We start from the raw sequence: 57671 nt of genomic DNA on the forward strand, positions 1-57671 counted from the left end.
TTTCTCTTAAACCATCTCTAATCAAGTAATGTCTGTGAATGGTATTGTTAAATCCTTCTTTTTTAATAAGTGCAGCATAAGCGTTAACCGCTCTAAATAATCCAACATTTGGTGTGAATGGAGTAGAATTTTGTTCAATAGAATCAAAGTACTTATTTAAATTTAAATAAAAACGTGGTGTTTTAACTGCTTTAAATCGCTCTTGTGCACGATGATTATAAGCAACAAAAGATAGGCCAGGCGGTAACATTAAAGCTTTCTGGCTACCTGACACGAGTACATCAATATTGTCTCTTTCTAAATCGACATCAACGGCACCAATACAACTTACGCCATCGACAACGAAGTAAATGTCTTGATTGAATGCTTTAATCACTTTTCCTAATTTGTGTATAGGGTGAAGTACAGCAGTAGAAGTCTCGCAAAATTGGGTGAATACAGCAGTAATATCATGTTTAAGTGAATGTAAATATGTTTCAAATGCTTCAATATCGACCGCTTTTCCCCATTCAACATCATAAACATGTACATTCTTATAATATGTTTCAGCAATTTGTTTAAAACGATTGCCAAATGCACCTGATACAATGACTACAAAATGATCCTCGGGATTGACTATATTTAACATACTAGCTTCTAAGACGCTAGTACCACTTGAAGTAAGAATCATTACTTTATTTTTAGTTCCAAAAATAGGTTTTAAATGATTAAATGCTTCTTCTGCGATAGCTTCAAAATCTGAAGAACGATGGCCTACCATTGATAAATTAAGTGCATGTGTGATTTCATCAGGTACAGGGGTTGGTCCAGGTGTTAATAATAAGGGTTCATAATAATACATCGTAAATCTTCCTCCTGATATAAGATTTTTTAATTTTACCAAATATTCTGAAAATTTAAAAGTCTAAAATAAAAAGCGGCAGTTAAATCGACCGCTTTTAGTTCTAATCTTGAATGGTTGCTTGAATTTCTATTTTAACGTTGTTTCGAATTGAGTTAGATATCATACAATGATGATCAGCAATATCTAATAGTTTAGGAAGTCGTTTATTAAGATGCGTTTTTTCTTCTTCTGTAAGAGATATTGTTGGATAATGAGTGATTTTTTCCATTTTAAATTTTCCATTTTCAAACACTGCGCTTCCAATTGACTTAATTTCTAAATGAATATTAGTAAATTTAGCTCTTTCAAGTGTAGCAGCTAAAGAGATAATATAACATGATGAGGCTGCTGCAACTAACATTTCATCGGGATTTGTCCCAGTTCCATTACCACCAAGTGAAGAGGGAATAGAAATTTGCTCAGAAATTACATCGCCATTAACTTTACCGATTTCTTCACGACCTCCACGCCATGACGTATGAACTACAAAATCGTGTTTAACCATTATTATTGACCTCCTATATCATTATGGTAATTTAAGTGTAGTTGAACATATAATTAATTTAAAGGATGGTATTTAAAAATGAAAATACAAAAGCCTAATACATCATTTCAAATCGTTGCACACCGTGGATTATCGCAGAAATATCCTGAAAATACGGTAGAAGGTTTTAAAGCAGCCCTTATGCAACATATTGATATGTTAGAAATTGATGTACATTTTACAAAAGATAAACAATTAGTAGTCATTCATGACGATTCCATTGACCGCACATCGAATCAAAAGGGTAAAGTAAAAGATTTTACTTTAGAAGAATTAAAACAATTTGATTTTGGAATCAGACATGGTGAAACTTTTAAAAATACTCGTATTTCTACTTTTAGCGAAGTACTTTCTTTATTTAAAAATTACTCTAAAACATTACTTATTGAAATAAAAAAACCAGAACAGTATCCTGGCATTGAAAAAGCGTTACTTGAGGAACTCGATAAATTTCAAATTCCCTCTCATAGAGTCATTATTCAGTCATTTGATGTGGAAAGTGTTAAAAGAATGTCTGAATACACAAAGAAATATGCACTGGGTGTTTTAATAAGTAAAAAGCAATACTGGTACAAACAACCTGATTTTGAAAATATAGCTTCTTTTGCACAATTTATAAATCCTAACTATAAATTAATAAATAAAAAATTTATCAAGCGTGCTCATGAACATCATCTTAAAGTAATACCTTATACAGTAAATAACATGAAAGATGTGAAAAAATTGATTCATTTAGGAGTAGATGGAATTATCTCAGATATACCAGATGATATATTTAAATTATAAATAAAAAACCACCCTGACCAAAATGGAAAGGGTGGTAGAATATTAATCAACTTATCTTGAGTAGTACTCAACGATTAATTGTTCATTAATTTCAGCTGGTAATTCACTACGTTCTGGTAAGCGAACGAAAGTACCTTTTAAGCTGTCAGCATCGAAATCTAAATATTCTGGTACGAAATTGTTGATTTCAACAGATTCTTTAATGATATCTAAGTTTTGTGATTTTTCACGAACTGAGATAACTTGACCAGGTTTTAAAGTGTATGATGGGATGTCAACACGTTTACCATCAACTTCAATGTGACCATGGCCAACTAATTGACGAGCTTGACGACGTGTACGTGCTAAACCTAATGAGTAAACTACTGCATCTAAACGGCTAGCTAATAAAATCATGAAGTTTTCACCGTGTACACCGTGTTGTTTACCAGCAATATCAAATGTGTTACGGAATTGTCTTTCAGTCATTCCATATAAATAACGTAATTTTTGTTTTTCACGTAATTGTAAACCATATTCTGATAATTTTTTACGTTGGTTTGGACCATGTTGTCCTGGTGCGTAAGGACGTTTTTCTAATTCTTTACCAGTACCACTTAATGAGATACCTAAACGACGAGATTTTTTCCAGTTAGAACCTCTGAAACGAGCCATAATAAGACTCCTCCTTTTTCTTTTTTGTTGGAATGAATAAACAAAAAAGAGTGTTGTATGCTCATTAAGATATATTGTTTTATGTGTCTTCACCTTATAGCTACAGTTACATGACACGTCCACATCGGGAACAACATAGAGCTTAATAATATACAACTGCTATTTTCGTTAATTCACACAAAATTCATTGTACCATTATTTTTTAAAGTGTCAAGGAATCATTTAAATTTATTATTTTGATAATTGGTGTTCTAAGATAGAAACTATCTCTTCAAGTCCTTGTTGATCGCCTTTACTAAATCGTTGTGTAATAGGCGCATCTATATCTAACACGCCGATTATTTCATTATCAACATGAATTGGAACGACAATTTCAGATTTACTATTAGCATCGCAAGCGATGTGACCAGGAAATGTATTTACATCATCGACAAGTTGTGTTTGGTTATTTGCAACAGCAGTTCCACATACACCTTTTCCTATAGAGATATGCACGCAAGCAGGATGCCCTTGGAAAGGACCTAAAATAAGTTCATTATTTTCAATTAAATAAAATCCTACCCAATTGATTTGATCTAAGTTGTCATTGAGTAAAGCTGAAGTATTACTTAAAATTGCAATTAGATTTGTTTCATCTTCAATAAGACTTGCAAGTTGTTTACCTAATAAGTTGTAATTTGTTTCTTTAGTTGTCGTCATATAAAAACCTCTCTATGTAATATTTTGATTATTAGTATAAATGTAAAAATTTTTTCAATCAATTCTTTGAATTTTATTTTAATGACGGGATAAGATACGTTATAATAATGATAATATAGGAGGAGAATGAGATGGTTTTATACATTATATTAGCAATTATTATTATTATATTGATTGCTGTCGGTATTATGTTTTATTTACGTTCTAACAAACGTAAAATGGTTGAGCAAGCAGAAGAACGTAAATTAAAAGTTCAACAGTTACCTTTTGAAGATAATTTAGAAAAGTTATCAGCTTTAAACCTTAAAGGTGAAACGAGAACAAAATACGACGCGTTAAAACAAGATACATTAGATCACACTAATAACTATTTAGCACCAGTAGAAGAAAAAATTCATGACGCTGAGCTTCAACTTGATAAATTCCAATTTGCAGGAGCTCAAACTGAAATTGATGACGCTCATGAATTAATGGATAGATATGAAGCTGGTTATCAGTCACAAGTAGATGAAGTAAATGAAATTCTTTCTCTACATAAAGATAACGAAGCAATCTATGAAAAATGTAAAATAGATTATCGTGAAATGAAAAGAGATGTTTTAGCAAATAGACATCAATTTGGAGAAGCGGCAGCTCCTCTTGAAAAACGTATTGAGGCTTTTGAACCAGAACTTGATCAGTATGACATGCTGAAAGAAGAAGGTAACTATGTACAAGCTCATAATCATATTAATGGATTAAATGACTCTATTAATGAAACAAAAGGATATATGGATGAAATTCCAGATTTAATTAGAGAAACTCAAAAAGAGTTACCAGGACAATTCCAAGATTTAAAATATGGTTGTAGAGATTTAAAAGTAAATGGTTATGACTTGGATCATGTAAAAATTGATGGAACATTACAAAGCTTAAAAACTGAATTAAATTTTGTAGAACCTATGATTAGTCGTCTTGAATTACAGGAAGCTAATGATAAATTGCAACAAATTAATGATAAGCTTGATGAAATGTATGATTTAATTGAGCATGAAGTAAAAGCTAAAAATGAAGTTGAAGAAACAAAAGAAGATATTACAAATGAATTATTCAAAGCGAGAGAAATGAACTATACGCTTAGAACAGAAATCGACTATATACGAGAAAACTATTTCATTAATGAAAGTGATGTTCATAGTATTAGACAACATGAAAATGAAATTCAAAATCTAGTTGTAGTATATGATGATATTCTAAAAGAAATGTCTAAATCTGCTGTGAGATACAGTGAAGTAAAAGATAATTTAGAATACTTAGATGAACATGTAAAAGTGATTAATGAAGAACAAGAAAAATTACAAAATCATCTGATTCAACTTAGAGAAGATGAAGCTGAGGCTGAAGATAATCTATTAAAAATTCAATCGAAAAAAGAAGAGATTTATCGTCGACTTCTTGCTTCAAACCTAACAAGTGTTCCAGAGCGATTTGTTATTATGAAAAATGAAATCGACCATGAAGTAAGAGCGGTCAGCGAACAATTTAACGAACGTCCGCTTCATGTTAAACAACTTAAAGATAAAGTTTCAAAAATTGTAATTCAAATGAATACTTTTGAAGATGAAGCGAATGATATATTAGTCAATGCAGTCTATGCAGAACGATTAATTCAATATGGAAACAGATATCGTAAAGATCATCATAGTGTAGATAAAAGTTTAAACGAAGCAGAACGTTTATTTAAAAATAACCGTTATAAGCGCTCAATTGAAGTATCAGAGCAAGCACTTGAAAGTGTAGAACCTGGTATAACAAAACATATTGAAAATGAAGTGATTAAAGGATAATACATTTTTATAGTTAGAGAATGACCTAGACATCCACATATTTCTAGGTTGTTCTCTTTTATTTTTTTAAAAAAATAGTATAATGCTTGAGTGTCTATTTTTAAGTCGAGAAATCTAAAATATGTTTTAGATATGTTATTGATGAAAGTGAGTGTTCTATATATGATTTATTTAGATAATGCTGCCACAACAAAACCGAACCAAGCGGTTTTAGATTCATTTCTAAAAGTAAGTGAGAAAGCTTATTATAATGCTAATAGTCCTCATCAAATGGGTTTACAATCAGAAAAAATATTATTACAGGCTAAGTCGCGTGTAAAAGAGATGTTAAACCTCAATAATAATACTGATGTCATTTTCACAAGTGGTGCCACTGAGTCTAATAATATTGCACTCAAAGGTATTGCATTAAGAAAAAAACAGTTTGCGAATGTAATCATTACCTCAGTATTAGAGCATCCATCAGTATTAGAAGTGATGCGTTATTTAGAAACACAAGGATTTATATTGAAATATGTGAATGTGACTCCAAATGGTCAAATAGATATTAATCATTTAGAACAATTAATGACGGATAATGTGGGCTTAGTAACATGTATGTATGTCAATAATGTTATGGGACAAATACAACCGATAAAAGAAATTGACTCATTATTAAAACAATATCCTAAGGCACATTTTCACGTAGATGGCGTTCAGGCTTTAGGGAAAATTCCAATGCAATTAGAGAATGTAAATAGTGTAAGTTTTAGTGGTCATAAATTTAATGGTTTAAAAGGTCAAGGCATATTAATTATCGATAATAAGGAAAAAATTGAACCGACAGTATTTGGCGGTGGTCAAGAATATGGAATTAGAAGTGGTACTGTAAATTTAGCAATGAATGTTTCACTTGTGAAAGCAATGGAAATTGCAATTCAAAATTTAAATGAGCTTAATCATCGTCTATCACGTTATAATAAAGTAATTAGAGAAAGTTTAAGTCAATATAAAGGAGTGTATATTAATTCTCCAGAAAATAGTGCTCCGCATATTTTAAATATTGCTTTTCCAGGAGTAAAAGGAGAAGTGCTTGTTAATGCGTTCTCAAAATTGGATATTATGGTGTCGACTACAAGTGCATGTTCGTCTAAAAGAGAAAAATTAAATGAAGTTTTGTTAGCAATGGACATCGAGGACAACAGAATAGAGGGAAGCGTTCGCTTATCCATGGGTGAAACTACAACAGAAAAAGATATCGAACAATTTAAAGATAAATTTAAATTAATCTATGCTCAAATAAAGGAGTTGTTGAAATAAATGAAATATGATCATATTTTGGTAAGATATGGAGAACTTACGTTAAAAGGAACAAATAGAAAAAGATTCACAAATGTATTAAAAGAAAATGTGATTCAGTCATTACGTTCATTAGAAGGTACACGAGTTAAATGCGAGAGAGATCGCATGTTTATCTCGCTTTTTGAGGAAGCAAATGTAAATGAAGTCATGAATCGTTTAACAAAGATATTTGGCATAAAATCTATTAGTCCAGTATTTAAAACAACACAAAATCTTGAAGATATAAAACAACTTTGTGTTTCGTTAGCTAAAGACTTTGCACATGGAGATACTTTTAAAATTGATGTAAAACGTGTAGATAAATCATTTTCATTAGATACGTATCAACTACAAAGAGAACTAGGTGGTGTCATTTTAAAATCAGTTGATCATTTAAAAGTAGATGTTAAACGTCCGACACATAATATTAAAGTGGAAGTACGTAAAGAAGGCGTATATATCTATACTAAAGTTATCGATGGTGCTGGCGGATTACCTACAGGTACAGGTGGTAAAACACTTCTTCAGTTATCAGGTGGGATTGATTCACCAGTAGCTGGTATGGAAATGATGAAACGTGGCGTAAAAATAGAAGCTATTCATTTTCACAGTCCACCATTTACAAGTGAAAAAGCGAAAGATAAAGTGATTGAATTGACACGCATACTATCTGAACGTGTAGGACCCATTAAATTACATATTGTTCCTTTCACAGCACTTCAAAAACAAATCAATAAGTCTGTGCATCCACGATATACCATGACTACTACTAGACGCATGATGTTACGAGTGACAGATATTATCTTAGAACGTATTGGAGCGAACGCTATCGTAAATGGTGAAAATTTAGGTCAAGTAGCTAGTCAAACATTAAAGAGCATGTACGCAATCAATGATGTTACATCTACTCCTATTTTAAGACCACTTATTTCTTTAGATAAAGAAGATATTATTAAAAAAGCAAAAGAAATAGGAACATTTGAAGTTTCAATACAGCCTTATGAGGATTGCTGTACGATTTTTACCCCTAAAAACCCTGTAACTGAACCAGATTTTGATAAAGTTGTTAAATATGAAAGTGTGTTTAACTTTGATGATCTTGTTCAAGAAGCAGCAGACAATGTAGAAACAATAGAGATTAATAAAGATTATAAAACTGAAAAAGATAAAAGTACTGATGCACTCATTGATGAATTATTTTAATATGAAAGTATTAAAGTAATTTAATAAGGGGTGGGCGTTATAGAACTAAGTTTTCATATTATTTTCATTATTATTAGTTTTGGTTTCTTGGCAGCATTTATAGATGCTGTTGTAGGTGGCGGTGGCTTAATATCAATTCCTGCACTCTTAGCTATAGGAATGCCGCCATCATTAGCATTAGGTACAAACAAATTAGCAAGTGCGTTTGGCTCCTTAACGAGTGCAATCAAATTTTTAAAATCTGGAAATGTTGATAAAAAAATAGTATTTAGACTATTTCCGTTTGTATTTATATTTGCAGTTGGTGGAGCAAGTTTAGCTACTTTCTTACCATCAGAGGTTTTGAAACCACTCGTTATAGTCATATTGACACTTGTTTTAATTTACACCATTTTTAAGAAAGAATGGGGTAATGTCAGAACGTTCTCTAAATTTACTATTAGTAAAGCGATTGCCTTTATATCACTCCTGCTTTTAATTGGATTTTATGACGGATTCTTAGGCGGTGGTACTGGATCATTTATGTTATTTGTATTATTAATGTTTGGATTTGATTTTTTAAGTGCAGCTGGAAATGCAAAAGTATTAAACTTTGCTTCAAACGTTGGTGCATTAACATTATTTATTATTCTTGGTCAAGTAAATATAGCATATGGATTAATTATGGCAGTCAGTATGGTGATTGGGTCGTATACTGGTGCACATTTTGCAATCAAAAAAGGTGTAGGATATGTCAAAATTTTATTTATAATAGTTACCATTTTACTCATTTTAAAAAATACCTTTGATTATATCATGCAAATCATTTCAAATTAAAATAGTAGTTAGTGTTTTAAATGATTGAAATAAGTTTAAATACTATCGTATCATTAAACTATAATTTAAATAACTAATGGGAGGTCATATAATATGACAGAAATTACTTTTAAAAATAACCCTATACATTTAGAAGGAACTGAGGTTTCAAAAGGAGATGTGGCTCCTAATTTTAAAGTTTTGGATAATAGTTTAAATGAAGTTACTTTAGATAATTTTAAAGGGCAAAAGAAATTGATTAGTGTTGTTCCTTCTATTGATACTGGCGTATGTGATCAACAAACTCGCAAATTTAATGAAGAAGCTTCTCAAGAAAATGGTGTAGTACTTACAATTTCAGCGGATTTACCTTTCGCTCAAAAAAGATGGTGTGCATCAAATGGTCTAGAAAATGTAATTACGTTAAGTGACCATAAAGATTTATCATTTGGTGAGCATTATGGTGTTGTTATGAAAGAAATGAGATTATTAGCGCGTTCTGTTTTCGTATTAGATGAAAACAATCATGTAGTTTATAAAGAGTTAGTTCAAGAAGGTACTGATTTTCCAAATTTCGAGGCTGCTTTAGAAGCTTATCGTAATATTTAAGTCACTATTAAATGATTAAATTAAAGATATAATACTAATATTGTCCATATGTATTTTAAAATGAATGATTTCGTTTTAAGACATTTGCATTATGGACATTTTTTTATTGGAAAGGAATTGAATATGGCAGAAGAACAAACTATTATGGAAAGATTATTCCGAACTTTAGATGATAAAGCTAAGTCGTTAAATGAAGAAAATGGTCAAAGCTTTATAGAAAATTTAGGTTTAGCAATGGAAGATGTATATCGTAATCAACGTACTCTATTAGAACAAGCAACGCTTCAAGATCGTCGAAAAGCATTTCAATTTGCTTACTTAAGCTTATTACAAGAAGAAAATATTCAGGCAAATCATCAAATTACACCAGATTCTATTGGCTTAATTTTAGGTTTTTTAGTACAAAAATTTATAGAAAATAATAAAGAATTACAGATTGTTGATATTGCAAGTGGAGCTGGTCATTTAAGCGCTACAGTGAATGAAGTATTAAAAGATAGCGAAGTTATGCATCACTTAATTGAAGTAGATCCTGTTTTATCGAGAGTTAGTGTGCATCTAGCGAATTTTTTAGAAATACCATTTGATGTGTATCCTCAAGATGCGATTATGCCATTACCATTGGAGGAAGCTGATGTGGTTGTTGGAGATTTTCCTATTGGATATTATCCTTTAGATGAACGTAGTAAAGAAATGAAACTTGGATTTGAAGAAGGCCATAGTTATTCACACTTTTTACTTATCGAACAAGCCGTCTATGCTTTAAAACAAAGTGGCTATGCTTTTTTAGTAGTACCTAGTAATATTTTTGAAGATGAACATGTGAAACAGTTACAAAATTTTATTACTACAGAAACTGAAATGCAAGCATTTTTAAACCTTCCTAAAACATTGTTTAAAAATGAAAATGCACGTAAATCAATTTTAATACTACAAAAGAAAAAAGCAAATGAAACTAAGCCTGTAGAAGTGTTATTAGCTAATATTCCGGATTTTAAAAATCCTAATCAATTCCATGGTTTTATTAACGAATTAAATGAGTGGATGGACGCAAATCATTCACAAAAATAAACTGTGATATTCTTGAATTACTTCTGTATTAGTGGTTAAATAGATATGGATATTTAATATATAAATTGGAGGACAATGAATCATGTCTAAATTAGTTTTAGCGATTAATGCGGGAAGTTCTTCTTTAAAGTTCCAACTTATCAGAATGCCTGAAGAAGAATTAGTTACAAAGGGCTTAATTGAGCGTATTGGTATTAAAGATTCAATATTTACTATTGAAGTAAATGGTGAAAAAGTAAAAAGAGTTAAAGATATTAAAGATCATGAAGAGGCAATTAATATCATGTTAGATAGCTTCAAAAAACATGGTATTATTAATGATATTAATGATATTGCTGGTACAGGGCATCGTGTTGTTCATGGTGGAGAATTATTCCCTAAATCTGCTTTAGTCACTGATGAAGTAGAAGAAAAAATTGAGTCATTAAGTGAATTAGCGCCATTACATAATCCTGCAAACTTAATGGGAGTTCGTGCCTTTAGAAAGTTATTACCTAATATTCCACATGTTGTAGTTTTTGATACTTCATTCCATCAAACTATGCCAGAAAGTTCTTATTTGTATAGTTTACCATATAACTATTACGAAGATTTTGGTATTCGTAAATACGGTTTCCATGGTACAAGCCATAAATATGTATCACGTCGTGCGGCTGATATTTTAGAAAAACCTATTGAAGAATTACGTATTATTTCTTGTCATATTGGTAATGGTGCGTCAATTGCTGCAATTGATGGTGGGAAATCTATCGATACATCAATGGGCTTCACTCCATTAGCAGGTGTAACAATGGGTACACGTTCAGGAGATATTGATCCAGCTTTAATTCCATTTATTATGGAAAAAACAGGTAAAACTGCTGATGAAGTTTTAACAGTTTTAAACAAAGAATCTGGATTATTAGGTATCTCTGGTACTTCAAGTGATTTACGTGATTTATTAGGTGAAGCTGCCAATGGCGATGAACGAGCTGAACTTGCTTTAGATATTTTTGCTTCTAGAATTCACAAATACATTGGTTCTTATGCTGCTAGAATGCATGGCGTTGATGTTATTGTCTTCACAGCAGGTGTCGGTGAAAATTCATCACCAATACGTGCTAAAATTTTAGAAGGCTTAGAGTTTATGGGTGTTTATTGGGATCCTAAGAAAAATGAATCTACTCACGGTGAAGAAGCTTTCATAAATTACCCACACTCTCCAGTTAAAGTAATTGTTGTTCCAACTAATGAAGAAGTCATGATTGCAAGAGACACAGTAAAATTCGGTGAATTATAAGATATATTAAAAAAACGATGAGATTAAACTTATCTCATCGTTTTTTAGAATATAACAGGGGAATAGAACAAAAGTCATGTTGAATTTGTTGTCCCACTCTAATGTTGTATCTCTAACATATTAAAGAGGTCTGAGACATAAGGAATTGTCTCAGACCTCTTTATTTACATACATTACTTTATTAAGAAAATTGTTTTCTAAATTCAGGAGTTGCAACTTCAGGTTGGAAATCTTCTGGAATTTCTTCAGTACGCACGACAAGTACATCACATGGTGCATGACGAACGATTGCTTCTGAAACAGAACCAACGATAAATCGTTCTACTGCATTTAATCCTGAAGTACCACACATTATTAAATCGACACCTAATTCATTTGCTAACTTTTTAGGTATAATCGCTTTAGGTGATCCAAATTCTAAACGAGTTTCTACATTTGTAACACCTGCACGTGAAGCAACTTCCTTATAGCCTTTTAAAAGTTCATCAGAAAAACCTTTAGATTTTTCCGTGAATTGAGCATCGTACACTTCATAAGAAGAGTAAGTTCTTGAATCGATAATATTAACAATAGTTAATTGAGCATCATTACGTTTAGCAACGTCTACAGCTTTGTTGAAAGCCCATTCTGCTTCATGTGAACCATCAACTGCGATTAAAATGTTTTTATAAGTTAACATCTTAAGTCCCCCTTAACTTTTCTTAATTCAATTTTAACATAAATTTCTGAATATTTAATATTTATAATTCAACAATTATGTGGACATTGTGTATCTTTGGTGATTGCGCTTTCATTACTTTAGCGTTACCATAAGAAGTGGAGGTGGATGGAATGAAAATCGGTATTCCAAAAGAAATAAAAAATAATGAGAATAGAGTAGGTTTATCACCAAGTGGTATACATGCATTAGTTGAACAAGGACATACAGTACTTGTTGAAACAAACGCAGGTTCTGGTTCATATTTTGAAGACGAAGATTATAAACAGGCTGGTGCAGAAATAGTTAATGATGCAAAAACAACTTGGGATGTAGACATGGTGATTAAAGTAAAAGAACCATTAGAAGAAGAATATAAATATTTCAGAGAAGGTCTTATCTTATTCACATACTTACATCTTGCTAATGAAGAAAAACTTACTCAAGCATTAGTTGATAATAAAGTAGTAAGTATTGCCTACGAAACAGTTCAATTACCAGATCGTTCTTTACCTTTATTAACACCAATGAGTGAAGTTGCAGGACGTATGTCAGCTCAAATTGGTGCAGAATTCTTACAAAAAATTAACGGTGGAATGGGTATTTTACTTGGTGGCGTGCCAGGTGTACCAAAAGGCAAAGTTACTATTATTGGTGGCGGTCAAGCAGGTACAAATGCTGCTAAAATTGCTTTAGGATTAGGTGCAGATGTAACTATTTTAGATGTAAATCCTAAACGTTTAGCGGAATTAGAAGATTTGTTTGACGGTCGTGTTAATACAATAATGTCTAATCCACTTAATATTGAAAATGCAGTTAAAGAAAGTGACTTAGTTATTGGTGCAGTATTAATTCCTGGAGCGAAAGCGCCAAGTTTAGTTACTGAAGATATGATTAAACAAATGAAAGACGGTTCAGTAGTAGTCGACATTGCTATTGACCAAGGTGGGATCTTTGAAACTACTGATAAAATCACGACACATGATGATCCAACTTATGTTAAACATGGTGTTGTACATTATGCAGTAGCGAATATGCCTGGTGCAGTTCCACGTACGTCTACTATTGCTCTTAATAATGCGACTTTACCTTATGCACAGTTACTTGCTAATAAAGGTTATAAAGAGGCATTTAAAGCAAATCAACCTCTGTCATTAGGTTTAAATACGTATAAAGGTTATGTAACTAATAAAGGTGTTGCAGAAGCTTTTGATTTAACTTATACATCTATTGAAGATGCATTAAAAGAATAATCTAAATTAATTCAATAAAAAGCGGAATAGCATTCGTTATGAGTGCCTATTCCGCTTTTTTGATATAAAAGAGAGATTTAATTTTAAATTATTTATTATAATGTGTAAGTACTTCAAACCCAGTATCAGTGACTAAAATATCATCTTCAATTCTGACGCCAGCGACATCAGGCACATAAATGCCAGGTTCAATTGTAATCACCATACCTGCTTCAAGTAAATTTGTATTTGTACTTGATACATCTTGATATTCATGTTCTTCTAAACCGAGTCCATGTCCTAATCGATGAGGGAAGAAATCACCGTAACCCGCTTCTGAAATAATGTCTCTAGCAATTTTATCAATATTTTGTAAAGGGACACCTGGTTTAATTGCTTCAATAGCACTTTGTTCAGCTTTTAATACAATATCATAAATCGTTCTTGCTTCTTTACTTGGTTCACCAAATTTTACAGTTCTTGTCATATCACTACAATATTGATTATAGACTACACCTAAATCAAATAATACATATTCATTCTTAACTAATGTTCGATCTCCAGGTACACCATGTGGAGATGCAGCATGATCACCAAATAGTACCATTGTATCGAAACTCATTTCACTAACGCCATATTTTTTAATTTCATTTTCAATATGATTTACAACTTCTCTTTCAGTTACGCCTTCAGATAAAAATGAAACACCAATATCTATACATTTATCTGCAAGTTCAGCAGCTTTTTTTATATTTTCAACTTCATTTTCATCTTTAATATTTCTTAGCTTTTTAATAGTTAAATCGATATCTTCATACGCTTTAACGTTAAAGTTATTCGTAAGTTCTCGTTGACGTTTAACAGTGAGATGCTCACTTTCAATTAATAATTTATCAAATGTATGGGGTGCTAAATCGAAAGGACTCTCAGTATCTAAATAGCCAACAATATTTCCATTAAAAGGTGAATGCTTAACTTCTTCAACTTCCATTTTAGGACAATATAATGTGCATTCACCATTTGAAGTTATAAGTAACGCAAACAATCTTTCATGAGGTTCACTTCTATAACCTGTGAAGTAGAATATATTAAGTGGAGTAGTAATCCATGCTGCATCAGCATTTTTATCTTTTAATGTTGCAATAATTTCGTCTGTTTTAATCATAATACGTATCCTCCTATAGTTTAATCAATTTAATTTTACGTCTAAATAGAAATGAATTCAAAGTGTTTCAAGTTATAAATATAATTATCAGGGTATAATAATAATATTAAAATATAGGAGGTTCTATATATGAAACTTTCATTTCATGGACAGTCAACGATTTATTTTGAAAGTAATGACAAAAAAGTAATTGTTGATCCATTTATTTCTGGTAATGATAAAAGTGATTTAGATGAGCAGACATTAGATGTGGATTATATTATTTTAACGCATGGACATGGTGATCATTTTGGTGATGTAGTTGAATTAGCTAATCGTAATCATGCTACAGTGATTGGTTCTGCAGAAGTACAAGGCTATTTAACAACGTATCATGGAATTGAACACGCACATGGTATGAATATTGGCGGTAAATATCAATTTGATTTCGGTACAGTAAAATTTGTTCAAGCCTTCCACAGTTCAAGTTATACTAATGAAGATGGAATACCTGTTTATTTGGGTATGCCAATGGGCGTTATCATTGAAGCAGAAGGTAAAACAATTTACCATGCAGGAGATACTGGTTTATTTAGCGATATGAAATTAATTGCTGAACGTCATCCAGTAGATGTATGTTTTATTCCTATTGGTGATAATTTTACTATGGGTATTGAAGATGCAAGTTATGCAATAAATGAATTCATTAAACCTAAAATTTCAGTGCCTATTCATTACAATACATTCCCATTAATTGAACAAGATCCACAGAAATTTAAAGAAGCAGTATCTCAAGGAGAAGTACAAATTTTACAACCTGGTGATGAAGTGACATTTTAATGATATATAGAAAAGACGGTAAATATAGCATTTACCGTCTTTTTTTATAAGATTAAAATTATTTAACTATTAAAACAGGGATAGTAGCACGTTTAGCAACTTTATGACTAACACTACCTAAAACAAATTTCTTTTGTTGTTCAGCTTTACGGTTACTTAATACGACAATGTCATATTTACCACTATTTGCATGTTTCACCAATTCATCTTTTGGATTTCCACGAACGATAATTTGATCATAATTAATACCATAATCATCTAAAGTATGACGTGTGTGTTCAAGTCCTTGATCACGACGATGTGTCAATTTTTCGATGTGAGTCCCTCCTTTAATAGAGGCTTGGATGTCTTGTTCACCAATCGCATTCATGATTGTAACAACGGTACCTGGGCCAGCTAATTTTGAAATTTCTTTCAATGCTTTGTCATTTTTTAATTGAGTATCTACACCTAGTAATATGTTTTTATACATAGGTCATCCCTCCTTATATTTAATTATATAATTAGTGATTTAATATTTCCATCAAATTTATATTTTTATTATTTAAATTAACTTCATTTTTATACATTAAAAACAAAATGATACCGATATGTTAGTTTTTGATACTTTTGTCACATTCAAATCGATTTTTATAAATAAAAAAGTTATAATATATTAGACATTGTCTAAAAATGAAGAGGGTTGAAAATGACTAAACATGAACAAATTGTATCTTATATAGAATCATTAAATATAGGACAAAAAATTTCAGTTAGAAAAATAGCCAAAGTAATGAATGTTTCTGAAGGGACTGCTTATAGAGCAATTAAAGATGCTAGTCAACTTGGCTTTGTAACCACCATCGATAGAGTGGGTACAGTTCGGATAGATAAAAAGAGTCGCGAACAAATTGAACATCTTACTTTTCAAGAAATTGTGAATATTATTGAAGGTGACATCATAAGTGGAAAAAATGGTTTAAATAAAACTGTTAGTAAATTTGCAATTGGAGCTATGGAACTAAAAGATGTAGTAAAGTATATTGGAAATCAAACGTTATTGATTGTAGGTAACCGTCCTGAAGTTCAGATGGAAGCATTAAAAAGAGGAAGCGGTATACTTATTACCGGTGGATTTAGTACAGCTCAAAATATTATTGATTATGCAAATAAACAAGAGTTACCTATTATTTCTTCAAATTATGATACATTTTTAGTAGCTAATATCATTAATAGAGCCATGTATAATCAAATGATAAGAAAAGAGATACTTATTGTTGAAGATATCGTAAAACCTATCAATGATATGACGGTAGTGTTCGATGATATGGGTTTAGAAGACTATATTTCTCGTGCAAAAGTCACAGGACATTCTCGTTTTCCAGTAGTAAATAAAGATTGGAAACTTGTGGGAATTGTAACGAGTAAAGAAATTATTCATATGAACGAAGATGATAAGATTAATAAAGTCATGACAAGACGACCTATCAATGTTGAATTAACAACTACAGTAGCGAGTTGTGCTCATATAATGATTTGGGATGGAATTGAAATTTTACCTGTCACAACAAGAAATAAAAAAGCAATAGGTGTTATTACACGAAATGATGTGTTAAAAGCAATGCAATTAATTGGAAGACAACCTCAAATTGGAGAAACCATTATCGATCAAATTGCCAAACATATCTCAATAAATCATAATGAGACTTCAGTTAAAATTTCACCAGTTTTAACCAACCAATATGGTACGTTGAGTAAAGCAATATGTGTCGCAATTATTGAAGAAACAATTAAACATGAATTGCGTAAGTATAAAAAAGTAGATGTTATGATTGAAAGCTTGAATATCATTTATATTAAAAATGTCGCAATTGAAAGTACGCTTGATGTAAAGTATAACATGTTAGATGTAGGAAGAAATTTTGCTAAATTAGAGGTCACTATGACTTGTAAAAATGAGAAAGTTGCAAATGCAATGATTATATGTCAAATGTTTGAAGGTGTTTAAAATAGTTTTTGAAATTAAAGGAGAAAAGAAATGGTAGAAATTTTTAATAAAATAATGAATGAAATTGATAAATATGAAACTGTTATTATTCATAGACACGTTCGTCCTGATCCAGATGCATATGGTTCACAGTTAGGCTTAAAATATTATTTGCAACGTAAATTTCCAGAAAAGTCTATTTATGCAGTTGGGCAACCAGAATCTTCTTTAGCATTTATAGGGGATTTAGACAGAGTTAGAGATGATATGTATCAAAACGCTCTAGTGATTGTTTGTGACACAGCAAATGCACCTCGTATCGATGATCAAAGATTTAATCAAGGCAAAGATTTAATTAAAATTGATCACCATCCTGCTACTGATCAATATGGCAGAATAAATTATGTAGATACTAATGCAAGTTCAACAAGCGAAATCATTTTTGATTTTATTACACATTTTAATGATATTAATATTATCGATGAATCTGTCGCACGTGTTCTATATTTAGGAATTGTCGGAGACACAGGTCGTTTTTTATTTAGTAATACCACACCACATACTATGAAGGTTGCTAGTCGTTTGCTAGAATTTCCATTTAATCATAATGAGATATTAAATCAATTGGGTGAGAAAGATCCAAAACTTATGCCATTCCAAGGATATATTTTACAAAATTTCCAATTAAGTGAAGATCATCAATATTGCCAAATAAAGATTACTAAAGACGTCCTAAACCAATTTCAAATTGCACCTAACGAAGCATCTCAGTTTGTTAATACCGTAGCGGATATCAAAGGTCTAAAAATATGGATGTTTGGTGTTGATGAAGGTGATCAAATTAGATGTCGATTACGTTCTAAAGGAATTACTATTAATGATATAGCTAATCAATTTGGCGGTGGAGGACATCCAAATGCATCTGGAGTCTCTGTTGAAAATTGGGAACAATTTGAGACTTTAGGTGAAGCCTTACGCCAAAAACTATAAATTACGAAAGGAAGTCATATATGTTTGTACATTTGAATATTCATTCAACATATGATTTATTATATTCAAGTTTAAAAATTAACGATGTTGTATCAAAGGCAAAAGAAAATAGATATCAAGCACTTGCAATTACTGATACGAACGTATTATATGGCTTCCCTAAGTTTTATGACGCATGTGTTAAAGAGGGAATTAAGCCAATATTTGGAATGACTGTAATGGTTTCTGATGAAATTAGCACAATTGAAACAGTATTATTCGCAAAGAATAATGAAGGTCTCCATGCTCTGTATCAACTTTCTTCTGCAATAAATATGAAACAAAAGACTACGATACCCCTAAAATGGCTACAAAAATATAGTTATCATCTTGCTATTGTTTTTAAAGATGCTCATGCGTCTCATCAATCGTTAATTCAAACACTAAAGAATAATGAGTCAGTATTCATAAATCACACAAGTCAATTAGATTTTTCAGACGATAAAATTGTCTTTCTTAATAATGCAAGATATTTAAATCCTGAAGATGCAGATACAATACCTGCATTAAAAGCAATAAAAAACAATACAAAATTGGATTTAGTAAATGATATTAAGGATGCTCATGAATATTTTCCAACTAGTGAAAATATTAAAGCATTTCAATTGTCTGAAAAAATAATAGCTAATACAAAGGCTTTAGCTGATGAGTGTAACGCAGAAATTCAATATCATCAAAATCTATTGCCTAACTTTAAAACCCCTAATCAACAAAGTACTAAATCCTATCTTTTAGAAAAGTTAAAATATAGTCTTAAAGAATTTAAATTAGATAAAGATCAGCGATATATTGACCGATTACATCATGAATATTCAATAATAACGAATATGGGATTCGAAGATTATTTTTTGATAGTGAGCGATTTAATACATTTTGCTAAAACGCATGACGTGATGGTTGGACCTGGACGTGGTTCATCTGCAGGATCTTTAGTCAGTTACTTATTAGGTATCACAACTATTGATCCAATTAAATTTGATTTATTATTCGAGCGCTTTTTAAATCCAGAACGTGTCACTATGCCAGACATTGATATCGATTTTGAGGATACAAGAAGAGAAAAAGTGATTCAGTACGTACAAGAAAAGTATGGTCAATATCACGTATCAGGTATCGTCACTTTTGGTCACCTATTAGCAAGAGCTGTAGCGAGAGATGTAGGCCGTATTATTGGTTTTGACGAAAAAACGTTAAATGAAATATCGAATTTAATCCCACATCAATTAGGTATTACACTAGAAGAAGCCTATCAAAATGAAAAATTTAAAGCATTTGTTCATAAAAGTTATCGTCATGAAAAATGGTTTGAAATTAGTAAAAAACTAGAAGGCTTACCACGTCATACATCTACCCATGCTGCAGGAATAATTATTAATGATAAACCATTGTATCATTTTGCTCCTTTAACAATGGGGGATACAGGTATATTGACTCAATGGACAATGACTGAAGCAGAACGATTAGGTTTATTAAAAATTGATTTTCTTGGTCTTAGAAATTTATCAATTATTCATCAAATTATCACTCAAGTAAAAAAAGATTTAAATATTGATATCGATATAGAACGAATCCCTTTTAATGATCAAAAAGTATTTAAATTATTGTCTCTAGGAAACACTACAGGTATATTTCAATTAGAATCAGAAGGTGTTAGAAAAGTATTGATGGAATTACAGCCTGAACACTTTGAAGATATCGTTGCTGTAACATCATTGTATAGACCCGGTCCAATGCAAGAAATACCTACATACATATCAAGAAGACATCGTCAAAGTGACATTAAATACTTACATCCTGATTTGGAGCCTATTTTAAAGAAGACATATGGCGTCATTATTTATCAAGAACAAATCATGCAAATTGCTAGTCAATTCGCTAATTTTAGTTATGGTCAAGCAGATATATTAAGACGTGCAATGAGTAAAAAAAATAGAGCTATCCTAGAAAGTGAACGTCAACACTTTATTGAAGGGGCTGTAAGTAATAATTATGATGCATCAATTAGTGAACGTATTTTCGAACTAATATTAAAATTTGCGGATTATGGTTTTCCTAGAGCTCATGCGGTGAGTTATTCTAAAATTGCGTATATCATGGCTTATTTAAAAGTGCATTATCCTAATTATTTCTACGCGAATATTCTTAGTAATGTTATAGGTAATGAAACAAAAACGGCAATAATAATAGAAGAAGCTAAAACTCAAAGTTTAAATATTTTACCTCCAGATATTAATAAAAGTCATTGGTTTTACAAAGCGACAGAAAAAAATATTTATTTATCGTTGGGCGCAATAAAAGGTGTCGGATATCAAAGCGTCAAATCTATAGTAGACGAACGAATTGAAAATGGATTGTATAAAGACTTTTTTGATTTCACCAGAAGAATTCCTAAAAGAATTAAAACTAGAAAATTATTAGAAGCATTAATATGTGTGGGCGCATTTGATTCATTTGGTAAAACTAGATCAACACTATTATCTACAATTGACGAAGTTATTGATCAAGTTTCGAATGTTGAACAAGATGAATTTTTATTTAATATGTTAACACCGAAGCAAGCCTATGAAGATAAAGAGGAATTCAGTGATCAAATCATTAGTGATTATGAAAAAGAATACTTAGGATTTTATATTTCTAACCATCCAGTTGAAAAATTATTTTATATCAAACAATATTTAGGTATTTTTACGATTAAGAATAGTTTAGATTATCAACCTATACTTGTTCAGGTTAATCAATTTAAGCAAATAAGAACAAAAACTGGACAACATATGGCGTTCTTAGTTCTAGATGATGGTAGAACCACTATTGATGGTGTTTTGTTTCCAGATAAGTACAAACAATATGAGACAATGAGTCAACAACAAAATGATATTCTAGTCGTTCATGGCAAATTTGAAGAACGAAATCAAAAGAGACAAATTATCATTCAAAATATGGATACAATTAACGACTTTGAAAATAACAAATTATCTCAAGCCAAACAAATAGTGATTAGAAACGTCAATCAATTAGAAGATATTAAATCATTTTTAATAGATCAGACTACACATAACGATTTAGAAGTAGTTTTATTTAATGAAATGCAACAACAAACTCAATCTTTAGGATTTTTACAAAAAGAAATGGAACAAGTCGAAAGGTTTATAAAGATGTTCAAGCCAAGTGACATCAGAATTATATAACTTTTATATGCAAAAAAATTATGATATAGTTAGTTGATGGTTATAAATAAAGAAGAATTAATAATTTTATTGATTTTTTTATCTCTTGATTTAATAACATGTAGCATATAAAAATGGTTTTTAAAATTGAACTTAATTGTTACAAAAATCCTTCTTTTCAAAAGTAATTTAATTATAAATCAATTAGAGATTGATTAAATGTTTTTAAGAGACGATGCATTACAAATGCATAAAGAGAATCAAGGTAAATTAAAAACTACACCTTATGTTAAAGTAACCAATATAGAAGAGCTAAGTTTAGCATACTCTATAGAGGCAGTAGAATCGTGTAAAGAAAGCTATGAAGAATCAAGGAAGTAGTGCTAAAGTAGTAGGAACGAGACGACCTTATTTTCGAAATCAAATTAATAAGATATTAGCTTATCTAGGTGTTTTTAGAGTTGTTTTAGATATTGAATCTACTCCTTTCGATTAAAGAGTGACACCATCAGCGACACAAGATTTAACACAATCTGCTATGGAATTAGGTGTTGCATGTATTGAAGTAGATTTCCATGACGTATATGATAAAACAATGAAGTTAACAGATTTAAAATAAAGTAAGCGAATTTAAAAGTAACTATTTAAAATAACGAAATTATTGAGTGAGTTATGCGGAGGTTTACGCATGTTTAAAGATTTTTTTAATAGAAGTAGTAAAAAAAAGAAATATTTAACGGTACCGGATTCTAAACAAAATGACGTACCAGCGGGTATCATGACTAAATGTCCTAATTGTAAAAAAATAATGTATACAAAAGAACTAACTGAAAATTTAAATGTATGCTTTAATTGTGATCATCATATCGCACTTCCTGCATACAAAAGAATAGAAGCTATTTCAGATGAAAATTCGTTCAAAGAATTCGATAAAGAAATGACATCTTCTAATCCTTTAGATTTTCCTGGTTATCAAGAAAAGGTGGAAAAAGATCAAAAGAAAACGGGTTTAAATGAAGCCATCGTAACTGGTACAGCAGAATTAGATAGCGTGAAATATGGCATTGCAGTTATGGACTCACGATTTAGAATGGGAAGTATGGGTTCAGTCGTAGGGGAAAAAATCTGTAGAATCGTTGATTATTGTACTGAACATCGGTTACCATTTGTATTATTTTCTGCAAGTGGTGGTGCCAGAATGCAAGAAGGTATTATTTCATTAATGCAAATGGGAAAAACAAGTGTATCATTAAAACGACATTCTGATGCTGGATTATTATATGTTTCTTATTTAACACATCCTACTACTGGTGGTGTATCAGCTAGTTTTGCTTCTGTGGGTGATATTAACCTAAGCGAACCTAAGGCTTTAATCGGTTTTGCTGGACGTAGAGTTATAGAACAAACAATTAACGAAAAATTGCCGGAAGATTTTCAAACTGCTGAGTTTTTATTAGAACATGGTCAATTAGATAAAGTTGTGCATAGAAAAGACATGAAAGCAACACTTTCTGAAATTTTAAAACTACATCAAGAGGTGAAGACGAATGCTTGATTTCGAGAAATCTTTATATGAGATTAAAGAAAAGATTAATTCATTGAAGGAATCTCAAGAAAAAAATGACGTCGACTTACAAGATGAAATTGATTTGTTAGAAGCCTCTTTGGAAAGAGAAAGAAAAAAAATATACACCAATTTAAAACCTTGGGATCGAGTACAAATTGCAAGACTTCAAGAAAGACCTACAACACTTGATTATATTCCATATATCTTTGATTCATTCATTGAATTACATGGAGATCGTAATTTTAGAGATGATCCTGCGATGATTGGTGGAATAGGATATCTCAACAATCAACCGGTAACTATCATAGGTCAGCAACGAGGGAAAGATACTAAAGATAATATTTATCGTAATTTTGGAATGGCTCATCCTGAAGGTTACCGTAAAGCTTTACGCTTAATGAAACAAGCTGAAAAATTTAATCGTCCTATTTTTACGTTTATTGATACAAAAGGTGCATATCCGGGAAAAGCAGCTGAAGAACGAGGGCAAAGTGAATCAATTGCGAAAAATTTAATTGAGATGGCTTCTCTTAAAGTACCTGTGATTGGTGTTGTAATCGGTGAAGGTGGAAGCGGTGGTGCGCTTGGTATTGGTATAACTAATAAATTATTAATGCTTGAAAATAGTACTTATTCTGTTATTTCTCCAGAAGGGGCGGCAGCATTACTTTGGAAAGATAGCTCTTTAGCAAAAATGGCTGCTGAAACGATGAAAATTACTGCAAAAGATTTACTGGAACTAAACGTGGTAGATGAAGTTATTAATGAACCACAAGGCGGCGCTCACAGAGACGTCGTTTTTCAAGCAAAACAAATTAAACAATCTTTTATTCATCAGCTTAATGAATTAAATAAATTAGATGGACAAGCTTTAGCGAATCATCGATTTAATAAATTTAGAAATATTGGTACCTTTATTAATTAACACAGAATGACTAGAAATTTAATTAAAATTTCTAGTCATTTTTTTATATAAATTAAATTAAAAATTTAAAACGTTTACATATATATAATCTATCAATATTAATGGAATAGATAATAAAATTATGGTAATTTATACATGAAGATTATTATAGTTAGGAAAGGGTATGTCGCTATGAAGAGAATTGCGGTATTAACAAGTGGTGGAGATTCACCAGGCATGAATGCTGCTGTTAGAGCAGTCGTACGAAAAGCAATTTATAATAATATCGAAGTTTTTGGTGTTTATCAGGGTTATCAAGGTTTACTTGATGATAATATCCACAAACTTGAATTAGGAAGTGTTGGAGATACGATTCAACGAGGAGGAACTTTTCTATATTCTGCTAGATGTCCTCAGTTTAAAGATGAGAGTGTAAGACAAAAAGGGATTGAGAACTTACACAAGCATGGTATTGAAGGACTTGTAGTAGTCGGTGGAGATGGCAGTTATAGAGGTGCTCAACGTATTAGCGAAGAAACAACCGATATAAAAACAATTGGTATCCCTGGAACAATTGATAATGATATTAATGGTACTGATTTCACTATTGGTTTCGATACAGCATTAAATACGATTATTGACTGTGTCGATAAAATCAGAGATACTGCTTCAAGTCATGCGAGAACTTTTGTTGTAGAAGTAATGGGACGTGATTGTGGTGATTTAGCACTGTGGGCTGGATTGTCAGTAGGTGCTGAAACAATCTTAGTTCCAGAAGAGCACACAGATATTAAAGATGTTGCTGAAAAAATTGAAAGTGGTATTAAACGTGGAAAAAAACATTCTATCGTTATGGTAGCAGAAGGTTGTATGAGTGGCCATGAATGTGCAGAACAATTAACTAAATATATCAATGTTGATGCACGTGTATCTGTTCTTGGTCACATCCAACGTGGTGGTAGTCCATCTGGTGTAGATCGAGTACTTGCTTCAAGATTAGGCGGTTATGCTATAGAATTGTTAATGCAAGGTCAAACAGGATTCGGTGTAGGTATACAAAATAACCAACTTACAGCAACACCATTTGATGAAATTTTCAATAATGAAAGCCATAAATTCAACACTCGTATTTATGACTTAGCAAAAGAATTATCTATATAATTTAGGAGGCTTTTATAATGAGAAAGACTAAAATTGTATGTACTATAGGACCTGCTTCAGAGTCTGAGGAAATGTTAGAAAAATTAATGAATGCTGGAATGAACGTTGCACGTTTAAATTTCTCTCATGGTAGTCATGAAGAACATAAAGCACGTATTGATTCAATTCGTAAAGTATCTAAAAAATTAGGTAAAACTATTGGTATTTTATTAGATACTAAAGGACCTGAAATTCGTACACATGATATGAAAGACGGCTTGATTGTACTTGAAAAAGGTAAAGAAGTTATTGTGAGTATGTCTCAAGTTGAAGGTACACCTGAAAAATTCTCAGTCACATATGAAGATTTAATTAATGATGTTCAAATTGGATCATACATTTTATTAGATGATGGTTTAGTAGAATTACAAGTTAAAGATATTGATAAAGATAAAGGCGAAGTTAAATGTGATATCTTAAATACTGGTGAATTAAAAAATAAAAAAGGTGTAAACTTACCTGGTGTTAAAGTAAACTTACCTGGTATCACTGATAAAGATGCTGCAGATATTAAATTTGGTATTAAAGAAGATATTGATTACATTGCAGCAAGCTTTGTACGTCGTCCTAGTGATGTATTAGATATTCGCGAAATTTTAGAACAAGAAAATAATGATAATATTACGATCTTCCCTAAAATTGAAAACCAAGAAGGTATTGACAATATCGAAGAGATTTTAGAAGTATCTGATGGTTTAATGGTTGCGCGTGGTGACATGGGTGTTGAAATTCCACCTGAATCTGTGCCAATCGTTCAAAAAGATTTAATTAGAAAATGTAATAAATTAGGAAAACCTGTCATTACTGCAACTCAAATGCTTGATTCAATGCAACGTAATCCACGTGCAACAAGAGCTGAAGCAAGTGACGTTGCTAATGCAATCTATGATGGTACAGATGCAGTTATGTTATCTGGTGAAACAGCTGCAGGACAATATCCTGAAGAAGCAGTTAAAACAATGAGAAATATCGCAATTTCAGCTGAAGCTGCTCAAGATTACAAAAAATTATTATCTGATCGTACTAAATTAGTAGAAACATCATTAGTAAATGCGATTGGTGTATCTGTAGCACATACTGCTCTAAACTTAAATGTTAAAGCAATTGTAGCTGCAACTGAAAGTGGTTCAACAGCGATTACAATTTCTAAATATCGTCCACATTCAGATATTATTGCAGTAACACCTAGTGAACATACTGCAAGACAATTAGCACTAGTATGGGGTGCATATCCAGTTGTTAAAAAAGGACGTAAAACAACAGATGATTTATTAAATAATGCAGTAGCAACAGCTGTTGCTACTGAAAAAGTTGGTAATGGTGATTTAATTATCATTACTGCTGGCGTTCCAACTGGTGAAAAAGGTACGACTAATATGATGAAATTACATTTAGTAGGTGATGAAATTGCTAAAGGTCAAGGTGTTGGTCGTGGATCAACAACTGGTAAAACAGTGATTTCTAAAACTGCTAGTGATTTAGAAGGAAAAGACCTAAGTGAATCAATTATTGTGACTAATTCAGTAGACGAAAGTTATGTTCCATATGTTGAAAAAGCTGCAGGTTTAATTACTGAAGAAAACGGTATAACATCACCAAGTGCAATCGTTGGACTTGAACAAGGTATCCCAACTATTATTGGTGTTGAAAATGCAACTAAAGAATTGAAAAATGACTTATTAATTACTGTTGATGCAAATCAAGGTAGAATTTTTGAAGGGTATGCGAATGTCCTTTAATTAAACAACTGTATAAGTATGTTTAATTAAAATGCTAGAAGAGCGAGAATAACCACATTAGTGGATAAAATTCTCGCTCTTTTTTATATTATTTAAACATATTAAAAAAGTGGAATAGAGCCGTATTCGTCGTCCCACCTTGCGTTGAACGTAGATTTTCATTAAGAAAATCTCTATGTTGGGGATAGTAGTGTTTAAAAATGCTTATTACAAGAGTATTTCAATTCAGACATCGACTGCATTAACATAAAAATGACTGGAACATTATCAATTGTTCCAGTCATTTTTTATATTGATATTTTAATGTTAATTTGCTACTTTTTTATATCTTAAATACATAATACCTAAAATAATAAACCAAATGGGTGTTAAGAAAATAGCGTTTCTTGTTGTTGCATTTACAAATAGTAAACAAAACACAAATATGAAGAATGCTAAAATAATATAGGCCATATATTTTCCACCAGGAAGTTTGAATTTTGCTTTTTTATGTAATTCAGGATTTTTTCTATGATAATTAATATAAGCCCAAATAATTAAAGCCCACACGATAATAAATAATACTGTTGAAATTGTTGTAACATATGTAAATACTAGCGTTGCATTTGGAAAAATATAGTTTAATAATGCTGTCACCAATAATAACGCAGATGATACTATAATTGCGATATGTGGTACACCTTGTTTGTTAGTACTTTTAAATATAGAAGGCGCTTGTTTTTGTTCAGATAATCCAAATAACATACGACTATTTGAGAAGATACCACTATTACAAGATGAAGCAGCAGCAGTTAAAACTACAAAGTTAATTAATCCAGCTGCAAACGGAATACCAATTAATGAGAACAATCTAACAAATGGGCTCTCATTTGGATCCACTTTGTCCCAAGGAATAATAGACATAATGACTGCTAAAGCACCTACATAGAAAATTAAAATTCTAATTGGTACTGCATCTATAGCTTTAGGTATTGTTTTTTCTGGATCTTTAGTTTCACCAGCGGTTACCCCAATCATTTCAATACCAACAAATGAGAATAAAGCCATTTGGAATGACATAAAGAAACCAGAGGTTCCATTGGTAAAAATACCATGTTTATAAAGATTAGTTAAACTTGCATGTCCAAATTGAGTTTTATAAGCAAATAAAATCATTATTGCACCAATGACGATTAAAGCTATAATAGTTATAATTTTAATAATAGCAAACCAGAATTCTAATTCTCCAAATAATTTTGCACTTAATAAGTTAAAAACCATTAATATTAATACGCAAAACAGAGCAGTAATCCAGTTTGGTATAGTTGGAAACCAGAAACTAACATATTTAGCAACTGCAGTTACTTCTGCCATTCCCGTTATAATCCAGCATAACCAATATGTCCATCCAGTAACGAATCCTGCAAACGGTCCAATATACTCGTTTGTTACATCAGCAAATGATTTAAAACGAGTATTTTGAATGATGATTTCTCCAAGACCTCTCATAAACATAAATAGCATGAATCCAATAATGATATAGGTTAATAGAATAGAAGGTCCAGTCATAGCTATAGTTTGACCTGCACCTAAGAATAATCCAGTTCCGATAGCGCCACCAAGAGCAATCAATTGTACATGACGATTACTTAATCCTCTTTGTAATTTTTCTTCTGCCATAAGACAACTCCCTTACATTTAATTAATATTAATTATGCACTTATATATTAAATTCGACAATTATTTTTCTAAATTTTTTCTAAAAATTTTATTAACATTGAGTTAATAAAAAATAATCATTGTTGATAAATAATTAAAATATTCATTATTTTCATATAAGTCAACCTTGTCTTACTATTCATAAATAGCTTTATAACGATTTTTACTATCATTATAATTAAAATTAATATATAAATAATTTACCAATGAAAATTTAAACCACATATATAATTATTCACAAAACTTATAATTTTAGATATACTATTTTATGAAAGCCATTACATTATGTAAAAGAAAAGGGGAATTACTTATGGCAGAATTACAAAAAGGTTTAGAAGGGGTTATCGCAGCAGAAACTAAAATTAGTTCAATTATTGACAGTCAATTAACTTATTCAGGATATGATATTGATGATTTAGCTGAAAATGCTCAATTTGAAGAAATCATGTTCTTATTATGGAATTATAGATTACCAACACAAGAAGAACTTGAAGAATTAAAAGAGAAACTTAAACAATATATGACATTAAATCCAAGGGTATATAAGCATTTTGAAGAATATGCTACGGATGATGTACATCCAATGACTGCATTACGTACCTCTGTTTCTTATATTGCACACTTTGATCCAGATGCTGAAGAGGAAACAGATGAAAGTCGAAAAAATCGAGCTATTCGTATCCAAGCAAAGATTGCATCATTAGTTACAGCGTTTTCACGCGTGCGAGAAGGAAAGGAACCTGTTAAGCCCAATTCTGATTTAAGCTATGCAGCAAACTTCTTGTATATGTTAAAAGGGGAATTGCCATCTGATACTGAAGTTGAAGCTTTTAATAAAGCTTTAATATTACATGCTGATCATGAACTTAATGCTTCAGCATTTACAGCAAGATGCGCAGTATCATCTTTATCTGATATGTATTCAGGTATTGTAGCAGCAATTGGTTCATTAAAAGGCCCTTTACATGGTGGAGCAAATGAACAAGTTATGAAAATGCTATCAGAAGTTAAATCACTTGATGAAGTAGATAATTATTTAGATAAGAAACTCGCTAACAAAGAAAAAATCATGGGATTCGGTCATCGTGTATATAAAGAGGGAGATCCACGTGCCAAGTACTTAAAAGAAATGAGTCGAAAAATAACTTCTGAAACTGGACATAACGAATTATATGAAATTTCTCTTGCAATTGAAAAGCGTATGCATGATGAAAAAGGTTTAATTCCAAATGTAGACTTCTTTAGTGCAACTGTTTATCATAGCATGGAAATTCCACACGATATTTTTACACCTATCTTTGCTGTAAGTCGTACTGCAGGATGGACCGCGCATATTTTAGAACAATATCGTGATAATCGAATTATTCGTCCGCGTGCAAAATATGTTGGAGAAACAAATCGTAAATATGTAGCAGTAGAAGAAAGATAAAATATTTCAAAATTTAATTTATGGAGGCTTTTATAATGGCAGCTGAAAAAATTACTAGAGCAAATGATGAATTATTAAATGTACCTAATGAACCAATTATTCCATTTATTATTGGGGATGGTATCGGTCCTGATATTTGGAAAGCAGCTAGTCGTGTTGTTGATGCGGCGGTTGAAAAAGCATATAACGGTGAAAAGCGTATTGAGTGGAAAGAGGTATTAGCTGGTCAAAAAGCGTACGATGAAACTGGTGAATGGTTACCACAAGAAACTTTAGATACCATCAAAGAATACTTAATCGCAATTAAAGGGCCATTAACTACACCAATTGGCGGAGGCATTCGTTCTTTAAATGTAGCATTAAGACAAGAATTGGATTTGTTTACTTGTCTTCGTCCAGTACGTTGGTTTAAAGGTGTACCTTCACCAGTAAAACGTCCTCAAGATGTTGATATGGTTATCTTCCGTGAAAATACTGAGGATATTTATGCTGGAATTGAATTTAAAGAAGGAACAGAAGAAGTTAAAAAAGTTATTGACTTCTTACAAAATGAAATGGGTGCTACAAATATTCGTTTTCCCGAAACTTCTGGTATTGGTATTAAACCAGTTTCTAAAGAAGGAACCGAACGTTTAGTAAGATCAGCTATTCAATATGCAATTGATAATAACCGTAAATCAGTAACATTAGTTCACAAAGGTAATATTATGAAGTTTACAGAAGGATCATTTAAACAATGGGGTTATGATTTAGCTCATAACGAATTTTCTGATAAAGTATTTACTTGGCAACAATATGATGACATTGCTGAAAAAGATGGTAAAGATGCTGCAAATGACGCACAACAACAAGCTGAAAAAGACGGTAAAATTATTATTAAAGATTCAATAGCAGATATTTTCTTACAACAAATTTTAACACGTCCAGCAGAACATGATGTAGTAGCTACAATGAACTTAAATGGCGACTATATCTCAGATGCACTTGCTGCACAAGTAGGAGGAATCGGTATTGCTCCTGGTGCTAATATTAACTATGAGACAGGGCATGCTATTTTTGAAGCAACACATGGTACAGCACCAAAGTATGCTAACTTAAATAAAGTGAATCCATCATCTGAATTATTAAGTTCTGTATTAATGTTAGAACATTTAGGATGGCAAGAAGCGGCTGATAAAATTACTGATGCTATTGAAGCTACAATTGCTTCTAAAATTGTGACATATGATTTTGCTCGCTTAATGGACAGAGCTACTGAAGTATCAACTTCAGAATTTGCCGATGAATTGATTAAAAACTTAAAATAATATTTATTTTGATAAAACAGTCTAAGATGGATTTTGATGTCTTAGACTGTTTTTGTTCATTATTAATAAATATCAAAACAAGATTAACGAAAAATATTCTTAACAAATTGAAAATAATAAGTAAATGTTAAGTTTATGTAAATTCAATATATTGTATGTTATTTTTATTTAAATTTCAGTTATAATAAAATTGAAATTGTTAATTCTATTTAGGGAGGCAAATCATGTCACAAAAAGTATTAGTGGTTGATGACGAGCAATCAATAGTAACGTTACTAAAATATAACTTAGAAACAGCAGGTTATATTGTAGATGTAGCGTATGATGGTGAAGAAGCACTCAAAAAAGTTAAAGAGGTTAAACCTGAACTGATTGTATTAGATGTCATGTTACCTAAAAAAGATGGAATAGAAGTATGTAAAACGATTCGATCTGATAAAAATCTTGTACCTATTTTAATGTTAACGGCTAAAGATGATGAGTTTGATCGTGTTTTAGGCTTAGAATTAGGTGCTGATGATTACATGACTAAACCTTTCTCTCCAAGAGAAGTTGTAGCAAGAGTAAAAGCTATTTTAAGACGCTCTCAAATTGCTAATGAAGTCGTAAAAGATGACGTGGAGGATGAAGATATTGTAATTGATAATATTAGAATTCGTCCTGAATTCTTTGAAGTCTATAGAGATGATACCTTGCTTGAACTTACTCCTAAAGAATTTGAGTTATTACTTTATCTTATTGAACGTCAAGGACGCGTAATTACTAGAGAACATATGTTAAATTCAGTGTGGAATTACGAGTTTGCAGGAGATTCAAGAATTGTAGATGTTCATATTAGTCATTTAAGAGATAAATTAGAAGAAAATCCTAAACAACCTAAGTTGATAAAAACAGTTCGTGGATTGGGTTATAAATTAGAAAGACCTAAAGCTTAATGATTAAATTTCATCATAGATTATTACTTCTACTATGTACAATCACAATTATTAGTTTTATAGGCTTAGGTGCAATTCTTCATCATACGATTTATCAGATATTATCAGATACTCAAACTAGAGAATTAAATCATTTATCAGAAAATATCGTAAATTTAAATAAGCAAAATAAACAAGCAGACATTCAGCGTATAGCACAAAATCAAAATTTGGTTGTTAAAATTTCTGAAAATGAACATGTGTTATATCAAACTGGCAATCAACATCAAATTAATCATACTATTGATAATGCAGCTAATCCTTCGAATATTATATATCATAAAAATAAGGATAAGGTGGATTACACATTTAAAAATACTGTAAGTAATCAAACAATATACATAAGTGGTATTAATACTGAAATTTTAGATTTACAAAAAAATATGTGGAAGTACTTATCATTAATTGGAATCATTGTGTTATTTGCTATTTATTTAGCTGTAAGAAGCATTAATCGCACCTATATACGACCAATCAACGAAGTTACTTACGCGACATCTTTAATTGCAGATGGATATTATCATGTTAGAGTACCTGAAAGTAATGTGAAAGAAACAAAAGCATTATTTGTTACTACCAATGATTTAGCAAGACGATTGCAAAAATTAAATAATAAACAAAAAATGCAATCTAATCGCCTTAAAACAACATTAGAAAATATTCCTAGTTCGGTATTAATGATAGATAAACAAGGTGAAATTGTTATTGCAAACCATGCTTATTACGAGGTGTTCAAACCAGATAGTAAAGTCGAAAATAAAGATTATACTGTACATTTAGATAAAGAAATTCAACATCTTATTATTGAAAGCTTTAAAACTGAAAAACCGTTGCATGAACAAATTGAGTTATACATTAATGATGTTCATCAAAAATATTTTGATGTTTCTTGTATTCCCATTTTAAGTAAATCAAAAAAGAAACTTCAAGGTATGGTTGTAGTATTACATGATATCACTAATCTAAAAAAATTAGAGAATTTGAGACGTGAGTTTGTTGCAAATGTTTCACATGAACTTAAAACTCCAATCACTTCAATTAAAGGATTTGCAGAAACCTTAATTGAAGGTGCAAAGAATGATGAACAATCCCTTGATATGTTTTTAAATATTATTTTAAAAGAATCAAATCGTATAGAATCACTTGTCATGGATTTATTGGATTTATCTCATATTGAACAACAAACTGAGATTGAGACTACTTATGTTAATCTTTCAGATTTAGCACATAATACAATCCATAATCTACAAACTCAAGCTAAGTATAAAAATATCGCTATTAAATCTGAAATAGAAAATGATGTTATTATTAAAGCGCATGAAGGAAAATTGTCTCAAGTTATCACGAATTTACTTTCAAATGCCATTAACTATTCATATGAAAATAATAAAGTTATTGTTAGAGTTTACAGAGAAGATATAAAAGTTAATCTAGAAATCCAAGATTATGGCATTGGGATAGACAAAAAAGATCAAAAGCATATTTTTGAGAGATTTTATAGAGTAGATAAAGCAAGAAGTCGTGACTCTGGTGGAACAGGTTTAGGATTATCGATTACAAAACATATTGTAGAAGCACTTCACGGTACCATTATGGTCGAAAGTGAACTGAATAAAGGATCGCTATTTAGAGTCTCATTTATAGATAAAATCGAATAACTATTTTGTCCTACAAGTTTAGGTCATCCACACTTTAAAATACTTTTTTATGTTTTTAGGATTTTAAAGGGACCTAAACTTGTAGGATTTTATTTTTTGACATTCGTAAAATATCGTTCAGTCGTTATGACCAAAGGTTTATGCTAAAATATAATTAAACTCATTCTGGAGGTTTAAAATTTGAATAAATTAGTATTGATAGATGGCAATAGTTTAAGTTTTAGAGCTTTTTACGCATTGCCACTTTTATCTAATAAAGCAGGTATTCATACAAATGCGATTCTTGGGTTTGCCAAATTACTCGAAAAAATTATCAGAGAAGAACAACCTACACATTTCTTAGTAGCCTTTGACGCAGGTAAGACTACTTTTAGACATTCTAAATATAGTGAATACAAAGGTGGACGTCAAAAAACACCACCCGAATTAAGCGAACAATTCCCCTATATTCGACAATTGTTAGATGCTTATCATATTAAACATTATGAATTAGAAAACTACGAAGCAGATGACATTATTGGTACATTAAGTAAAGAAGCAGATCAAAATGATTTTGAAACTATTATTGTAACTGGAGATAGAGACTTAACACAGTTAGCAACTCAAAATGTGACTATTTATTATACTAAAAAAGGGGTCACAGACGTTGATCACTATACTCCAGAATTTATAGCAGAAAAATATAATGGTTTAAAACCAATACAAATTATTGATATGAAAGGTTTAATGGGAGATAGTTCAGACAATATACCCGGTGTAGCTGGAGTAGGAGAAAAAACAGCAATTAAACTTTTAAATCAATTTGATTCTGTAGAAGGTGTCTATGAGAATATTGATAAAGTATCTGGTAAAAAATTAAAAGAAAAGCTCGAACTTAGTCATGAAGATGCATTAATGAGTAAAGAGCTTGCTACAATTAATCGACATAGTCCAATAGAAGTCACTTTAAGTGATACGAAATTAAGTGATATCAAGGATAATCATGAAAAAATTGAACTTTTCAAGAAATTAGAATTTAAACAATTATTAGCAGATATAGATAATGAAGCATCTGAATTTGAGCAAGAACAAAAACAAGTTTCTTTTGATATTTTGCCTACATTTGAATATGTTGATTTCAATCATCTTGATGAAGCAGTGATTCATTTCGAAATAGATGGTTCTAATTATTTAAAAGATGATATTTTAAAGTTTGGATTTTATGATAAAGAACGTTATATCGTAGTTGATGCAGATAATATTAAAGATTATCCAGAACTTATTAAATGGTTGGAAAATGAAAATTCTAAAAAGGTAGTTTATGACGCAAAGAAAACATTTGTTATAGCACACAGATTAAATATTACCATTCAAAATATCGTTTTTGATGCGATGTTAGCAAGCTACATTATTGATCCATCACGAACGATTGATGATGTCTATTCGGTTGTAACAAATTATCATCAAACGTATGTTAAAGAAGATGTCTCTATTTATGGGAAAGGTAAAAAGCGACAAGTTCCTAATGCTGAAATTTTAAATACGCATATTGCATCTATTACTAAATCTATTGATGCTGTTAAAACGTTAATGGAAAAAGAACTAGAATCACATCAACAAATGAATTTACTAAAAGATTTAGAACTTCCGCTAGCACGTATTTTAAGTAAAATGGAAGAAATTGGTATTTATACAGATATAAATGATTTACAACGCATGCAACAAGAATTACAAGAGAAGTTAGAATTGTTAGTTCAGTGTATTCATGATGCAGCAGGTGAAGAATTTAACATTAATTCGCCTAAACAACTCGGTGTTGTTTTATTTGAAACATTAAAACTACCTGTCATTAAAAAAACAAAAACAGGTTATTCTACAGCGGTCGATGTCCTAGAACAGTTACAGAATGAACATCCTATCATTAATGATATTTTAGAATATCGTCAATTAGCTAAATTACAATCTACTTATGTGGAAGGTTTACAAAAAGTCATTAGTAATGATAAGCGTATACACACTCGTTTTAATCAAACATTAGCACAAACTGGACGATTATCTTCAGTTGATCCTAATTTACAAAATATACCGATTCGACTTGAAGAAGGGCGTAAAATACGTAAAGCATTTAAACCTTCATCTGAAGACAGTGTTATTTTATCTGCTGATTATTCTCAAATTGAATTACGTGTCTTAGCACATATTACACAAGATGACAGTTTAAAAGAAGCATTTATTCATGGACAGGATATTCATACTGCTACAGCACGAAAAGTATTCGGTGTTGAAGCGGAGGAAGTCACTGATTTAATGCGTAGACAAGCCAAAGCTGTAAATTTTGGAATCGTTTATGGTATTAGTGATTATGGCTTAAGTCAAAGCTTAAATATAACTCGTAAAGAGGCAAAAATATTTATTGATGATTATTTAGCAAGTTTCCCTGGAGTTAAGCAATATATGAGTGACATTGTAAAGGATGCTAAAGCAAATGGCTACGTTGAAACATTATTGCATCGTAGACGTTATATTCCTGACATTACTAGTCGTAATTTTAATTTAAGAGGTTTTGCGGAGCGAACAGCAATGAACACTCCAATTCAAGGAAGTGCAGCAGATATTATTAAACTTGCTATGGTGGAATTTGATAAGCAAGTTCAACATACGTCTTACAAAGCTAAATTACTTTTACAAGTACACGATGAATTAATATTTGAAGTGCCTAAGTCTGAAGTTGAAGAATTTAGTTTATTTGTTGAAGATATCATGGAGCATGCATTAGACCTAGATGTTCCATTAAAAGTAGACTCTAATTATGGTCCTACTTGGTATGATGCGAAATAGAAAGAGGAATGAATAATGCCAGAATTACCAGAAGTTGAACATGTTAAAAGGGGAATAGAACCTTTTATTGTAAATACTACAATTAAAAGTATTTCATTTTCTAAAAAAGTAATTGAAGGTAAAAGTCAGAATAAAGAAACGATTATCAAAGGAATGAATTTAGATGGTTTTCGTTTGAATTGCGAAGGCTATAAGATAATTAAAGTCGAACGAAGAAGTAAATATATTGTTTTTCATATTGAAAAGCATAATCGTAAACGTGTGTTACTTAGTCATTTAGGTATGGCTGGTGGATTTTTCATTGTCAATCACCTATCTGAGATAGCAATTCCCAACTATCGTAAACATTGGCACGTGATTTTTCATTTAAATAATGGAAAAAAATTAGTGTTTTCAGATATACGTCGATTTGGTGAGATTAGAAATTTAAATTCATTTGAAGATTATCCTTCATTTTTAGAAATAGCGCCTGAGCCTTTTGACGAAGAAGCGTTACAACATTTTAATCACTATTTATCTCAAAAAAAAGTAGCCAATAAACCTATTAAACAGATGTTATTGGATCATAAAATCGTAGCAGGATGTGGAAATATCTATGCTTGTGAAGCGTTATTTAGAGCAGGTATCCATCCTGCTAGAAAAGTAAAAGATACGTCTCATCAAGAAAGACAAATGCTCTTTTATTATGTACAAGAAGTTTTAAAAGAGGGTATTGATAATGGTGGAACCAGTATTTCAGATTATCGTCATGCAGACGGAAAAACTGGACAAATGCAATTACATTTAAATGTATACAAACAAAAGACATGTAAAGTATGTGGCCATGATATTGAACAAAAGGTTATAGCATCAAGAAACAGTCATTTTTGCCCATATTGTCAGAAATAAATAAAGTGAGCGGTGATATAAATGCCTAAAGTAATTGGATTAACAGGTGGAATAGCTACCGGAAAGTCAACAGTTTCTAAATTATTATCAGAATATGGATTTAAAATTGTCGATGCAGATATAGCTTCAAGAAAAGCAGTAGAGAAAGGATCAACTGCTTTGGAACGAATAAAAGAAACGTTTGGCGATGAAGCAATCACAAGTGACGGAGAAATGAATCGAGAATACATTGGAGAATTAGTATTTAATCATCCAGAAAAACGATTAGAACTTAATGAAATTATTCATCCTATTGTAAGAACGATTATGGAACAAGAAAAGCAACACTATGTACAACAGGGATATGATGTGATTATGGATATTCCGCTTCTGTTTGAGAATGATTTACAAGATACTGTGGATGAAGTTTGGCTCGTCTACACATCAGAAAGTGTACAAATTGAACGTTTAATGAAACGTAACAATTTAGACTTGGATCAAGCAAAAGCGAGAGTTCATAGTCAAATATCAATTGATAAAAAAAGCAGAATGGCTGATCATGTTATAGATAACTTAGGAAGTAAATCTGAATTAGAAACCATTCTTAAACAACTATTGATTGAAAAAGGATACATTCATGAATAATATAAAAAAGAGTTTAGGGCTTTATTTTAAGTCTTAAACTCTTTTTATTTATACAATAAAATATATTAGTTATATAAACTTAAAATGTAAAAGTAAAAAATATTACATTATTTTCGGTAAACGCTTTCAATCGAAATCTATTATGTTATACTAATTTTATAAAGTATAACATATAAAACAAGGGGTGCTTTAAATGTCAACAAATATTGCAATTAATGGAATGGGTAGAATAGGAAGAATGGTTTTAAGAATTGCATTACATAATGAAAATTTTAATGTGGTTGCGATTAATGCAAGCTATCCACCTGAAACAATTGCACATCTAATTAACTATGATACAACGCATGGACGTTATGATAAAAAAGTAGAACCAATTGATGATGGTATACGTGTTGACAACCATGACATTAAGTTAGTGTCAGATAGAAATCCTGAAAATTTACCATGGAAAGATTTAAATATAGATATCGTAATTGAAGCAACTGGAAAATTTAATCATGGTGATAAAGCAGTTGGACATATTCGTGCTGGAGCTAAAAAAGTATTACTAACTGGTCCATCTAAAGGTGGAGAAGTTCAAATGATTGTTAAAGGGGTAAATGATGACAAATTAGATGTTGAAAAGTATGACATTTTCAGTAATGCTTCATGTACGACAAATTGTATAGGACCAGTTGCTAAAGTTTTAAATGATCAATTTGGTATTGTCAATGGATTAATGACTACTGTTCATGCAATTACTAATGATCAAAAAAATATTGATAATCCTCATAAAGATTTACGTAGAGCACGTTCATGTAATGAAAGTATTATTCCAACTTCTACTGGAGCAGCAAAAGCATTGAAAGAAGTTTTACCAGAATTAGAAGGTAAACTTCATGGGTTAGCTTTACGTGTGCCTACAAAAAATGTTTCTTTAGTTGATTTGGTTGTAGATTTAGAAAAACCGGTAACTGTTGACGAAATTAATAATGCATTTCGTCATTCAGATTTAGATGGTGTTTTAGAAGTAGAACATGCACCTTTAGTGTCTGTCGATTTTAATACAAATCCACATTCAGCTATTATCGATGCTGAGAATACAATTGTAATGGATGATCATAAGGTGAAAGTGATTGCTTGGTATGATAATGAATGGGGTTATTCTAATAGAGTAGTAGAAGTAGCTGAAATGATTGGTGAACAACTAGTAGAAAAGTCTACTGTGACTGCAGTTTAAGCTTTTAATAAATAAAAGATTGTTAATTTTAGAGTTGATAGCCTAATCTAATGTCCTTGATTTTATAGATTAAAACATTATAAAAACATTAAATAATTTTTTAATGAGTCATATATAGGAAAGTGAAAAAAGAATTTATATTGAATTCTATTTCACTTTCTTTTTATATTCTATATAGGTTTAGACAGCTAAGTTGTATCAATTTATTATTAATACATATGAGTTCTTTTGTCATAAATCGTTTTTATAGTATAATGGAGCATAATCTATTCAAGAGGGTGACAGATATGAAATGCCCAAAATGTAGTGCCACACATTCACGTGTGGTAGATTCAAGACATGCTGATGAAGCTAACGCAATACGTAGAAGACGTGAATGTGAGAATTGTGGGACAAGATTTACAACATTTGAACATATTGAAGTGAGTCCACTTATTGTGGTCAAAAAAGATGGAACACGTGAACAATTTTTAAGAGAAAAAATATTAAATGGCCTTGTAAGATCTTGTGAAAAAAGACCAGTTAGATATCAACAATTGGAAGACATTACTAATAAAGTAGAGTGGCAATTACGCGATAAAGGTCATACAGAAATTTCATCTAGAGATATAGGTGAACATGTAATGAATTTGCTCATGCATGTAGATCAAGTCTCTTATGTACGATTTGCGTCAGTATATAAAGAGTTTAAAGATGTGGATCAATTACTAGCATCGATGCAAGGTATTTTGGATGATAACAAACGGAGTGATTCATAAATGAGTTTTAAATCTTATGAGTATGGTTTAAGTCCACACGATGGATTTAAAGTATATCGACATTTTTTCTTTAATCATCAACAATTAGAGATATTAAATCGATTGTACATACCATTAATTGGCTTTAAAGCTATTGGTGTATATCATTTCATGAACCAATTTATCGATGAAGTTGAAGATACTATTCTCACACATTACACTATTATGAATGAGCTTAAAATAAATTTATTAGAATTCCGTGAATATATGGATTTACTTGAAGGCATTGGGTTAATTAAAACATTTGTAAAACATGATAGTAATCAGTCTATGTTTATATATGAATTGATTCAACCTCCAACTGCATACCAATTTTTTAATGATCCAATGTTATCTATATACCTATACAATGAAGTTGATAATCGAAGATATAAAGATTTAAAAGCGTATTTTGAAAAAAATGAACCAGATTTAAACGCATTTCAACAAGTAACGCGCAAATTTACTGATGTATTCAAAGTTCCACATAAAAATATATCTATTGATGCTTCAACAATTCAAAAGGAAAATCATTCAGCTACTATAGATTTAGATAATGAATCATTTGACTTTGATATGTTGAGAGATATGTTACAACATCATTTTATAAGTGGAGAAATTATCACTAAAGAGGCAAAACAATTAATTTTACAATTGGCTACTTTATATGGGTTAACGCCTACTTCTATGAAACGAATCATTCTTAACTCTATCACACAAAATCAAACGTTATCATTTGAAGAGATGAGAAAACAAGCAAGGTCTCATTACTTAATTGAGCATCAACAACAGCTTCCTAAGTTACAAACTAAAGCTAATCCTTCTAATCATTTAGAACAATCACAGAGTCCAAATGAGACTACTGATGATATAAAGGAAAGTGATAGTTGGTTTAAGTTATTAGAAGACACAAGTCCTATCGATATGTTAGCGTCTTGGTCAGAATCAGAACCAACTTTACAACAAAAAAGAATGGTAGAAGAGTTAATAGAGCGTGAAAAATTGTCATTTGGTGTAATTAATATTTTATTACAATTTGTAATGCTTAAGAATGAAATGAAACTTCCTAAATCCTATATATTTGAAATCGCTTCAAATTGGAAAAAGTTAGGTATTAAAACTGCACAACAAGCATACGATTATGCGCTGAAAACAAATCAACAAATCAATGATAGTATAACTAAAAAAACAAAACGTCAGTATAAACAACGTGACGTTGCATCGATAGAAAAAACACCAAAGTGGTTAAAAAATAAAAATCAACAAGATGAAAAACCAAACAATAATGATGCGCAATTTGAAAAAGATAGAGAAGCGTTTCGTGCTCAATTAGAACAAGATTGGGAGGATTAGATGAAACCATTTAGTAAACTTATAAAAAATCAAGATAATTTAAACAAAAGAATTGCTAAAATAAAAAATCAAGTCATTAATGATTCTGATGTTAAGCAATTTTTAAATCAACACCAGTCAGAACTTACTAATGAAATGATTGATAAAGATTTAAATGTACTTCAAGAATATAAAGATCAACAAAAACACTACGATGGTCACGATTATGCACACTGTCCAAACTTTGTTAAAGGTCATATTCCAGAATTATATATAGAAAATGAGCGTATTAAAGTTCGTTATCGATTATGTCCATGCAAAATTAAATACGATGAAGAACGTTTAAGTTCACAACTCATTACTGCCCATCACATGCAACGAGATACGTTGAATGCAAAAGTTAAAGATATCTATACCAACGATAGAAGTCGACTTGAAATAGCTATGGAAGTTAACGATATTTGTAAAAAGTTAGTTAACGGTGAACGCGTTAAGGGTCTTTATATACATGGCCCTTTTGGAACAGGCAAATCTTTTATTTTAGGAGCTATCGCAAACCAGCTTAAGTCAAAACATGTGCCATCTACAATAGTATATTTACCTGAATACATTCGTATACTCAAAGGTGGTTTTAAAGATGGAAGTTATAATGAAAAGTTAGAGCGTATACGAGAAGCAAATATTTTAATGTTAGATGATATCGGAGCTGAGGATGTCACAACGTGGGTAAGGGATGAAGTGATAGGTCCCTTATTACATTACCGTATGGTTCATGAGTTACCAACATTCTTTAGTTCAAATCTAAATTTGGAAGAATTAGAACATCATTTATCTATTTCAAACAAAGGGGCAGAAATAACGAAAGCTGCTCGAATTATCGAACGTATCAAAAGTTTAGCAAATGAATTTTATTTAGATGGGAAAAATTTACGAAATAATTGAAATTTACAATGTGTGATGTATAATAAAGATAAATCTAAATCGTTGAAATAAATGAAGATATGGTAATTTAATCTCTATCATACAGCAAGCCAACAATTGATGAGAATTTGGTTGATATATTAAATTATTACTCCTTCATATTTAGATGCTGGTAATCAGTATCCGGCTCAAGACCGTTATCTTATGAAGAGATATCTAGAATACATCTAGATAACTAGGGTGGTACCGCGACGAACTCGTCCCTTTTATAGGGAGGAGTTTTTTTATTTTCTTCAGCGATCATAGAATAAAATTTATGGAGGGTTTCGATATGGAACAAATTAATATTAAGTTTCCAGATGGCAATTCAAAATCATTTGACAAAGGAACTACTACAGAAGACATTGCACAATCAATTAGTCCTGGACTTCGAAAAAAAGCAGTAGCAGGAAAATTTAATAATCAACTCATTGATTTAACTCGTCCACTTGAAGAAGATGGGGCAATTGAAATTGTTACACCTGGTAGTGATGAAGCTCTAGAGGTATTACGTCATTCAACTGCTCATTTAATGGCTCAAGCATTAAAACGAATTTATGGAGATGTTAAATTCGGCGTTGGCCCAGTGATTGAAGGTGGTTTTTACTACGACTTTGATATGGATAAAAAAGTATCATCAGATGACTTTGAAAAAATCGAAAAAACAATGAAACAAATTGTTAACGAAAATTATAAAATTGAACGTAAAGTGGTTACTCGTGAAGAAGCAAAAGATTTCTTTAAAGATGATCCATATAAATTAGAATTAATTGATGCAATTCCTGAAGATGAGAATGTAACATTATACAGTCAAGGTGAATTTACAGATTTATGCCGTGGTGTTCATGTACCATCAACTTCAAAAATTAAAGAATTTAAACTACTTTCTACTGCAGGTGCATATTGGCGTGGAGATAGTGACAATAAAATGTTACAACGTATATATGGTACTGCTTTCTTTGATAAAAAAGATTTAAAAGCACATTTAGAAATGTTAGAGGAACGTCGTGAACGTGATCATCGTCGTATTGGTAAAGATTTAGAATTATTTACAAATAATCAACTTGTTGGTGCTGGTCTTCCACTATGGTTACCAAATGGTGCAACAATTCGCCGTGAAATTGAACGTTATATTGTAGATAAGGAAGTAAGCATGGGATATGATCATGTATATACTCCAGTTCTAGCTAACGTTGAACTTTATAAAACTTCAGGTCATTGGGATCACTATAGAGATGATATGTTCCCACCAATGAAATTAGATGAAACTGAAGAAATGGTATTACGTCCAATGAACTGTCCACATCATATGATGGTTTATAATAATAAACCACATTCTTATCGTGAATTACCAATTCGTATTGCTGAATTAGGTACTATGCATAGATATGAAGCAAGTGGTGCAGTATCAGGCTTACAACGTGTAAGAGGTATGACTTTAAATGATTCTCATATCTTTGTACGTCCTGACCAAATTAAAGATGAATTCAAACGCGTTGTTCATATGATACAAGATGTTTATGAAGACTTTGGTTTTGAAGATTACACTTTCAGATTAAGTTACAGAGATCCTGAAGATAAAGAAAAATATATGGATGATGATGACATGTGGAATAAAGCTGAGTCTATGCTTAAAGAAGCAGTAGACGAAATGGGCTTACCATATGTTGAAGCCATTGGAGAAGCAGCATTCTATGGTCCTAAATTAGATGTTCAAGTTAAAACTGCAATGGGTAAAGAAGAAACCCTTTCAACTGCACAACTTGATTTCTTACTACCTGAACGATTTGATTTATCTTATATTGGTAGTGATGGTGAAAATCACCGTCCTGTTGTTATTCATCGTGGCGTAGTTTCAACTATGGAACGTTTTGTAGCTTTCTTAACTGAAGAAACTAAAGGTGCTTTCCCAACATGGTTAGCTCCAAAACAAGTTGAGATTATTCCAGTAAATGTAGATTTACATTATGACTATGCGAGAAATTTACAAGATGAATTAAAATCTCAAGGTGTTCGTGTAGAAATTGATGATCGTAACGAAAAAATGGGCTATAAAATTCGTGAGGCACAAATGCAAAAAATTCCTTATCAAATTGTAGTAGGAGATAAAGAAGTTGAAAACAACGAAGTAAATGTTCGTAAGTATGGCTCACAAGATCAAGAAACAATGGAAAGAGATGAATTTATCTGGAACTTAGTAGATGAAATTCGTCTAAAAAAACGTAGATAGTCTTGATAAAATAATATCCTTAATGTATATTACAAAGTAGTTAAATAAAAATGAGTTAGAGGTTGCATCTTTAAAAAGTAATACTTCAGAAGTTGATATGGAACGTATGTTGAAAGTATGAAAGGTAAAGATGCCGAAACAAATGATAACCATACTTATGATTTGTTGGGACAGTTATCGAATAGAAACTGTACTGTCACAGTTTGTGATGTGCTACCGATATAGATTAAGTAATGGGTGCATATCTTAACGGTATGTACCTATTTTTTAATTTGTAATTTGATTTACATATCATTTATAAAAATTAAATATGTTAATTATCTTCACATAACAAATAAATACTTAGCTAACCTCTACATTAAGAAAGGGAGCTTATATGAGTAAAGTTGAAAATCAAGATAGTGGTATGAAGAGAGGGTTAAAAGATCGTCACATCTCCATGATTGCAATGGGAGGCTGTATTGGTACAGGCCTATTTATGACATCAGGTGGTGCTATTCACGATGCCGGTGCATTAGGTGCGCTTATTGCATATGCAATTATTGGCGCCATGGTATTCTTTTTAATGACTTCTTTAGGAGAAATGGCTACGTATTTACCTGTTTCGGGTTCATTTAGTACCTATGCAACACGATTTGTAGATCCATCATTAGGATTCGCATTAGGTTGGAACTATTGGTTTAACTGGGTAATTACTGTAGCGGCAGATGTAACTATTGCAGCGCAAGTCATTCAGTATTGGACACCTATGGCAGGGATACCAGCATGGGTATGGAGTTGTATCTTTATAGTTATTATTTTCGCATTAAACTCTTTATCTGTAAGAGTATATGGTGAAAGTGAATATTGGTTTGCACTTATAAAAGTCATTACAGTAATTATTTTTATAATTATTGGTATTTTAACTATATTAGGAATTATGGGTGGACATTTTGTAGGATTTGAGACATTTACTAAAGGTGATGGGCCAATCCTAGGTGGAAACCTTGGCGGTAGTTTACTTTCAATCCTAGGTGTATTCTTAGTTGCTGGTTTCTCATTCCAAGGTACTGAATTAATAGGTATTACTGCTGGAGAATCTGAGAATCCAGAACGTGCTGTCCCAAAAGCAATTAAACAAGTTTTCTGGAGAATATTACTATTTTACATTTTAGCCATCTTTGTTATTGGTATGTTAATTCCTTATAATAGTAATGCTTTAATGGGTGGAGATAACGATATTGCAACATCTCCATTTACGCTTGTCTTTAAAAATGCAGGATTAGCATTCGCTGCTTCATTTATGAATGCAGTTATTTTAACCTCAGTATTATCAGCTGGTAATTCAGGGATGTATGCATCAACACGTATGTTATATTCAATGAGTAAAGATAAATTAGCTTTCGCTTCATTTGGTAAAACGAATAAACACGGCGTGCCATATTTATCATTAATTGCTACTGGTGTACTTGTAGTCGTTATTTTCTTAGTACAAAAATTAAGCGGAAATGCTTATGAATATATTGTAGCTGCCAGTGGTATGACAGGGTTTATTGCTTGGGTAGGTATTGCAGTAAGTCATTATCGCTTTAGACGAGCATTTAATGTTCAGCATCATCGTAAATCAGAATTGAAATATAAAGCGAAATGGTTCCCATTCGGTCCAATATTTGCAGGTATATTGTGTGTGATTGTGATTGTTGGACAAGATGTAGATTTCATTAAAACAGGGCACTTTGATCTTAATCGATTTATTATTACGTATATGGGTATTCCAGTATTTTTAGTATTCTTTATTTATCATAAATTAAGATATAAAACTAAAAAAATACCTCTTGAAGAAGTTGATTTAAGCCAAGATGTCTCAATGAATGAAGTAAAACATCACTAATTTTAAAAAACAATTGACATGCTTAATAAAACTTGATATGATTAGTATCGTTGATTACGAAACGAACCAAGTAGAAACACCCGTTTCTCACCTGTAGCGACGCAAAAAGCTGTTGGCAGGTTAATCATGTCACACAATTATTGTGTATGAGTGAAGAGCGGGCAAATATTGTCCGCTCTTTTTGCTTGGGAAAATTTCGTAAAATTTTGGGAGGTGTCAACCATAGCAAAAGATCAAACGCAAGTTAACGAAAAAATTCGCGCAAAAGAATTACGTTTAATTGGCCAAAATGGTGACCAAATTGGTGTTAAATCTAAAAGAGAAGCTCTTGAGATGGCTGAAAGAGTTGAATTAGATTTAGTAGTTGTTGCACCAAATGCTAAACCACCTGTTGCAAGAATTATGGATTATGGTAAATATAAATTCGAACAACAGAAAAAAGAAAAAGAAATGAAGAAAAAACAAAAAGTTATCAATGTTAAAGAAATTCGTTTAAGTCCAACTATTGAGGAACACGATTTCCAAACTAAGTTGAAAAATGGACGTAAATTCTTAACTAAAGGTGACAAATGTAAAGTTTCTATTCGTTTCAGAGGTCGTGCAATTACACACAAAGAAATTGGTCAACGTGTTTTAGAAAAATTTGCAGACGAATGTAAAGATATTGCCACTGTTGAACAAAAACCTAAAATGGAAGGGCGCCAAATGTTTATTATGTTAGCGCCTGTAAACGAAAAATAATTTACTTTTATTAGGAGGAAATGAATCATGCCAAAAATGAAAACTCACCGTGGAGCAGCTAAACGTGTTAAAAGAACTGGTTCAGGTCAATTAAAACGTTCTAGAGCTTTCACATCTCACTTATTTGCAAATAAAAATACTAAACAAAAACGTAAATTACGTAAAGCTAAACTAGTATCTAAAAGCGATATGAAACGCGTAAAACAATTATTAGCTTACAAAAAATAATTAATATTACTTTCGAACGATGATAAAGCGATATATTTAAGGAGGAATTTAACATGCCACGAGTTAAAGGTGGAACAGTAACAAGAGCACGTCGTAAAAAAACGATTAAATTAGCTAAAGGTTACTTCGGTTCAAAACATACATTATATAAAGTAGCAAAACAACAAGTGATGAAATCAGGTCAATACGCATTCCGTGACCGTCGTCAACGTAAACGTGATTTCCGTAAATTATGGATTACACGTATTAATGCAGCTGCACGTCAACATGACATCAGCTATTCTCGTTTAATGAACGGCTTGAAAAAGGCTGACATTAACATTAACCGTAAAATGCTTTCTGAAATTGCTATTTCAGACGATAAAGCTTTCGGTGAATTAGTATCAAAAGCTAAAGATGCTTTAAAATAATTAATATTTAAAAGCCAATAAGGTAACTATAAAACCTTATTGGCTTTTTTATTTACTTTTATTCATCAAATATTCTTTAATAGAATTATGATAAGTAAACGAACCAGTTAAATATCATTGTGATTTAAATCATTGGTTTGTTAAACTATTAAAAAAGAATATTAATTTCAAGGAGTTAACTATGTCTAAATTTGATGAACAAATCATCGTCGTATCAAGAGAAATATTATTTGATAATGAAAAAAATGCATTTAATGGATTCTTATCGAAAAACGATGTTCAAGGTGAAGAAATATTTAATACGTTTAAAAATTATGAAGTAAAAAGACGTGGAGATATGGAAGAAGATCCATCTTATAAACAACTTATTTCATATTGTCTTTTAGAAAATGAAAATGATGAAATCTTAGTATATCAACGTTTAAGTGGTGGCGGAGAAGAACGCTTACACGGACAATCTTCAGTGGGTGTTGGTGGACATATGAATAATGTTGTTGGCGCCGATTCAATTAATGAAGTTTTAAGAGTGAATGCACAAAGAGAACTTAATGAAGAAGTAGGATTATCTGAAGATAGATCTCAAAATATGGAATATATTGGTTTTATTAATGACGATACTAATGCAGTAGGTAAAGTTCATATAGGTGTTGTTTTCAAAATTAAGGTGAAATCTAGTGATGTAGAAGTTAGAGAAACTGACACTTTAAAAATTAATTGGGTATCACAAGATGAAATAAATGATTTAAATCATTTTGAATCATGGAGTGCGTTAATTTTAAAAGATTTAAAATAAAGGGGGCTCAATATGTCTGATATTATCCCTTTTCCTCAATCAAAGCAAAAATTATATCATAATATTTTAAATGCACAACAACAAAATAAATATAAAGAAATGTATCAATTGTTTGATATATATGAAGCCTCATTCGAGTTAGATAATCAATTATCTTTGATTAAATGTGACATGTTAAATGAATTAGGGTTATATTTAGAATTAAGAGAAGAAGCAATTATTTTCTTAAAAAAAGGTATACCTTATTACGACGAACTGATTATTTTCTATATTAAAGCATTAATAGGTTTAAATCAGAATTATGAAGCAATTGAAGTCATTAATCAAATCATTAACGAAGTGAAAGAACATAAAACTAGAATGGCACTCTTTCCATTAAAAGAATATGCACAATCTAAATTAGATGAAGACAAGAAACTTTCTAGTCAATTATTATCAGAATTTACTAGTTTAGATTTAAATCGTCAAACTAAATTAATGATTAAACTCATTGATAACGGACATTATGAATTCAGAAAGACGGTTGCTTTTTTATTATCTAATCAAGTAGAATCTTATAATTTGAAAAGTCTCATGCTTGAGTATTTACGTTTTTCAAATTATGATAGTGAAATAAAAATTGAGAAGTATGGTTATGAAGTCAACATCCTCCCTACAACATTAAAAGGTTTAGAACACACAGATATGAAAACTACTGTTATTCCCAAAGTTCTCGATAGATTAGAAAATGGAGCTTTGAATATACAAAATGAAGCTCAGTATGTAATGAATAATCATTCAATAAAACTATATCCACTTGATATATTTTCACTTTTTAATGAAGAAGATTGGGTAATAGCTTATGATGTTTATTTTAAGTCAATGATTGGTATAGAAGTAAGTGAAGCAAATCAAGAATTATTAACATTAATTTATCAGTTAGATAATTAAATGTGAGCAAATCATTTTAGTTTACTTAAATGATTCTGTAAAGTTGAATTATTATTTAAAATCCCCTATAAAACATTGTTTGTGTCCATATTGGACCTATGATATAATAGGGAAGTTGAAAAAATTAAAAATGTAAGCATGGAGGTATTTATACATGACAGCAACTTGGGAAAAAAAAGAAGGTAACGAAGGTTTATTAAAAGTTACTGTTCCAGCAGAAAAAGTAAATAAAGCATTAGATCAAGCATTTAAAAAAGTGGTTAAACAAATTAACGTGCCTGGTTTCCGTAAAGGTAAAGTGCCTCGTCCAATTTTCGAACAACGTTTTGGCGTTGAAGCATTATATCAAGATGCAGTAGATATTCTTTTACCTGAAGCTTATGGTGAAGCCATTGAAGAAACTAAAATCAATCCAGTAGCTCAACCTGAAATTAATGTAACTCAAATTGAAAAAGGTAAAGATTTCGAATTTGAAGCAACAGTGACTGTTGAACCTGAAGTTAAATTAGGAGATTATAAAGGTCTTGAAATTGAAAAACAAGATTCTGAATTAACTGATCAAGATTTACAAGATGAAATTGATCATAGTTTAGGTCATTTAGCTGATATGGTTGTTAAAGAAGATGGTGCAGTTGAAGAAGGAGACACTGTAAATATTGACTTTGATGGTTATGTAGATGGCGAACAATTTGAAGGTGGCCAAGCTGATGGTTATGATTTAGAAATCGGTTCAGGTTCATTTATTCCAGGATTTGAAGATCAATTAGTAGGCGTTAAAACTGGAGAAGAAAAAGATGTTGTTGTAACATTCCCAGAAGAATATCACGCTGAAGAATTAGCTGGTAAAGAAGCTACATTCAAAACTAAAGTAAATGAAATTAAATACAAAGAAGTACCCGAATTAACTGATGAAATTGCAAATGAATTAGATTCAGATGCTAATTCAGTAGATGAGTATAAAGAAAACTTACGCAAACGTTTATCAGAACAAAAAGCACAAGATGCTGAAAATGTGGAAAAAGAAGAAGCAATTAATAAAGCAACTGAAAATACAACAATTGATATTCCACAAGCTATGATTGACACTGAATTAGATCGTATGGTTCAAGAATTTGGTCAAAGAATCCAACAACAAGGTTTAGACTTACAAACTTACTTCCAAATTTCTGGTCAAGATGAATCTCAATTAAGAGAACAAATGAAAGATGATGCAGAGCAACGTGTTAAAACAAACTTAACATTATCAGCAATTGCAGATGAAGAAAATATCGAAGTCACAGATGAAGATATTGATAAAGAATTAGAAAAAATGAGCAGTCAATTTAATATCTCAGTAGAAGATATTAAACAAACTCTTGGTAATACTGATATCATTAAAAATGATGTACGTATTCAAAAAGTAATTGACTTATTAAGAGACAATGCTAAATATGTTGATTCAGCTAAAGAAGATAAAAAAGAAGACAAATAATAAACTTTTAAATTGATATAAAGTTTAAAAATAAGTAGCAGGTGCATCATTATATGTATCTGCTACTATATGTTTTAAGCATTTTAGTTGTTAACTATCAATTTGCATTGTAGAATGCTATCTAGTATAGTCGTTTAAGGATAGAGGTGTAAATGAATGTTTAAATTTAATGAAGATGAAGAAAATTTAAAATGTTCTTTCTGTGGTAAGGACCAAGATCAAGTTAAAAAATTAGTAGCAGGTAGTGGTGTATACATTTGTAATGAATGTATCGAACTATGTTCTGAAATTGTTGAAGAAGAATTAGCTCAAGCTACTTCAGAAGAATTTACTGAATTACCGACGCCTAAAGAAATTATGGACCATTTAAATGAATATGTTATTGGCCAAGAAAAAGCTAAAAAATCTTTAGCAGTGGCAGTTTACAATCATTACAAACGTATTCAACAATTGGGTCCAAATGAAGATGATGTTGAGTTACAAAAAAGTAATATCGCCTTAATTGGACCAACGGGTAGTGGTAAAACTTTACTTGCACAAACACTTGCTAAAACATTGAATGTACCATTTGCTATTGCAGATGCAACAAGTTTAACTGAAGCAGGTTATGTTGGTGATGATGTTGAAAATATTTTATTACGTTTGATTCAAGCTGCTGATTTTGACATTGATAAAGCAGAAAAAGGAATTATTTATGTAGACGAAATTGATAAAATTGCTAGAAAATCTGAAAATACATCAATTACGCGTGATGTTTCTGGTGAAGGTGTACAACAAGCATTACTTAAAATCTTAGAAGGTACAACAGCAAGTGTACCACCTCAAGGTGGCCGTAAACATCCTAACCAAGAATTGATTCAAATTGACACAACTAATATTCTATTTATATTAGGTGGTGCGTTTGATGGTATTGATGAAGTCATTAAACGCCGTTTAGGTGAAAAAGTTATCGGTTTTGCTAGCAATGAAGCAGATAAGTATGATGAAGAAGCTTTATTAGCACAAATTCGTCCTGAAGATTTACAAGCATATGGTTTAATTCCAGAATTTATTGGACGTGTACCAATAGTTGCTAATTTAGAAACATTAGATGTTGAAGCGCTTAAAAATATTTTAACGCAACCTAAAAACGCGTTAGTTAAGCAATATACAAAAATGTTAGCTCTTGATAACGTTGAATTAGAATTTACTGAAGAAGCTTTGGCAGCAGTCAGTGAAAAAGCAATTGAACGAAAAACTGGAGCACGTGGATTACGATCAATTATAGAAGAATCTTTAATTGATATTATGTATGATGTACCTTCAACAAGTGATGTTGCTAAAGTTGTAGTAACTGCTCAAACAATTAATGAGGAAATCGAGCCTGAAATGTATGATTCAGAAGGTAATTTATTGAACGGTACTAAAACTTCAGCTTAATTATCAACCATATAATAAGGAAGTGGTGATAGAATTCATTTGAGTTCGAAACTGCTTCCTTATTTTTATACATATCATTTTTTTAAAATTTTAGATTTTTAAACATTTATATTATAATAAAGCAGCTATAATAATGAAGAGGTGTTTGAATATGAATATTAACCCAAATAATATAGAATTAATGATTAGTGCAGTGAAAGAAGAACAATATCCTGAAACCAATTTAACTGAAATCGCTTTAAGTGGACGTTCTAATGTGGGTAAGTCCTCTTTTATTAATAGTATGATTGGTAGAAAAAATATGGCTCGTACTTCACAACAGCCTGGAAAAACGCAAACTCTAAACTTCTATAATATTGATGAACAACTTATTTTTGTTGATGTTCCTGGATATGGATATGCAAAAGTAAGTAAATCACAGCGTGAAAAATTTGGGAAAATGATAGAAGAGTATTTAACTAAACGAGAAAATCTAGGTTTAGTCATTCAACTTGTAGATTTACGACATAATCCTACCGAAGATGATGTATTAATGTATAATTATTTAAAACATTTCGATCTGCCAACACTAGTCATTTGTACTAAGGAAGATAAAATTGCGAAAGGTAAAGTTCAAAAACATATAAAAAATATAAAACAAAAATTAGATTTAGATCCAAACGATACAATTATAAGTTACTCTTCTATTCAAAATTCTAAACAGCAATACATTTGGGATATTATTGCTAATTATATAAATTAAAAGAAATATCTTGTAATTAAGTGACGAAATTTTGACTTCACATTAGAATGTTTCTAATTTATTTGAGCATCAAACTTAAATTCATTCTAAAATGTGTTATACTAACGATATTGTTAGTATATGGAGGGCGTTATAAATGCATTTTATTGCTATTAGCATAAATCATCGTACTGCTGATGTAGCTTTAAGAGAGCAAGTTGCTTTTAGAGATGATGCCTTACGATTAGCCAATGAAGATTTATTCGAAACTAAAGCAATTTTAGAAAATGTAATATTATCGACATGTAATCGTACAGAAGTATATGCTGTAGTGGATCAAATTCATACAGGACGATATTATATTCAGCGATTTTTAGCTCGTTCATTTGGATTTGAAGTAGATGATATTAAAGCAATGTCTGAAGTTAAAGTGGGGGACGAAGCAATAGAACATCTATTGCGTGTAACTTCAGGTTTAGATTCAATTGTGTTAGGAGAAACACAAATTTTAGGCCAAATGCGTGATGCATTTTTCTTAGCGCAAGATTTAAAAACAACTGGAACTATCTTTAATCATCTATTTAAACAAGCAATTACTTTTGCTAAAAAAGCACATAATGAAACAGATATCGCAGATAATGCTGTAAGTGTTTCATATGCTGCTGTGGAATTATCAAAAAAAGTATTAGGTAAATTAAAAAATAAACATGCTGTTATTATTGGTGCAGGTGAAATGAGTGAATTGTCGTTATTAAATTTACTCGGCTCAGGCATTAATCATATTACAATTGTAAATCGAACAGAAAGTAAAGCTAGAATTTTAGCTGAAAAACATCAAGTTAGTTATGATAAGCTAGAATCTTTACCTAGTTTATTAACTTCAACTGATATTGTTATTAGTTCTACTAGTTCACCAGATTATATTATTACTAAAAGTATGATTAATCAGGCACTATCATATAGAAAATCTAAATTATTATTATTAGACATTGCAGTACCACGAGATATTGAACCATGTCATAATTTAAGTGATGACGTATTTAATTATGATGTAGATGATTTAAAAGGTTTAGTTGATGCTAATTTAAAAGAACGACAAATGGCGGCGGAAGCTATTTCTAATGAAATTCCTGCTGAAATTAAAGCACATAATGATTGGGTAAATATGTTGGGTGTAGTTCCTGTAATAAGAGCTTTACGTGAAAAAGCAATGACTATTCAAGCTGAAACAATGGATAGTATCGATAGAAAATTACCGAATCTATCTGAACGAGAACGAACAGTCATTTCTAAACATACTAAAAGTATTATTAATCAAATGTTGAAAGATCCAATTAAACAGGCTAAGGAATTGAGTAACGATAAAAAAAGTAATGAAAAATTAGAGCTATTTCAAAATATATTTGATATTGAAGCCGAAGATCCTTATAAAGCAGTGAAAGAACGAAAAAAAGAAAAGGAACTTTCAGTACGACATATCTTTAGTTTTGAATAAGCATATTAAAATGGTGATAATATGCAAGAAACGCTATTTATTAGATTTCATGAAATTATATTAATTGTATATTTAATTAGCATTCTTTGTTATTTTATAGACTTTGTTCGGAAGAGTCATAAGATTAGAGTACTTGGAATTTATGCCTTAGGGATTGTTTGGTTTTTACAAACAATCTCTTTGTCTATGTATATTACTTCGCATAGTGATGTATTGTTTAATTCCATATTTGATGTTTTTTTCTTCTTGTCATGGATGATTATTTCTATTTCTCTAGTTTTAAATATTATTAAAGTTCTAAGTTTTTCTGTGTTTTTTTTGAATGTAATTGGATTTATCTTATTAACGATGAATACATTTAGACCTGAACACTATACAAACAGTATACAAAAAGTACAAGTTATAAATGAATTATTACTTGTACATGTAGGGCTTGCAGTATTGAGTTATGCTTTTTTTGCACTTGCATTTGTAAATGCATTGCTATATATCATTCAATATAAAAACCTTAAAGAAAAAAACTTTAATCAGAAATATTTTAGAATTGGCAGTGTAGCAACTCTTGAAAAAATTATATTTTTTTCAACTTTGGGCGGTTTAGTAATATTAATATTGAGTGTAATTTTAATTGCTCAATGGGGAATCTATGCGGTTGGTATAGCAATATTTAAAGATCCGAAGGTTATGTTGTCTGTCATTATTACGCTTCTTTATACAGTATATGTCGTTATGTATTTAAAAAAGAAAATCATCTCAATTAATTTAATTTATTTTAATATTATGATATTTTGCCTATGTATGGTGAATTTATTCTTCACTACTCATTTTAATTAAAAGAAAACTTATGTAGGAGGCCTTGTTTATGCGTAAATTAGTTGTGGGTTCACGTAGAAGTAAACTTGCTTTAACACAAAGTAAACAATTCATTGATAAATTAAAAGCCATTGATCCATCTTTAGAAATCGAAATTAAAGAGATTGTCACAAAGGGAGATCGAATTGTGAATCAACAACTATCTAAAGTTGGAGGAAAAGGCCTATTTGTTAAAGAGATTCAAAATGAACTATTTAACAACGATATCGATATGGCAATACACTCATTAAAAGATGTTCCTAGTATTATTCCAGAAGGTTTAACATTAGGTTGTATTCCTGATAGAGAAATACCATTTGATGCCTATATTGCTAAAAATCACGTACCATTAGAAGAACTTCCTAAGAATAGTATAGTTGGTACAAGTTCATTAAGAAGAGGTGCACAAATATTATCTAAATATCCTCATCTAAAAATTAAATGGATTCGTGGTAATATTGATACACGTTTAAATAAATTAGAAACAGAAGATTATGATGCGATTATTTTAGCAGCAGCAGGACTCAAACGTATGGGTTGGTCTGATGACGTAGTAACAACTTATTTAGATAAAGACACATTACTACCTGCAATCGGTCAAGGTGCTCTTGGCATTGAGTGCCGTAGTAACGATATTGAACTTCTCGAGTTACTTCAAAAAGTTCACAATAATGAAGTTGCAAATTGTGTAACGGCCGAACGAACATTTTTAGCTGCAATGGATGGAAGTTGTCAAGTTCCAATTGGTGGATATGCGAATTATAACAATAACAATGAAATTGAGTTTACAGGCTTAATCATGACACCAGATGGTAAGGAACGTTATGAACATACTGAAGTAGGAACTGACCCTGTAAAATTAGGGAACAGAGTAAGTGAGATACTTAAAGAACAAGGTGCGTATGAAATTATAAGAAAATTAAACGAAGAAGCATCACATTAATACTAAATCTTAGTAGAGGTGTTACAGTTAGATGAAACCAGTGATAGTTATGACGCAAACGAGTAAAGTCCAGAGTGATATGGTAGAAGTCATTCATAAGCCATTTATTAAAATTCAATCACTTGAATTTGATACTCAACTCTTGCATGATAATTATGACTGGCTTATTTTTTCTTCAAAAAATGCCGTACATTTATTTTATAAATATTTAGAGTACGTGAATGTAAAACATATTGCAGTAGTAGGCGCTAAAACTGCGCAGTTATGTAAACAATTAGGTATAAATATAGATTTTATACCTAACGATTATTCTCAAGAAGGTTTATTAGAAGGATTAAATCTAGAAAAATCTTCTATTTTAATTCCGAGCAGTGCACAGGCAAGACCAAAATTACAACAAACTCTCGCTGAACATAATAATGTTGTGAAAATTGACTTGTATACACCTATAGCGGATAGAGAGAATATTATTGAAGTTATCAATCTAATTCAACATAATCAAGTTGAAGCATTAACATTTTCAAGTTCATCTGCAGTGCGTTATTATTTTAGTGAGGCATTTCCTAAGCATTTTAAAAATTACTATGCTATAGGTCAACAAACTGCAAATAGCATTAGAGCCTATGGTTATGAACCTTATATTGCAGATAAACAAACTTCTGAAGCATTAATAAACACATTTTTAGAAAGTAGGAATAAATAATGAAATTCGATAGACATAGAAGATTACGCTCT

At 30.9% G+C, this 57671-nt stretch carries 51 protein-coding genes, 1 pseudogene, 1 riboswitch and 1 other annotated feature (1 of these 54 running past the window's edge); of the genes and pseudogenes, 44 read left to right on the forward strand and 8 right to left on the reverse strand.

Going from position 1 to position 57671, the window contains the following annotated elements; all coding sequences use genetic code 11:
• Positions 1-841, reverse strand: an 841-nt coding sequence (locus tag HMPREF2561_RS03990) for a pyridoxal-phosphate-dependent aminotransferase family protein (RefSeq protein WP_070468376.1), incomplete at its 3' end; no start/stop codon positions are given.
• 103 nt (positions 842-944) lie between these two features.
• Complete coding sequence (locus HMPREF2561_RS03995; RefSeq protein ID WP_017176107.1) at positions 945-1388, reverse strand: OsmC family protein; 444 nt, start codon at positions 1386-1388, stop codon at positions 945-947.
• A 78-nt stretch (positions 1389-1466) separates the two neighbouring features.
• On the opposite strand from HMPREF2561_RS03995, the gene HMPREF2561_RS04000 reads away from it, so the two are divergent.
• The gene (locus tag HMPREF2561_RS04000; protein WP_017176108.1) at positions 1467-2213 is read left to right on the forward strand and encodes a glycerophosphodiester phosphodiesterase; all 747 of its coding nucleotides are present in this window, start codon (positions 1467-1469) and stop codon (positions 2211-2213) included.
• 51 nt (positions 2214-2264) lie between these two features.
• Here the strand turns inward: HMPREF2561_RS04000 and rpsD are convergent, their stop codons facing one another.
• Positions 2265-2867, reverse strand: a complete 603-nt coding sequence (rpsD, locus tag HMPREF2561_RS04005; RefSeq protein WP_017176109.1) for a 30S ribosomal protein S4 — start codon at positions 2865-2867, stop codon at positions 2265-2267.
• A gap of 231 nt (positions 2868-3098) precedes the next feature.
• Positions 3099-3566 (reverse strand): GAF domain-containing protein, encoded by a 468-nt coding sequence (locus tag HMPREF2561_RS04010; RefSeq protein ID WP_019835459.1) that lies wholly within the window; start codon positions 3564-3566, stop codon positions 3099-3101.
• A 131-nt stretch (positions 3567-3697) separates the two neighbouring features.
• Here HMPREF2561_RS04010 and ezrA point away from each other — a divergent pair, with 131 nt between their 5' ends.
• The 7 genes from ezrA (at position 3698) to HMPREF2561_RS04045 (ending at position 11669) form a co-directional block, all read left to right on the forward strand.
• Positions 3698-5392, forward strand: a complete 1695-nt coding sequence (gene ezrA / locus HMPREF2561_RS04015; RefSeq protein ID WP_048761515.1) for a septation ring formation regulator EzrA — start codon at positions 3698-3700, stop codon at positions 5390-5392.
• Between the two features lie 162 nt (positions 5393-5554).
• Positions 5555-6691: a cysteine desulfurase family protein gene (locus HMPREF2561_RS04020; protein ID WP_070468378.1), complete on the forward strand. Its 1137-nt coding sequence runs from the start codon at positions 5555-5557 to the stop codon at positions 6689-6691.
• The gene (gene thiI / locus HMPREF2561_RS04025) at positions 6692-7915 is read left to right on the forward strand and encodes a tRNA uracil 4-sulfurtransferase ThiI (protein WP_019835456.1); all 1224 of its coding nucleotides are present in this window, start codon (positions 6692-6694) and stop codon (positions 7913-7915) included.
• A gap of 30 nt (positions 7916-7945) precedes the next feature.
• The gene (locus HMPREF2561_RS04030) at positions 7946-8731 is read left to right on the forward strand and encodes a sulfite exporter TauE/SafE family protein (protein WP_019835455.1); all 786 of its coding nucleotides are present in this window, start codon (positions 7946-7948) and stop codon (positions 8729-8731) included.
• Positions 8732-8824: 93 nt separating this feature from the next.
• Entirely contained in the window at positions 8825-9319 is a 495-nt protein-coding gene (tpx, locus tag HMPREF2561_RS04035) for a thiol peroxidase (protein ID WP_002448307.1), read from the forward strand.
• A 123-nt stretch (positions 9320-9442) separates the two neighbouring features.
• The gene (locus HMPREF2561_RS04040) at positions 9443-10390 is read left to right on the forward strand and encodes a class I SAM-dependent methyltransferase (RefSeq protein WP_019835454.1); all 948 of its coding nucleotides are present in this window, start codon (positions 9443-9445) and stop codon (positions 10388-10390) included.
• Positions 10391-10472: 82 nt separating this feature from the next.
• Positions 10473-11669, forward strand: coding sequence for an acetate kinase (locus tag HMPREF2561_RS04045; RefSeq protein WP_019835453.1), 1197 nt, complete (start codon positions 10473-10475; stop codon positions 11667-11669).
• Positions 11670-11850: 181 nt separating this feature from the next.
• On the opposite strand, the gene HMPREF2561_RS04050 is transcribed toward HMPREF2561_RS04045, so the two are convergent.
• On the reverse strand, positions 11851-12348 hold the full coding sequence (locus tag HMPREF2561_RS04050) for a universal stress protein (RefSeq protein WP_048761525.1): 498 nt from the start codon (positions 12346-12348) through the stop codon (positions 11851-11853).
• 152 nt (positions 12349-12500) lie between these two features.
• On the opposite strand from HMPREF2561_RS04050, the gene ald reads away from it, so the two are divergent.
• Positions 12501-13619 carry an alanine dehydrogenase gene (gene ald, locus HMPREF2561_RS04055; RefSeq protein ID WP_049379582.1) on the forward strand — a complete coding sequence of 373 codons (1119 nt, stop codon included), beginning with the start codon at positions 12501-12503 and terminating at the stop codon, positions 13617-13619.
• A gap of 88 nt (positions 13620-13707) precedes the next feature.
• Here ald and HMPREF2561_RS04060 read toward each other — a convergent pair whose 3' ends face one another.
• Positions 13708-14763 carry a M24 family metallopeptidase gene (locus HMPREF2561_RS04060; RefSeq protein WP_070468380.1) on the reverse strand — a complete coding sequence of 352 codons (1056 nt, stop codon included), beginning with the start codon at positions 14761-14763 and terminating at the stop codon, positions 13708-13710.
• Between the two features lie 129 nt (positions 14764-14892).
• On the opposite strand from HMPREF2561_RS04060, the gene HMPREF2561_RS04065 reads away from it, so the two are divergent.
• Positions 14893-15582: a metal-dependent hydrolase gene (locus HMPREF2561_RS04065; RefSeq protein WP_048679563.1), complete on the forward strand. Its 690-nt coding sequence runs from the start codon at positions 14893-14895 to the stop codon at positions 15580-15582.
• A gap of 58 nt (positions 15583-15640) precedes the next feature.
• Here HMPREF2561_RS04065 and HMPREF2561_RS04070 read toward each other — a convergent pair whose 3' ends face one another.
• Positions 15641-16054: a universal stress protein gene (locus tag HMPREF2561_RS04070; protein ID WP_048679566.1), complete on the reverse strand. Its 414-nt coding sequence runs from the start codon at positions 16052-16054 to the stop codon at positions 15641-15643.
• Between the two features lie 216 nt (positions 16055-16270).
• On the opposite strand from HMPREF2561_RS04070, the gene HMPREF2561_RS04075 reads away from it, so the two are divergent.
• The 8 genes and pseudogenes from HMPREF2561_RS04075 to pyk all read left to right on the forward strand — a co-directional run bounded on the left by HMPREF2561_RS04075 (position 16271) and on the right by pyk (position 27151).
• The gene (locus HMPREF2561_RS04075; protein WP_070468382.1) at positions 16271-17569 is read left to right on the forward strand and encodes a DRTGG domain-containing protein; all 1299 of its coding nucleotides are present in this window, start codon (positions 16271-16273) and stop codon (positions 17567-17569) included.
• Between the two features lie 30 nt (positions 17570-17599).
• On the forward strand, positions 17600-18538 hold the full coding sequence (locus HMPREF2561_RS04080) for a DHH family phosphoesterase (protein ID WP_048761533.1): 939 nt from the start codon (positions 17600-17602) through the stop codon (positions 18536-18538).
• A gap of 20 nt (positions 18539-18558) precedes the next feature.
• Positions 18559-21762, forward strand: coding sequence for a DNA polymerase III subunit alpha (locus HMPREF2561_RS04085; RefSeq protein ID WP_070468384.1), 3204 nt, complete (start codon positions 18559-18561; stop codon positions 21760-21762).
• A gap of 198 nt (positions 21763-21960) precedes the next feature.
• Positions 21961-22119, forward strand: a pseudogene (locus HMPREF2561_RS10855) (NAD-dependent malic enzyme); the annotation flags it as partial.
• Between the two features lie 310 nt (positions 22120-22429).
• Positions 22430-23296 carry an acetyl-CoA carboxylase, carboxyltransferase subunit beta gene (accD, locus tag HMPREF2561_RS04090; protein ID WP_017176124.1) on the forward strand — a complete coding sequence of 289 codons (867 nt, stop codon included), beginning with the start codon at positions 22430-22432 and terminating at the stop codon, positions 23294-23296.
• A complete protein-coding gene (locus tag HMPREF2561_RS04095; protein WP_017176125.1) occupies positions 23289-24233 on the forward strand; it encodes an acetyl-CoA carboxylase carboxyltransferase subunit alpha in 945 nt (314 codons plus the stop codon). The genes accD and HMPREF2561_RS04095 overlap by 8 nt, the downstream gene beginning before the upstream one ends.
• A 171-nt stretch (positions 24234-24404) precedes the next feature.
• Positions 24405-25373, forward strand: a complete 969-nt coding sequence (pfkA, locus tag HMPREF2561_RS04100; RefSeq protein ID WP_070468386.1) for a 6-phosphofructokinase — start codon at positions 24405-24407, stop codon at positions 25371-25373.
• Between the two features lie 17 nt (positions 25374-25390).
• On the forward strand, positions 25391-27151 hold the full coding sequence (gene pyk, locus HMPREF2561_RS04105) for a pyruvate kinase (RefSeq protein ID WP_017176127.1): 1761 nt from the start codon (positions 25391-25393) through the stop codon (positions 27149-27151).
• A gap of 306 nt (positions 27152-27457) precedes the next feature.
• On the opposite strand, the gene HMPREF2561_RS04110 is transcribed toward pyk, so the two are convergent.
• Entirely contained in the window at positions 27458-28810 is a 1353-nt protein-coding gene (locus HMPREF2561_RS04110; protein ID WP_017176128.1) for an amino acid permease, read from the reverse strand.
• Between the two features lie 349 nt (positions 28811-29159).
• Here HMPREF2561_RS04110 and HMPREF2561_RS04115 point away from each other — a divergent pair, with 349 nt between their 5' ends.
• The 26 genes from HMPREF2561_RS04115 to hemB all read left to right on the forward strand — a co-directional run.
• Positions 29160-30278 carry a citrate synthase gene (locus HMPREF2561_RS04115; protein ID WP_017176129.1) on the forward strand — a complete coding sequence of 373 codons (1119 nt, stop codon included), beginning with the start codon at positions 29160-29162 and terminating at the stop codon, positions 30276-30278.
• A 35-nt stretch (positions 30279-30313) separates the two neighbouring features.
• Positions 30314-31585: an NADP-dependent isocitrate dehydrogenase gene (gene icd, locus HMPREF2561_RS04120; protein WP_017176130.1), complete on the forward strand. Its 1272-nt coding sequence runs from the start codon at positions 30314-30316 to the stop codon at positions 31583-31585.
• A 224-nt stretch (positions 31586-31809) separates the two neighbouring features.
• Complete coding sequence (locus HMPREF2561_RS04125) at positions 31810-32520, forward strand: response regulator transcription factor (RefSeq protein ID WP_017176131.1); 711 nt, start codon at positions 31810-31812, stop codon at positions 32518-32520.
• Entirely contained in the window at positions 32520-34217 is a 1698-nt protein-coding gene (gene pnpS / locus HMPREF2561_RS04130) for a two-component system histidine kinase PnpS (protein WP_049419696.1), read from the forward strand. Before HMPREF2561_RS04125 ends, pnpS begins: the two co-directional genes overlap by 1 nt.
• A gap of 180 nt (positions 34218-34397) precedes the next feature.
• Positions 34398-37034 (forward strand): DNA polymerase I, encoded by a 2637-nt coding sequence (polA, locus tag HMPREF2561_RS04135; RefSeq protein ID WP_070468388.1) that lies wholly within the window; start codon positions 34398-34400, stop codon positions 37032-37034.
• A 15-nt stretch (positions 37035-37049) separates the two neighbouring features.
• Positions 37050-37922, forward strand: a complete 873-nt coding sequence (mutM, locus tag HMPREF2561_RS04140; protein WP_017176134.1) for a bifunctional DNA-formamidopyrimidine glycosylase/DNA-(apurinic or apyrimidinic site) lyase — start codon at positions 37050-37052, stop codon at positions 37920-37922.
• Between the two features lie 21 nt (positions 37923-37943).
• Positions 37944-38546, forward strand: coding sequence for a dephospho-CoA kinase (gene coaE, locus HMPREF2561_RS04145; RefSeq protein WP_017176135.1), 603 nt, complete (start codon positions 37944-37946; stop codon positions 38544-38546).
• 193 nt (positions 38547-38739) lie between these two features.
• On the forward strand, positions 38740-39765 hold the full coding sequence (gap, locus tag HMPREF2561_RS04150) for a type I glyceraldehyde-3-phosphate dehydrogenase (protein WP_017176136.1): 1026 nt from the start codon (positions 38740-38742) through the stop codon (positions 39763-39765).
• Positions 39766-40052: 287 nt separating this feature from the next.
• Positions 40053-40523 carry a transcriptional regulator NrdR gene (nrdR, locus tag HMPREF2561_RS04155; protein ID WP_017176137.1) on the forward strand — a complete coding sequence of 157 codons (471 nt, stop codon included), beginning with the start codon at positions 40053-40055 and terminating at the stop codon, positions 40521-40523.
• On the forward strand, positions 40524-41894 hold the full coding sequence (locus tag HMPREF2561_RS04160) for a replication initiation and membrane attachment family protein (protein ID WP_017176138.1): 1371 nt from the start codon (positions 40524-40526) through the stop codon (positions 41892-41894).
• Complete coding sequence (gene dnaI, locus HMPREF2561_RS04165; protein ID WP_048761548.1) at positions 41895-42815, forward strand: primosomal protein DnaI; 921 nt, start codon at positions 41895-41897, stop codon at positions 42813-42815.
• Between the two features lie 310 nt (positions 42816-43125).
• Positions 43126-45063, forward strand: coding sequence for a threonine--tRNA ligase (gene thrS, locus HMPREF2561_RS04170; protein ID WP_049379573.1), 1938 nt, complete (start codon positions 43126-43128; stop codon positions 45061-45063).
• A gap of 48 nt (positions 45064-45111) precedes the next feature.
• Positions 45112-45287, forward strand: a riboswitch (Lysine riboswitch).
• Positions 45288-45439: 152 nt separating this feature from the next.
• Positions 45440-46933, forward strand: coding sequence for an amino acid permease (locus HMPREF2561_RS04175; protein ID WP_049379572.1), 1494 nt, complete (start codon positions 45440-45442; stop codon positions 46931-46933).
• A 62-nt stretch (positions 46934-46995) separates the two neighbouring features.
• Positions 46996-47123, forward strand: a sequence feature (ribosomal protein L20 leader region).
• A gap of 23 nt (positions 47124-47146) precedes the next feature.
• Positions 47147-47674, forward strand: coding sequence for a translation initiation factor IF-3 (gene infC, locus HMPREF2561_RS04180; RefSeq protein ID WP_070443240.1), 528 nt, complete (start codon positions 47147-47149; stop codon positions 47672-47674).
• A 27-nt stretch (positions 47675-47701) separates the two neighbouring features.
• Complete coding sequence (gene rpmI, locus HMPREF2561_RS04185; protein WP_002448990.1) at positions 47702-47902, forward strand: 50S ribosomal protein L35; 201 nt, start codon at positions 47702-47704, stop codon at positions 47900-47902.
• A gap of 53 nt (positions 47903-47955) precedes the next feature.
• Positions 47956-48312: a 50S ribosomal protein L20 gene (rplT, locus tag HMPREF2561_RS04190; protein ID WP_002448983.1), complete on the forward strand. Its 357-nt coding sequence runs from the start codon at positions 47956-47958 to the stop codon at positions 48310-48312.
• A 181-nt stretch (positions 48313-48493) separates the two neighbouring features.
• The gene (locus tag HMPREF2561_RS04195; protein WP_070468390.1) at positions 48494-49105 is read left to right on the forward strand and encodes an NUDIX domain-containing protein; all 612 of its coding nucleotides are present in this window, start codon (positions 48494-48496) and stop codon (positions 49103-49105) included.
• 12 nt (positions 49106-49117) lie between these two features.
• Positions 49118-50035 (forward strand): hypothetical protein, encoded by a 918-nt coding sequence (locus HMPREF2561_RS04200; protein WP_070468393.1) that lies wholly within the window; start codon positions 49118-49120, stop codon positions 50033-50035.
• Between the two features lie 154 nt (positions 50036-50189).
• The gene (gene tig / locus HMPREF2561_RS04205; RefSeq protein WP_049419700.1) at positions 50190-51506 is read left to right on the forward strand and encodes a trigger factor; all 1317 of its coding nucleotides are present in this window, start codon (positions 50190-50192) and stop codon (positions 51504-51506) included.
• A gap of 156 nt (positions 51507-51662) precedes the next feature.
• A complete protein-coding gene (gene clpX, locus HMPREF2561_RS04210) occupies positions 51663-52925 on the forward strand; it encodes an ATP-dependent Clp protease ATP-binding subunit ClpX (protein WP_002448985.1) in 1263 nt (420 codons plus the stop codon).
• Positions 52926-53076: 151 nt separating this feature from the next.
• Positions 53077-53667 carry a ribosome biogenesis GTP-binding protein YihA/YsxC gene (gene yihA / locus HMPREF2561_RS04215; protein ID WP_002448982.1) on the forward strand — a complete coding sequence of 197 codons (591 nt, stop codon included), beginning with the start codon at positions 53077-53079 and terminating at the stop codon, positions 53665-53667.
• Positions 53668-53803: 136 nt separating this feature from the next.
• On the forward strand, positions 53804-55141 hold the full coding sequence (gene hemA, locus HMPREF2561_RS04220) for a glutamyl-tRNA reductase (RefSeq protein WP_049419701.1): 1338 nt from the start codon (positions 53804-53806) through the stop codon (positions 55139-55141).
• A gap of 21 nt (positions 55142-55162) precedes the next feature.
• Complete coding sequence (ccsA, locus tag HMPREF2561_RS04225) at positions 55163-55975, forward strand: cytochrome c biogenesis protein CcsA (RefSeq protein ID WP_049419702.1); 813 nt, start codon at positions 55163-55165, stop codon at positions 55973-55975.
• 28 nt (positions 55976-56003) lie between these two features.
• Positions 56004-56936: a hydroxymethylbilane synthase gene (gene hemC, locus HMPREF2561_RS04230; RefSeq protein ID WP_017176145.1), complete on the forward strand. Its 933-nt coding sequence runs from the start codon at positions 56004-56006 to the stop codon at positions 56934-56936.
• A gap of 31 nt (positions 56937-56967) precedes the next feature.
• Entirely contained in the window at positions 56968-57639 is a 672-nt protein-coding gene (locus HMPREF2561_RS04235) for a uroporphyrinogen-III synthase (RefSeq protein ID WP_002448958.1), read from the forward strand.
• Positions 57639-57671, forward strand: the 5' portion of a protein-coding gene (gene hemB, locus HMPREF2561_RS04240; protein ID WP_002448944.1) for a porphobilinogen synthase. It continues 942 nt past the right edge of the window; the window shows 33 of its 975 coding nt (coding positions 1-33); the start codon lies at positions 57639-57641; the stop codon falls past the right edge of the window. The genes HMPREF2561_RS04235 and hemB overlap by 1 nt, the downstream gene beginning before the upstream one ends.

This window comes from Staphylococcus sp. HMSC069E10 (genome assembly GCF_001809205.1).
GTDB classification, from domain to species: Bacteria; Bacillota; Bacilli; order Staphylococcales; family Staphylococcaceae; genus Staphylococcus; species Staphylococcus hominis.

Excerpts from the sequence above, each read along its gene's own strand:
- HMPREF2561_RS03995 (WP_017176107.1), bottom strand. The coding sequence starts at position 1,388 with ATGGTTAAACACGATTTTGTAGTTCATACGTCATGGCGTGGAGGTCGT.
- HMPREF2561_RS04000 (WP_017176108.1), top strand. The coding sequence starts at position 1,467 with ATGAAAATACAAAAGCCTAATACATCATTTCAAATCGTTGCACACCGT.
- rpsD (WP_017176109.1), bottom strand. The coding sequence starts at position 2,867 with ATGGCTCGTTTCAGAGGTTCTAACTGGAAAAAATCTCGTCGTTTAGGT.
- HMPREF2561_RS04010 (WP_019835459.1), bottom strand. The coding sequence starts at position 3,566 with ATGACGACAACTAAAGAAACAAATTACAACTTATTAGGTAAACAACTT.
- ezrA (WP_048761515.1), top strand. The coding sequence starts at position 3,698 with ATGGTTTTATACATTATATTAGCAATTATTATTATTATATTGATTGCT.
- HMPREF2561_RS04020 (WP_070468378.1), top strand. The coding sequence starts at position 5,555 with ATGATTTATTTAGATAATGCTGCCACAACAAAACCGAACCAAGCGGTT.
- thiI (WP_019835456.1), top strand. The coding sequence starts at position 6,692 with ATGAAATATGATCATATTTTGGTAAGATATGGAGAACTTACGTTAAAA.
- tpx (WP_002448307.1), top strand. The coding sequence starts at position 8,825 with ATGACAGAAATTACTTTTAAAAATAACCCTATACATTTAGAAGGAACT.
- HMPREF2561_RS04040 (WP_019835454.1), top strand. The coding sequence starts at position 9,443 with ATGGCAGAAGAACAAACTATTATGGAAAGATTATTCCGAACTTTAGAT.
- HMPREF2561_RS04045 (WP_019835453.1), top strand. The coding sequence starts at position 10,473 with ATGTCTAAATTAGTTTTAGCGATTAATGCGGGAAGTTCTTCTTTAAAG.
- HMPREF2561_RS04050 (WP_048761525.1), bottom strand. The coding sequence starts at position 12,348 with ATGTTAACTTATAAAAACATTTTAATCGCAGTTGATGGTTCACATGAA.
- ald (WP_049379582.1), top strand. The coding sequence starts at position 12,501 with ATGAAAATCGGTATTCCAAAAGAAATAAAAAATAATGAGAATAGAGTA.
- HMPREF2561_RS04060 (WP_070468380.1), bottom strand. The coding sequence starts at position 14,763 with ATGATTAAAACAGACGAAATTATTGCAACATTAAAAGATAAAAATGCT.
- HMPREF2561_RS04065 (WP_048679563.1), top strand. The coding sequence starts at position 14,893 with ATGAAACTTTCATTTCATGGACAGTCAACGATTTATTTTGAAAGTAAT.
- HMPREF2561_RS04070 (WP_048679566.1), bottom strand. The coding sequence starts at position 16,054 with ATGTATAAAAACATATTACTAGGTGTAGATACTCAATTAAAAAATGAC.
- HMPREF2561_RS04075 (WP_070468382.1), top strand. The coding sequence starts at position 16,271 with ATGACTAAACATGAACAAATTGTATCTTATATAGAATCATTAAATATA.
- HMPREF2561_RS04080 (WP_048761533.1), top strand. The coding sequence starts at position 17,600 with ATGGTAGAAATTTTTAATAAAATAATGAATGAAATTGATAAATATGAA.
- HMPREF2561_RS04085 (WP_070468384.1), top strand. The coding sequence starts at position 18,559 with ATGTTTGTACATTTGAATATTCATTCAACATATGATTTATTATATTCA.
- accD (WP_017176124.1), top strand. The coding sequence starts at position 22,430 with ATGTTTAAAGATTTTTTTAATAGAAGTAGTAAAAAAAAGAAATATTTA.
- HMPREF2561_RS04095 (WP_017176125.1), top strand. The coding sequence starts at position 23,289 with ATGCTTGATTTCGAGAAATCTTTATATGAGATTAAAGAAAAGATTAAT.
- pfkA (WP_070468386.1), top strand. The coding sequence starts at position 24,405 with ATGAAGAGAATTGCGGTATTAACAAGTGGTGGAGATTCACCAGGCATG.
- pyk (WP_017176127.1), top strand. The coding sequence starts at position 25,391 with ATGAGAAAGACTAAAATTGTATGTACTATAGGACCTGCTTCAGAGTCT.
- HMPREF2561_RS04110 (WP_017176128.1), bottom strand. The coding sequence starts at position 28,810 with ATGGCAGAAGAAAAATTACAAAGAGGATTAAGTAATCGTCATGTACAA.
- HMPREF2561_RS04115 (WP_017176129.1), top strand. The coding sequence starts at position 29,160 with ATGGCAGAATTACAAAAAGGTTTAGAAGGGGTTATCGCAGCAGAAACT.
- icd (WP_017176130.1), top strand. The coding sequence starts at position 30,314 with ATGGCAGCTGAAAAAATTACTAGAGCAAATGATGAATTATTAAATGTA.
- HMPREF2561_RS04125 (WP_017176131.1), top strand. The coding sequence starts at position 31,810 with ATGTCACAAAAAGTATTAGTGGTTGATGACGAGCAATCAATAGTAACG.
- pnpS (WP_049419696.1), top strand. The coding sequence starts at position 32,520 with ATGATTAAATTTCATCATAGATTATTACTTCTACTATGTACAATCACA.
- mutM (WP_017176134.1), top strand. The coding sequence starts at position 37,050 with ATGCCAGAATTACCAGAAGTTGAACATGTTAAAAGGGGAATAGAACCT.
- coaE (WP_017176135.1), top strand. The coding sequence starts at position 37,944 with ATGCCTAAAGTAATTGGATTAACAGGTGGAATAGCTACCGGAAAGTCA.
- gap (WP_017176136.1), top strand. The coding sequence starts at position 38,740 with ATGTCAACAAATATTGCAATTAATGGAATGGGTAGAATAGGAAGAATG.
- nrdR (WP_017176137.1), top strand. The coding sequence starts at position 40,053 with ATGAAATGCCCAAAATGTAGTGCCACACATTCACGTGTGGTAGATTCA.
- HMPREF2561_RS04160 (WP_017176138.1), top strand. The coding sequence starts at position 40,524 with ATGAGTTTTAAATCTTATGAGTATGGTTTAAGTCCACACGATGGATTT.
- dnaI (WP_048761548.1), top strand. The coding sequence starts at position 41,895 with ATGAAACCATTTAGTAAACTTATAAAAAATCAAGATAATTTAAACAAA.
- thrS (WP_049379573.1), top strand. The coding sequence starts at position 43,126 with ATGGAACAAATTAATATTAAGTTTCCAGATGGCAATTCAAAATCATTT.
- HMPREF2561_RS04175 (WP_049379572.1), top strand. The coding sequence starts at position 45,440 with ATGAGTAAAGTTGAAAATCAAGATAGTGGTATGAAGAGAGGGTTAAAA.
- rpmI (WP_002448990.1), top strand. The coding sequence starts at position 47,702 with ATGCCAAAAATGAAAACTCACCGTGGAGCAGCTAAACGTGTTAAAAGA.
- rplT (WP_002448983.1), top strand. The coding sequence starts at position 47,956 with ATGCCACGAGTTAAAGGTGGAACAGTAACAAGAGCACGTCGTAAAAAA.
- HMPREF2561_RS04195 (WP_070468390.1), top strand. The coding sequence starts at position 48,494 with ATGTCTAAATTTGATGAACAAATCATCGTCGTATCAAGAGAAATATTA.
- HMPREF2561_RS04200 (WP_070468393.1), top strand. The coding sequence starts at position 49,118 with ATGTCTGATATTATCCCTTTTCCTCAATCAAAGCAAAAATTATATCAT.
- tig (WP_049419700.1), top strand. The coding sequence starts at position 50,190 with ATGACAGCAACTTGGGAAAAAAAAGAAGGTAACGAAGGTTTATTAAAA.
- clpX (WP_002448985.1), top strand. The coding sequence starts at position 51,663 with ATGTTTAAATTTAATGAAGATGAAGAAAATTTAAAATGTTCTTTCTGT.
- yihA (WP_002448982.1), top strand. The coding sequence starts at position 53,077 with ATGAATATTAACCCAAATAATATAGAATTAATGATTAGTGCAGTGAAA.
- hemA (WP_049419701.1), top strand. The coding sequence starts at position 53,804 with ATGCATTTTATTGCTATTAGCATAAATCATCGTACTGCTGATGTAGCT.
- ccsA (WP_049419702.1), top strand. The coding sequence starts at position 55,163 with ATGCAAGAAACGCTATTTATTAGATTTCATGAAATTATATTAATTGTA.
- hemC (WP_017176145.1), top strand. The coding sequence starts at position 56,004 with ATGCGTAAATTAGTTGTGGGTTCACGTAGAAGTAAACTTGCTTTAACA.
- HMPREF2561_RS04235 (WP_002448958.1), top strand. The coding sequence starts at position 56,968 with ATGAAACCAGTGATAGTTATGACGCAAACGAGTAAAGTCCAGAGTGAT.